Genomic DNA, 57671 nt, shown 5'->3' on the forward strand with positions numbered 1-57671 from the left:
TGCAGTGGTCGGACTTATTGAAGTCGAAAACAGACAGGTCATTGAAGACCTGGTAAAGCAGCCTGTTCTTGCTAAATATGACTACGGAATTATTCATTATAATTCTTATGATTACAGAGGAATTGATGTTGCATTAATTTATCAGAAAAGAAGATTTACCCCAACCAATTCATTGAAAAAAGAATTAAAAGTTTTCGGGGATGACGGTAAAAGAGAATATACAAGAGATATTTTGGTGGTAACAGGCTTCCTGGACAACGAAAAAGTTGCATTTTTCATGAACCACTGGCCTTCAAGAAGAGGTGGCGAGGCCGTTTCACTACCTAAAAGAAATGCTGCTGCCGCTTTACTGAAACAGCAGATGGACAGTATAAGAGCAGCAGATCCTTCTACTAAGCTTTTTGCAATGGGTGACTTTAATGATGATCCTGTAAGCGCAAGTTTAAAAAATCATTTAAAAGCTGTTGCCAGTCCTAAAGATTTGAGTGAAACTACGCCATATCTTAATTTAATGTATCCTTTATATAAGAAAGGGATCGCTTCACTGGCTTACCAGGATGCTCCTAACCTCTTTGATCAGATTATAGTTTCTAAAAATGTAGTGTCTGACCAAGTGACAAAAGAATATTCTGTATATAAAGCAGAGATCTTTGCTCCACCTTATTTAGTGAACAAAGAAGGAAATTATAAGGGTTATCCTTTCAGATCCTGGAACGGAGATCAGTTTACAGGAGGATACAGTGACCACTTCCCGGCATTTGTTATTCTTCAGAAAGAACCATAAAAATTAACTTAGGCACTCATTTTGAGTGCTTATTTCTTATATCAATGTTCTTATTATGAAAAATCTTATTATACTGCTTTTCTTCGCAAGTATTCCTTTCGGTTGCTTCTCCCAGAACAGCCCCCAAAAAGGTGAAGAAAAATCAGAAATGAAGCCTTCTAAGAATGAAGACGGAGAGTGGGAACTTACTGTGATTGATACCCAGTTCGATTATTTCCTGAATGCAGTGGCAAAACCGATAAGCCAGTATTCAGAGTCTTATCTGAAAACAAAGAATACATTCCTGGTTACTGAATGGAATTCTTACTACAATTCAGGGAAATACCGGAATATCATAGAGTCAGGCATAGATTATGATCCAAGAGAAAACTACGGAATAAAATTCGAGTATAAGCTGTATCAGGTCTTTGCTTATGTCAGCTGGAAGTACGGACTAAGAATGAATGGGCTTTCCGGAAGTGATGCCGCTAGATAAAGAAGCGCTAAGCCAACGGTTTTTATCCATTTGATCTACAATAAAAAAGGTTCAGAATTTCTTCTGAACCTTTTTTATTTTTATAATAGCTGAAAATTATTTGTTGAATAATTCCTCCACTTTATCCCAGTTCACAACATCAAAAAATGCTGAAACATAATCTGGTCTTCTGTTTTGGTAGTTTAAATAATAAGCATGCTCCCAAACATCTAATCCAAGAACCGGAGTTCCTTTCACATCCGCAACAGGCATCAACGGGTTATCCTGGTTTGGAGTAGAAGAAACAGATACGGATCCGTCTGCATTTTTAATCAGCCAAGCCCATCCTGAACCAAATCTTGTTTTAGCCGCATCAGAAAAATCAGTTTTGAATTTTTCAAGACCTCCATAATTTTCAATGGCTGCTTTTACATTTCCTACTGGCTCTTTGCTTCCACCCGGAGTTAAAATTTCCCAGAATAAAGAATGGTTAAAGTGTCCTCCTCCATTATTTCTTACTGCCGGCTTATCAGTTCCTGTCTGGCAGATCTCTTCGATAGTTTTTCCTGCCAATTCAGTTCCTTCGATCGCTTTATTTAAATTGTCAATATACGCCTGGTGATGTTTTGTATAGTGGATTTCCATAGTTTTCGCATCAATAGTAGGCTCTAATGCATCGTATGCATATCCTAATTTAGGTAATTCAAATGACATAATTTTTATTTTTAATGTTATATCCAAATTTAGCCAATATTTAAGCGATTATCAACAATTGGGGATTACTTTAATAAATCTTTAACATTGATATATTGATTTAGAATGAATTAATTTTTATAGGAGGAAAGTAGGAAGTCGGAAGATGGAAGTTATCACAGTATAAAATACATCTCAAAGTCGTACTTACTAATGAAAATATAAGCTACTGTCTTTCCTTAACAATCCCAATTTCAAGTCTCTTAAATACCTAAACTCTAAGATTCTCAAAGCTCTAAGACTCCCAAAAGCTATCCAACTCCAATAAAAAAGCACGAAGATCGCTGATCTTCGTGCTTTTTATTTAATAAACAATTAAATTAATCTATTTATTCATAGACATCAGGAATTCTTCGTTATTTAAAGTTCCTCTGATGTTTTTATTTACAAATTCCATTGCTTCTACAGGATTCATTTCAGAAAGATATTTTCTGAAAATCCACATTCTCTGTGAAGTTACCTCATCTAAAAGAAGGTCATCTCTACGCGTGCTTGAAGATACAAGATCGATCGCCGGATAAATTCTTCTGTTGGCAATTTTTCTATCAAGTTGAAGCTCCATATTACCCGTTCCTTTAAATTCTTCGAAGATCACTTCGTCCATTTTAGAACCGGTGTCGATAAGTGCTGTAGCAATAATGGTTAATGAACCACCACCTTCAATCTTTCTGGCTGCCCCGAAAAATCTTTTTGGCTTGTGAAGCGCATTAGCATCCACACCACCTGATAAAACTTTACCTGATGCTGGTGTAACTGTATTATAAGCTCTTGCCAATCTCGTAATTGAATCCAGTAAGATCACTACATCATGTCCGCATTCTACCATTCTCTGAGCTTTTGCTAAAACAAGATTCGCCACTTTTACGTGCTTATCTGCTGCTTCATCAAATGTAGAGGCAATTACTTCCGCATTTACGCTTCTTTCCATATCCGTAACTTCTTCAGGACGTTCGTCGATCAGAAGGACCATCATGTATACCTCAGGGTGATTAGCCGCAATAGAGTTGGCAATATCTTTAAGTAACATCGTTTTACCTGTTTTAGGCTGGGCAACGATCATCGCTCTCTGTCCTTTTCCGATAGGTGCGAAAAGATCTACAATTCTTGTTGAAAGTGTAGAACCATTTCCTGTAAGATTAAATTTCTCTTCAGGAAAGAGCGGAGTTAAATATTCAAAGGCAACACGATCCTTGATGAACGCAAGATCACGTCCGTTCACTTCCGTAGGTTTCAGTAAGGAAAAGTATTTTTCACCTTCTTTTGGAAGTCTTACAATTCCTTTAACGGTATCTCCTGTTTTCAGACCAAAATTTCTGATCTGTGCTGTAGACACATACACGTCATCGGGAGAAGAGATATAACTGAAATCAGATGAACGAAGGAATCCGTAGTTATCCGGAAGGATTTCTAAAACCCCTTCAATACTTACCATCCCATCAAAACTAAACTCTTTTCTGTGCTCAGAATGATGTTCCTCATTTCTGTCAGCATGTTGTCTTTGCTGATTTTGATTTGGATTCTGGTTCTGGTGTTGATTAGGATTTTGGTTCTGACCCTGGTTTTGGTGCTGGTTAGGGTTCTTATTTTGATTTCCGCTGTTTTGCGGATTGTTGTGTCCTTTTTGTTGGGATCTGGCCTGAGGTTGGGAAGTAACAGGCTTTTCTTCTGATGAGGCAGATTCCTGAGGTTCTGCATTTTTAAGAGCTTCTGCTCTTTCTTGTGGAGTTTCTGTATTGCCTGTGTTGGCAGTCACTCTTTTTCTCTTTTTCCTGGCCTGTGCCGAATTGTTTTCTTCAGGAGCAGAAACTGTTTCAGCTTTGGGCTCTTGCTGCTTTATTTCTTCAGCAGCCGGCACCTTTTCTTCTACTTTCTCTTCAGCTTTAGGGCTTTCTTCAGTGGGTGCTTTTGTTTCTGCTTTGGGTTTGGCAGGTTGTCTTTTAGGCGCTGTTTTTTTTACAGGGGCCTTTGCAGGTTTATCTGCCGGTTTTTCTTCAGTATCCATACTGGTTTCTGTGGCGTTGAAATAATCTTTTGCAACTTTAGGGTTAGAAGCCTGAAAGTCAAGAACGGCAAAGATTTTATCATTATCATTGCTGTTTCTAGCAACTTTAACGCCTAAATCTTTTAAGATTTTAGTCAGTTCCGTTACGGATTTTGACCTTAACGTTTCTATGTTAAACATACTTAATGTAAAAATGTAATTAATTGTGAGTAAGAAAAGTAAGTCCGGTGACTTTTGTTTTCAAGTACATATGTATAATGCAAATCTACACTTATTTTTGAATTGTGCAAAATTTATGTTATTTTTGCCAGGTATTTAATAATCTATGTTACAGAGAATACAGACGATATGGACTCTTTTGGCAGTTTTAGCTGCTGTTTCCCTTTTCATTACAGGGCAGGATGTTGACGTTTTCGGCAATATTCCGGTGATTGATATAAGCTGTATTGCCCTTGTTTTAGCAGGAGCATTAAGTATTTTCAGTTTTAAAAACAGGAAAAGACAAATTTTGCTGAATACATTCAGCATCATTATAAACGTTTTGTTGATTGGTGTATTGGCGTACTGGTTACTAAACTTATCCGGAGGAATTCAGATTCCTGAGAAGGGTATTGAGCCGGTTTTCCCATTGATCGCGGTGATCTGTCTGCTTATTGCAAACGCATACATCCGCAGAGATGAGAGGCTCGTAAAATCTGTAGACCGACTTCGATAGCCTTACAACGATTTTTTGAGTGAGAACAGTTCCGAAAGGAGCTGTTTTTTTTATTTAACGCAAAATTTCACATCTTAGCCTTATTATTTTAAGTGGAGCAAAGATGCGGGATTCGCCGTTGGTTAAGCGGATGGTAATACGAATGTTTATTCGGATTGATGGTTGATTGATTTTTTTGGTGTAAAAGATTCCACAAAAAAATTATATAAGTTTTTAAGAATATTAAGTTTAGCTTCGCTTAAAAGCAGATGATTTTCTTAATTATATTTAATCCCTTCAAGATTCTTAATGGTTCGAATGTATACTCACCAGATATTTTATATCATTTCATGCAACATTTCCGTTAAGAATACGACTGATCCTATTAAATTGTATCAAAAAATGAAAAAACTAACCTACCTTGCCCTATCCTTTTTCTCAGCATTTGCGTTTGCTCAGGAAGTTTCAAAAGAAAGAGTAACCACAATTCTTGCAACCCTGGCATCAGACGAAATGAAGGGCCGCGAGATCGGAACTCCGGAAAATGATAAGGCTGCAGAATATATTGCAAAGCTTTTCAAAGAAAACAATCTTGAATACTGCACAGGGAATTCTTACCTGATCCCTTTCGATTATGAAGGAAAGAAAGCCTACAATGTATGTGGTATTAAAAAAGGAAAAACTGATAAATACTTAGGCTTTTCCGGACACTTTGATCACATAGGGACAAGTGACAAAACCGGCGACAATATTTATAACGGAGCAGATGATGATGCAAGTGGAATTACCACTTTAGCAGGTATTGCCGATTATTTTAAGAACAAAAAACCTGAATTCTCAATGGTTTTCATTGCCTTCAACGGTGAAGAAAAAGGAATGCTGGGCTCAAGAGCTATTTCCACAGATGCCGGTTTAGATAAGGTATATAATAATATGACGGCACTTTTCAATTTTGAAATGGTAGCTACAGAATCTCAGTTCGGAAAGAATGCTCTTTTTATGACAGGGGATGAATTTTCTGATTTTGATGAGCTTTTTAATAAATATGCTGCAAACGGATTAAAAATCAATTCTGATCCCTATGCTGCACAAAAATTATTTTACAGATCGGACAATGTAAGTTTTGTAAAGAAAAAAATCATTGCTCACTCATTTTCTACCGTGGATATGACGAAAGCTTCCCATTACCATAACGAAAGTGATGATGTAAATGTTGTAGATTTTGACAATTTAACAACCATCATCAACAATGTTGGAAAGACTTTGGAAAAACTGACACCACATAATTTTGCTCCGAAATATAATAACAAAGTAAAATTTTAAATAATAAACAGCAAAAACAAAACCGCCGGACTGGCAGTTTTTTAATGCTCTGAACCCTTCTGATCCCTGAAAATTAAACAAACGTTTGTAACAAAACATATCTAATTGAAACATATTAATTAAAGTAAAACAGGATTAAGAACGTCTTTTCCTTTAATTTTACGTAATTTTGCTATCCAATTTTTCATTGAATGAAACCATTACAAAGAATACTTTATTTCGCGAAACCGCATCAAAAATACCTTTTCGGAAGTATGTTTTTCAATATACTGTACTCCTTACTTAATATCTTATCTGTAGGAACTATGCTTCCTATTTTGGGTCTGATGTTCGGTACGATTGAAAGACAGGGAAAAGAACCGGTATGGAGCGGAGCCTTCGGCGATTATTTCAACTATATAAAGGATAAAGCTTATTATTTTGTACAGACACAGATTGATCAGCATGGTGCTGTTTACGTACTTGCTGTTCTGTGTGCGATTACAGGAGTTTCATTTTTATTAAGGAATATTTTCCGGTATATAGGAGCTTTCCTTTTGGTGAATTACCGGGTGGGGATTACCAAAGATCTTCGTACTGCGATGTATAATAAGTTCCTGCAGCTTCCGGTTTCTTTCTTTACAGAACAGAGAAAAGGAGACATGATGTCCAGGATTTCCAATGATATCGGAGGTGTAGAAGGTGGAATTATGGGTGTGTTAGTGGATATCATCAATGCTCCGTTTATGATCATCTCTTCATTGATTGCATTATTTTTACTGTCCCCTCAGCTAACCCTGTTTTCACTGGTTGTTTTCCCGGTTATGGGATTGTTGATCTCATGGACCGGAAAAAGCTTAAAAAAGCAGGCTCATTATGCCCAGGCTGAACTCGGAAATCTGTTTTCACTGGTAGACGAAACTTTAAAATCATCTAAAGTGATCAAGATCTTCAATGCAGATAAGATCCTTAAGAGCAGATTCAATGAAACAACTACCAACTGGCAGAAATTTGCGATAGATATGAGCCGAAGAAGAGAACTGGCGTCTCCTATGAGCGAATTTCTTGGTTCTATTACCATTCTTATCATTACATGGTATGCAGGAACTCAGATTTTAGAGGAGCAGACTATGAAGCCTCAGGCTTTCCTGGTTTTCATAGGAATGTTCTTCCAGATTTTGGATCCCGCCAAAAAGCTTTCCAGCGCAATTTCTTCCATCCAGGGAGGAATGGCAAGTTTGGAAAGAGTAGCTGAAGTTCTTGATTATGATCTAAAGGTAGAAGAAATTGCAGAGCCTGTTTCTATTTCTACTCTTAGCAACCAAATTGAATTCAAAAACATTGGATTCTATTATGATAAAGACAATGTTATCCTTAAAAATTTCTCACTGATTATTCCGAAAGGAAAAACTATTGCCCTTGTTGGACAGAGCGGAAGTGGAAAAACAACGATTGCCAACCTTCTGGCCAGATTCTATGATGTGAGTGAGGGGGAAATTTTGATTGACGGAACTGACATTAAGCATTTAAAATTAAAAGAATACCGTCAGCTTCTGGGAATGGTAACACAGGAGTCTGTATTGTTCAATGATTCCGTTTATAATAATATCCTAATGGGTAAACCTGATGCTACTAAAGAAGAGGTAGTGGAGGCTGCAAAAATTGCTAATGCTGATTCTTTTATTTCGAATCTTCCTGATGGATATGACTCTAATATCGGGGATGACGGGAATAAGCTTTCCGGCGGCCAGAAACAGAGGGTGTCTATTGCCAGAGCCGTATTGAAAAACCCACCGGTGATGATTTTGGATGAAGCCACTTCTGCCCTGGATACGGAATCTGAAAGATTCGTTCAGGATGCTTTGGATAAAATGATGGAAAACAGAACATCCCTGGTCATTGCCCACAGGCTTTCAACGATTCAAAAAGCAGACTGGATTGTAGTGATGGAGAAAGGAATTGTAGTGGAACAGGGAACCCACCACGATCTTATTGCCAAAAAAGGAATGTACCACAAGCTTGTGGAGCTTCAAAATTTTGATTAATCAATCGTTTATTGAATTAAATTCAGTTAAATGAATCCTATACAAGAGTACTTCTACAGAATTAAAGAACCTGAAAGAAGTACTCTTTTGTTTTTACGCAAAAAGATCCTGGAATCCGACACGGAAAATATAACAGAAACCTTAAGCTTCGGGCTTCCATTCTTCAAATACAAAAAGAAAATGCTGTGCTATCTTTACTACAGCAAAAAATATAAGCAGCATTACGTAAGTTTCTATCACGGGGACAGACTTGATCATCCTCTGCTGATCCAGGATGGCAGAAAGAAGTTTAAAATCCTTCTGATCAACATGGAAGAAGATTTGCCTGTTGAGATTATTTTAAGCCTGACAGAAGAGGTTAAAAAGCATATAAAATAAAAGGCTGCGGCATGGTAAAACCATGCCGCAGCCTTGTTTAAGAACTTTTTTTCACTACTGTGTATTAATTCCGCTGAATTCTGCCTGTTTAACTGCCCATGCAATCATGTTTGCAAACAGTATGGAATTTTGCACCTGCATTCCTCCAGCCGGATATCCGTTTCCTGCATAACCATATGTGGCTTTCTGAACTGGAAAATATCCGCCTGAACTTGGTGCAACAAATGGTTCTATAGTATTACTTGAATACGGGTTTCCGTTTGCATTTTCATTGCTTAAGAAGCCTCCGTCTCCAAACCATATAAAGTTCAAACTGTTGCTTCTTAGTCCGGAAATACCGGTTCTTGCAGTTGTACTGTTAATCGGCTGTGCATAGCTGTAAGGCACAAACCCGCTTGTAAGACCTGAAATCCCTATTGTTGCAGAAGCATCCTCACCCCAGTTTTTCCCTCTTACATCCCCGAAAGGGCCATTCAATATAGGATCATCCGTATTGGAAAGAGCATACACCGATCCTGCCCCTGCTCCATTGGAAGCTGAAATAGTAGGATCTGAAAAAATTCCTCTGAATAAATTCTGTGCAGTTCCTGTATCATCAGTTAAAGCAATCACGATTCCTTTTTTATTAAGATAAGAAGCAATATATCCTGCATCCGTAGCATTTGGCGTGTAGGAATAACCAATAATTACAATATCCGGCTTATTATTCAGGGCTGCCTGAAGTGTTGCAGAAGATGGTGAATTACCCAGCGACGTATGGGTAAAACCTTCATATTTTACAATACTTGAAGCCGTTGTTCCAAAATTGGCAGGAGAATCCATCAGGCTTCTGGAAGGTCCTGTAAAAGCACTATATCCGTAAGCCGTCTCCAAACCTATATGTAAAACTGTTTTTTTAGGAATTACTACAATAATATTTACGTTACAGGTCGTTGAAACTCCTCCCTGACTGTCAGAAGTCAGGGTCATTGTTTTAACAGCTGTAGAAGTTGGGGTTCCTGTACCGCTTAAGGTCACGTTTTGGCTTCCTGTAGAGGTAAATGTTCCTGAACTTCTGAACGAAATCCCGTCTACTGTATTCGTAGTAATGGTATAACTTCCTAATGCAGAAACATTGACCGGCAATGTGATGGTATTGAAAGCTGTAAGAGCTGTTCCTACTTTATAAACTCCGTTGGCAACAGCACTTCCACAACTCATGGTATAAGTTCCGGCAGGGCTGAGAACGTTTATAGACACAGCAGGTGTACAGGTCACATCGTTTCCGTTCGCATTCAGTGATACATCATCGGTCTGAATATTCATCGGAGTCCCCTGTCCTGCAATCTGAATTGTTTGCACTCCTGTATTGAGGAATGTTCCCGTTCCATAAAAATTATATCCGTTGGGAGTAGCTCCCGAGATGGTATAGTTTCCTATTTTAGTCACATTAACAGAAATACTCAGATAGTTTGATGTGGTTAATTCCCTGCCTTTTACATAGGTTCCCATTGCTTTTGTATTGGAACAGTCCACGGTAAATACAGCCTTTCCCAGCTGTCCGCAGACACTTTTCCATTCATCATCGACGAGGCTCCAGTAATTAAAGCAGTCTTCTGTTGTATTATAAATAGTAAGCCCATCATCCTTAAGCTCATTAATGATTATTGCATCTCTCTGTGTTTCGGTAAGACGGGGAATAAGTATCCCTTTATTGTTTCCCCCAGAAACCACATCCAAAACCGAATTTACATTAGGTGTAGATGTATTGATCCCTACTGCACCGTTCTGAGAATAGAACTGTCCAAAAATCAAAAGCATAGCCAGAAGCAGAATTTTGATTTTTGCTGTTGTAGAATTTGTTTTCATCATTTTGAAATAATTATGTTTGTTATTTTTAAATTGACATTTCAGCCAATACAAAAGTATCATCCATAAAGGTTTATTTTCTAAAAAAAACCTACGCAATACTACGCACGAGTAGTAAAGCGTACAGTCAATCAACATTTTACGAGAAAAACAATCAAAATACAGAGCGTATGATAATTTGTAATTTATTTAGAAAAACAAAAAAAATATTTAAGGAGATTATCCTTCATAAATAGACTTCCACTTGGCAATAGTGTTCCGGCTGGTTTTGAAATGATTGGCTGTTTGCGTATTGGTAAGCCTATTTTTACTTTGATAATTGAGAATTTCACGGATAGACGATTCATCGTAAGAACGCAGCCGTTGACTTTTAAATTCTATCGCATATTCTGCCTGGCCAAAGATCAACCTGTTGAATTTTAAAATATCTATTGCTGTACTTAGAGAATCCAGCTTACTGATTATCGACGGATCATTTATTTTCTCAGGGAATTTCTCAGTGATAATATCAGTATATATTTGTTTGAAATCCGGCATGCCTATACTTTTTTCACCCATTTGTAAAGAGTCGTCTTAGGAATTTTATACTTTATCATAATTTCTTTTACCGTCATTTCACCGGTTGTTATCTTATCCAGCATAAACATCTTAACCTCTTCTGTATAAATATTTTTCCTGAATGTAAGAGTAGATTTATCCAATTTAATCTCGTTGTACATATGAGATGGAGGAGCATAGAGAATAAGATGTCCGGTATAAATTCTAAAGAAATCAAAGTGCAGAAGCTTGCTCCACCTGAGCAGTTTTTGGGTTTCCATACTTTCCTTCAGGTACATCTCTTCTATTTCATCTTCGGTACAATGTAAATAATTCATAATTCTTCCGGAAGATATACGGAGCTCCTCTACTTTAGCTTTCACTAAATTTCCGATATGTATCTGTTTTAAATTCATCTTAAAGCAAAAATATCAACAACAAAATGAATTAAAAGCTTTTCCTTCTACGTAATACTACTCACTCAAGTAAAAAAATTATATTTTGAGAATAAAACTGTTGATGTTCATTTCAGAAGGAATATCCAGCTTTTTCCTGATTCTGTATTTTTTACTTTCCACTGCTCTGATACTGCTGTTCGTACACTGTGCGATCTTCTTGGTATCAAAGTCAATCTTCATTAATGCACAGAAATAAAGCTCGGAATGAATAAGGTTCGGATTTTTTGATAGCACAGCAGGAATAAAATGTGGGAAAAAGATCTGGAATTTGTCAAAGAACAGCGGCGAGTTACTTTCTGCCAGGCTATAGATTTCACGGATATTTTCTTCCGTAAGATGATTAATGAGCATTTGCTGCTTCAGGAGTCCTGTATTGGTTTTCTGCAGATCTTCTATAGTAGAATCCTTCACCCGCGTATCTTCCATAAGTCCAAAAATCAAATCATCTTTTTGAGCAATAAAGGAGATATCCATCAGAAATGATGCTATGGAAAATAAAATATTAAGCAGTTTTATGGTTTTGAAATCCCCCTCTTCAAAAAAAGTGCTTTTAGGAAGAAAATCAAAGTCAAAATATAAGCAGCCAATACAATTGGCACTGATTATAAAGGCGAGGATCAGGATTGAAATAAAATCTTCCTTATAATTGAAAAAGAATGGGATAGCAAATAAAAGTGAAAAATAAAAATATTCGACTCCCGCATTTTTAAAAGTATAAATATGAAAAAAACTGATGATAAAAGCGAGCAGAATAAAAACGAAAATAACACTTGTCTTCAATGCTTTTCTAAAACGGTTTGTTTTTCCTTTAACAGCCATTAAAAATAACCAGAAAAGAGTAGTAACTGTTAAAAATGTAGAGATCACAGCATCTCCGAAAAAGATAATAATAAATATTGAGTAAAATAAGAACAGCAGGAAAAGGAAAAGAAGATATTTATTAATCAGGTTAAGATAATTGCGCTCATCTTCATCATATAATTCCTCTGCTTCACCGTTGATCATTCGGAAGAAATTTTTAAAATCCATCGTGTTCTGTGTTTTTTTGTTATCATAATGCTCAAGTTGCTTTTTGTACAGGACAGACAACTTGAATTCATATTAATACTCATCAAATACACAAAACAACAGGACAAAATGAATCTGTCTGCAGTTTTTGCTGAATGAAAGATTGTGAAAGGTGTTTTTACTTAATCATCAAGCTAGGTTGCCAGCTTAATAAATTCAAATAATTTTTCAGCATATTTACGTAAAAAAATGATATTCTTAATATTAAAATCTATTAATAAACAAAAAATTAATATTCTATAAATATAATTAAATGGAAGAATATTGTATTCTCAAAACCATAAAACACCAACAAGATAAATTTGATAAGAATAATATTCCCGCAAAAATACTTATTCAAAGAAACCTATGCTATAAAATAAATACTCAATAGCACGCGTGCGTACAAAAACTTAGACAGCAGAATCCTGAAATTTAAACAGGTGAATTCAGAAGGAAATAACTTATTAACATGGATACAAAAAAAAGGGAAAACTTAATTTCCCCTTTTTTATATTTTGATTTATTTTGTATTAATCTTTCATTCTGGCGATCACGTCCAGACCTCCTTTTGTAATGTCTCCGATCTTGCAGATGATTTCAGTGTCCAGAGGCAGGAAAACATCCATTCTCGAACCGAATTTGATGAAACCGAACTCATGTCCCGCTTTTGCCTGATCTCCCTCATTACAGTAGAAAACAATCCTTCTCGCCACATATCCGGCGATCTGCCTGAATACGACCTGATGATTTGTTTCCGTTTCTACAGCAACCGTTGTTCTTTCATTTTCTGTAGATGACTTTTCGTGCCATGCCACAAGATATTTTCCGGGATGATATTTCTTATAGATCACTTTTCCGGAAACCGGATATCTGCAGATATGAACATTCAGTGGTGACATGAAAATGGAAACCTGAATGGCCTTTCCTTTAATAAATTCAGTCTCATCCACTTCTTTAATCATAACCACTTTTCCGTCTACCGGAGCAATCACATTTTCTCTGTGCTCAAGTATATCACGGTCCGGAACTCTGAAAAACCAGAATACCAAACTGTAAACCACCAATAATGGCATAATGATCAGCAACGACCATATTTTAAGAAAATAAATAGCCAATACACTTATGATGATAAACAGTATCGTTGCTACGGTAATCGTCCCTTTTGATTCCTTATGTAATTTCATGAGATTAAATAAATTTTTCTAAAATAAAGTACAAATATACGACAGGAACGCAGATTAAAAAACTGTCCAGTCTGTCCAGCACGCCTCCATGCCCCGGAATGATGTTTCCGCTGTCTTTCACCCCGAAATTTCTTTTAAGCTGGCTTTCTACCAGATCACCCAACGGAGCAAATGCAGCAACTAGGAAACCTACCACCATCCAGTTCCCGCGAAGTTCGGGCTGGTAATGCTCTACAAAGTAAGATAAAACCAACGTCAGGACAACTCCTCCGGCATATCCTTCCCAGGTCTTCTTTGGAGAGATTTTAGGGGCCATTTTGTGCTTCCCGAAAAATTTTCCGGTAAGGTAGGCAAAAGTATCACTGCTCCAGATCAGGATAAACAGGAAAAGCACTTCAAGTGAGAAGGTCCCTTCAAACCCGGAAAATTTAGGCAGGCCTAATGCAAAGCTGAAAGGCAATGCCACATAGATTACCGTAAATATCAGCTTTCCGCTGTCGTAATATAATTCGTTGGGATATTTGAATAAAGTAACCACCGCAATAGCGATCAGGGAAATAGCCAGTATTTCGTTCAGCCTGAAATCGAAAAAGAAGTCGTGGTGGAAATATCTTTTGGAAAAAACGTAATAAATAAAAATCACCAGGGGCAGTACAATCCATTTTTCATAACCTTTCCCAAACTTCATGATCTTAATGCATTCCCAGGTACCCACCAGCAGCAAAAGAGTGATCAGACCGTGATACAGATATTCCTGCCTGATAAGGTCCGGATGGATCTTGTTGATGAGCTGGGCACCCAGCGGTGTTGTGCAAAGAATGATAACGGCAACATAAACAAGTCCGGAAATGGTTCTTTGAATAAGGTTTTTGTCCAAAATGTAAAATTTATAAGTTGATGCTTAATCTTCAAGCAGCAATAAAAACAGTTTTGTATTCGTATTGGAAGAAGTATCTAAACTTGACTGTCCTCCGCTGATGGAAGTAAGGTTCTTGATATTCCCGTTTCTTTTTATTTTTCCCATCGCATCATTAAGGTTATTCACAATTTGTGACACATTAGCCATAATAATGATTTTACCCGGAAGTCTTGAAGAGTGGTAATGCAGGATATTGTTGTGTGAAAGCATGATCCTGCCGTCGTAGGCAATAAGATATTCGCAGGTAATGAAGGCGGCATCATTGGAGTGCTCCATTTCAGAAGTATAGGGCATTTTCACCACGTTTAAGAAGTTCTGAAGCTCCTTGTCCCAGCAGAAAACATTACTGATGCCTTCTATTTTCACAATCTGGTTTAAAGTCTGCAGCGCTTCCGCTTCGTCTGCACAATAATTAAAAAAACCTCCTGAATGCGTAAATAATTGCGCAAACTTATAGTCAAGATCCGCATTTTTCAGCGAATCCCCGAGCTTTTCCAGACTCTGTTTTTCTTCTTCCTCAGGCTGGTTGGTAAGTTTGCTTACAATCCTCTTGAATAAATTCAACTTAATCTATTTTTAGTCAACTTTATACAAAAATAGAAAATAAATTACAATAGATTCTAAAAATAGTCCTTAAATATGAAAAAACCTGACAATTCTAAGAATGTCAGGTTTTTTTAATATGTTTTTGGAAGTATTTTAAAGCTGAGTCGGGCTTTCAGGAGCCTGAATTTCACTTTCTTCTTCCTTGTCTTGAATAATGATCTGCTCATCGGGTTCTTTCGCTGTAGAAATCGTGCTGGTAACAGGTCTTTCTGTTAACTCAGGATCCCATGCTCTTTTACCGAATATATCTTCAAGATCTTCGCGGAAGATCACTTCTTTTTCTAAAAGCTTATTCGCCAATGCATCTAACTTATCTTTATTCTCAGTAAGAATTTTCACTGCTCTTTCATATTGATTTTCGATAATCGATTTGATCTCTGCATCAATTTTCGTAGCAGTTTCTTCAGAATAAGGTTTCCCGAAAGAATATTCAGACTGCCCTGAGCTGTCATAATAAGAAATATTTCCGATATTAGGGCTCAGACCGTAAACAGTAACCATAGCCTGGGCTCTTTTCGTTACTGATTCCAGATCAGACAATGCTCCTGTTGAAATATTATTGAAAATTACCTGCTCTGCTGCTCTACCTCCTAAAGTTGCACACAATTCGTCCAGCATTTGCTCAGTAGTTGTCAGCTGTCTTTCTTCCGGAAGATACCACGCTGCACCTAAAGAACGCCCTCTTGGAACAATTGTCACCTTTAAAAGTGGTGCTGCATGCTCTACTAACCATGAGATCGTAGCATGACCTGCTTCATGATAAGCCACCCTTCTTTTTTCAGACGGTTTGATCGCCATGTTTTTCTTCTCAAGACCTCCGATGATCCTGTCTACAGCATCAAGGAAATCCTGTTTTGTAACAGAGGTATGACTGTTTCTCGCTGCAATTAATGCTGCTTCGTTACATACATTCGCAATATCTGCCCCACTGAATCCAGGGGTTTGTTTGGCAAGGAAATCTCTGTCAACAGTATCATCCAACTTGATTTTTTTCAAGTGAACATCAAATATTTCTCTTCTTTCGTGGAGTTCCGGAAGGTCTACGTAGATCGAACGGTCAAAACGTCCGGCTCTCATCAGGGCTTTATCTAAGATATCAGCTCTGTTAGTCGCAGCCATTACGATAACGTTAACGTCTGTCCCAAAACCATCCATTTCTGTAAGAAGCTGGTTCAGGGTGTTTTCTCTTTCGTCGTTTCCGCCTGAGAAATTATTTTTTCCTCTTGCACGTCCAATAGCGTCGATCTCATCAATAAAGATGATAGCCGGAGACTTAGCTTTTGCCTGGGCAAAAAGGTCTCTAACCCTTGAAGCTCCTACTCCAACGAACATTTCTACGAAATCTGAACCTGAAAGGGAGAAGAACGGTACTTTGGCCTCACCTGCAACAGCTTTTGCCAATAATGTTTTACCGGTTCCCGGAGGGCCTACCAAAAGTACACCTTTAGGGATTTTACCTCCCAGTTTTGTATATTTTTCGGAATTTTTCAAGAAATCTACCACTTCCTGTACTTCTTCTTTAGCTCCTTCAAGACCTGCAACATCTTTAAATGTCACCTGGATTCTTTCTTTTTCGTCAAAAAGTTTCGCCTTAGATTTTCCTATTGAGAAGATCTGCCCGCCAGGGCCGCCGCCTCCACCCATCTTTCTGAAAAGAAGGAAGTAGAAAAGGCCTAAGATTGCGATCCATATCAATGCTGAAACCAGGATATCCATAAACGGATTTTTGCCTGCTCCATAATCTTTAGTGGTTTTGATAGTAGCGTCTGCCGCTTTTATCTGATCAAATTTTTGAAGGAAAAGCTGAAGATCTCCATATTTTACGGAAAAATCTGCTTTTGGAGCCATTTCGAATGCAGAAAGAGGATTGCTTGGGTTGGCCGTTTTATTGACCATTGCTGTCTTTGCTGCTTTTGTCAGGAAAACATCAGCTTTCTCTGTGTCTTTGTATATGATAACGTTTTGGACCTTTCCTGCCTGCATTTCCCTAAAGAAAGCATCCTCATCAATAGATTTTGCACTGTCGCCTCCTAAAAAATTGGAACCGAAAAATAACAAAAGAGCCACGATTGCAATTGGAAAAAACCAGTTGAATCCTTTATTGTTCATTTATACTTTTTAAAATTTAAAATTCATATTCTATTTTGGTAATTGCTGCATCTCCCCAAAGTTCTTCAATATCGTAATATTCACGTACTTCTTTCTGGAAAATATGCACTACCACTGTTACGTAATCTACCAAAACCCACATTGAGTTTTCGGTACCCTCTACATGCCAAGGTCTATCTTTAAGATCGTTTCTTACTTTTTTCTCTACACTTCCTGCCAATGCAGAAACCTGTGTATTGGAGTTTCCGCTACAAATTATAAAAGTTTCCGCGACAGAATTTTCAATTTTTGAAAGATCAAAAATCATTATATCTTCTCCTTTTACATCCTGGATGGCTTCAACAATTTTATCTATTAGCGCCTGCTTTTCTGCTGTTTTATTCATTAAAATATCTATAATCTGCAAATTTATTGTTTTTCTTTTACTTTAGCCTTATTTTTAGCCCTTTAAAGTCTTAAAGTTTTCTTAAATGGGTCAATTATTTTATTTAAAAGAGTGTTCTTCTACTAATGACGAAATATCCCGGTTTTTACTTTACGGAAATTCAGATTTTACGGCTTTATATACATTCAATCAAACCAAAGGCCGCGGACAATACGGAAATACATGGGCGGCGGCTGCCGGAAAAAATGTTGCGTATACGCTGGCTGTTAAGGCTCAGAGCTTTCTGCTCTCAGATTTTATATTCAATTACTATACCGCAGTTATTATCCGGGATTTCCTTGCCAATTTGACTGATAATGACGTAAAGATAAAGTGGCCGAATGATATTATCCTTAAAAATAAAAAAATCGTCGGAATTTTAATTGAAAAGAAAAAAATTAATCAAAACAATTATTTTATCATTGGGGCAGGCTTCAATGTTCTGCAGGATCATTTTGATGAAATATCGCATGCAGGATCGCTTCTGACACAGACAGGACAGGTTTATGATCTTAATGATTTCGTGTCAAACCTTCACGATTACTTATCAGAAAAGCTGAAAAAAATTCCGTCTGAACAGGAAATCATTGATCAGTTCAACCGGAATTTATACCGCAAAGATGAGATCTCGGTCTTTGAAATTGAAAAAGAGAGACAAAATGGCATTATCCGGAATGCTGATGAAAAGGGAGAACTCTGGATAGAGCTTGAGAAAGACGGATTAAAATCTTTCTATCATAAAGAGATCAAACTTCTTTACTGATTAGCTCTTTTCAGATACAGATATAAAGTAAGCGGAAAAAATACAATGTTGGGAAGCCACATGGCCACGGCGGGCGAAAGACTTCTGTTCTCGGAAACTACTTTTAAGGCTTCAAAAGAGAAGACGAAAACAAATGCCAGGGAAATCCCTATCGCCAGGTTAACACCAAGACCTCCTCTTTTTTTCTGAGACGCCAGCGAAAGCGCCAGGAATGTCAGTATAATAATAGCAACCGGCATTGAAGTTCTCTGATGAAACTCATTAAGATAAGAGTTCAGGTTACTGTTTCCTCTTTCTTTTTCCCTGTCGATGAATTTGATAAGTTCCGGGGTGGTTTTATTCTGACCAAGCAGCTCGTTCGGAAAAAGCTCTTCGGGGGAATGCCCATACTTTTTCCTCATTTCAACCCCGTTACCCAGCTTTTCAGTATTGTCTTTATTGACCGTTTTTTCCAGATAGTTGGTCAGGATAAACTGTTTTTTAGCTTTGTCCCAATATACTTCGGATGCCTTCAGCTCATAGATCATCTTTCTGGTTTTATCAAATTTCTGATAAACAAAGCCTGAACCTCTGGTTTCTCTTTTGTTCCAGGAATTCACGAAGATGTATTCTGATTTGCTGAACTGGGCAGATGCCGGACCTGTCCCCAGGATCTTCTCTTTGTTCGCGGCGTTGTACGTATAGGCTTCCAGTTCATTTTTCTTGATATTAGCCCACGGAAGCACCATATGATTTACCACAAGCGATATCGTCGCAATTAAGACAGATGTATACAGATAAGGTTTTGCAAATCTGTGGAAACTGGCTCCACTGCTGATTATCGCAACAATTTCAGTATTATTTGCCATCCTGGATGTAAAATAAATCACGGAAATAAATACGAGGATAGCCAGGAAGGTTACAACAAGGTTAATAATCCAGAACGGATAAAAATGGATCAGGAAATACATTACATCCAGCTTGGGATCTAATGCTTTTGCATTTTCTATTCTGGGAATCTTCTGCTGCACATCGATCACCAATACAACTATAGACAGCAATATCAGCATGAAACTGAACGTTCCAAGGTATTTTTTAATGATATATCTGTCTATAATTTTGATCATGATGTTTCTATTTTAAAGTCTCTGTCTAAGAACCGGCACTACAGATTTTTTCCATTCATAGAAATCACCCGCCACAATATGCTCTCTTGCTACTTTTACCAGATCTAAATAAAATGCCAGGTTATGTACGGATGCGATCTGTTTTGCAAGATATTCTTTTGAGACAAATAAATGACGCAGATATGCTTTTGAATATTCTTTGTCTACATAACTCGTTCCAAATTCATCCAGAGGAGAAAAATCACGCTTCCATTTTTCATTTTTCAGATTCATTACGCCCTGCCATGTAAAAAGCATTGCGTTTCTCGCGTTTCTGGTAGGCATTACGCAATCCATCATATCGATACCCAACCCGATGGATTCAAGAATATTCCACGGAGTTCCCACTCCCATAAGGTATCTTGGTTTATCTTTTGGCAGAATATCCGTTACTTCATCCGTAATTCTGTACATCTCCTCTTCCGGCTCTCCTACGGAAAGTCCTCCGATTGCATTTCCTTCCGCTCCTGCTTCGGAGATAACTTCGGCTGATATTTTCCTAAGATCTGAATAGGTAGATCCCTGAACAATTGGGAAAAGTCTTTGTTTGTATCCGTAGATTTCTTTATTCTGTTCGGTCCATTCAATACATCTTTTCAGCCAACGGTGTGTAAGCTCCATGGATGTTTTGGCCTGATTGTATTCGCAGGGATAAGGGGTACACTCATCAAAAGCCATGAAAATATCTGCACCGATCTGCCTTTGGATCTCCATAGACTTTTCCGGGGTGAACATATGATAGCTTCCGTCGATATGAGATTTGAACTTTACACCTTCTTCGGACATTTTTCTGCTTTTGGAAAGCGAAAATACCTGAAAGCCTCCTGAGTCGGTAAGGATCGGCAGATCCCAGTTCATAAATTTGTGCAGCCCTCCTGCTTCCTGCATAATATCCATTGTCGGACGAAGATACAGGTGGTAGGTATTACCCAAAATAATCTGGGCTTTAATGTCTTCTTTTAATTCTCTCTGATGAACTGTTTTCACACTGGCTACAGTTCCTACAGGCATAAAGATTGGCGTCTGGATTTTTCCGTGATCTGTAGTGATCTCTCCTGCTCTTGCTTTTCCTTCAGAGGTTTTTTCTATATTAAAAAATTTCATTCGTCTATTCTTTTAATTCACCGCTATTAACGCTTCTGCTTTTAAAGACAGAATCGTTTCCGCATCATAATTACCTGTTTAAAACGGGTGTATTTCCACTGTTTTTCAGCCTGTCTTGTATGTACTTATCCGCTTTCGGATCTTTTTTTAATACTATTTTCTGTGCGTCTTCCGCAATATCTTTCATTTTGTCTTTCACGACATAATACTTAAAGCTTTCTACAAAATCTTCAGATTTTACCTGGTGATTTTTAAGGACAAATCTTGTTCCTTCTTCTAAGTTTTTGTTTTGATATATAATGACCGCCTGATCCGTAATAGCCAGGTCAGCCAGGATCTCAGCCATTTTTTCAGGCTCAATCAGATTTTTAGGCTTGTCGATATAGTCGCCGCATGAAAACATGCACAGCATAACGAAAATGAAGATCAGTTTTTTCATAATCTGTTGATTATTGATTTCCATTTTAAATTTAAAACACCAAATACAGCTTCATGAATAATGCCACCGTTCATTTTACTTTCTCCTAAAATTCTGTTTGTAAATATAATAGGAACTTCTACAATTTTAAAATCTTTTTTAAAAGCTCTAAACTTCATTTCGATCTGAAAGCCGTATCCTTTAAGCTTCACATTATTCAAACCTATCTCTTCGAGAACTTTCCTGGAAAAACAGACAAAGCCTGCGGTGGTATCATGAATGGGTAGCCCCAAAATAAACCTTACGTATTTGGAAGCAAAATAGGAAAGCAGAACCCGCCCCATTGGCCAGTTCACCACATTTACACCTTTTGAGTATCGTGATCCTATTGCCATATCTGCATTCAGACAGGCCTCGAAAAGCCTTGGCAAATCATTTGGATTATGTGAAAAATCGGCATCCATCTCAAAAATATAATCATATTTGTTTTCGATAGCCCATTTAAATCCATGAATATATGCTTTGCCCAAACCGTCTTTCACATGTCTTACCGACATATGGAGATGATGTGGGAATTTTTTCTGAATTCTTCTTACTATCTCGGCCGTTCCATCCGGAGAAGAATCATCCACCACCAAAATATGAAAGTCATCTTCCAATGCAAAAACCGCGGAAATAATATTTTCAATATTTTCCTTTTCGTTATAGGTAGGGATGATGACGAGTTTTTTCATTTCAGTTTGCAAAGATAGTTTATTTAACCTTTTTATTTTATACAAAATAATCTATAATTTTGCAAAAAACATTCCTTTGCTGTTATCACAAAACTTTATAAACCACGTAAGAATACCTGAGAACAATGACTGGGTAATCTTTATATTGATAGGATGCATATTCCTGTATGTCTTCATGATGAATATCATAGAAAGGGATGCCAGCCTGAAAGACTTTCTGCTTCAGAAATATTTTGATGCCAGCAACAACCTTCCGAGCTGGATTATTACTTCCTGCGTAACGGCACTTACTTTATCTGTTTTACTTTCACAATATATCCCCATCATTCCGAAATATATTAATAATCTGCAGATTTTCGGGTATCAGCTTAATAAATTTGGGTATACCCTGCTGGCGGTTATATTTTTTTATGCCTCGAAATCCGCGCTGGGCTTTTTATTTTACCAAAGTATAGGTGACGGCAAAAAATGGACTATTTTTTATTTTACCTCTACAAAATTCTACTTCATTCTTTCATTTTTATTAATAATTCTGTGTGTAACCCACTATTATTTCCCGATAGACAGAAATAAAATATTTTCGTATTACTTCTACTTCTTTGCATTTGTTGCTGTTTTCAAGATTTTCTTCTATTTGTTTCACAAAAACAATATACTTCCGGAAAAATGGTATTATAAATTTTTGTATATTTGCACCCTCCAAATCGCACCTTTATTGCTGCTTTGGAAGTTGTTATTTTTTTAATAAAAGTCAATGATGAGAATAAAGTCTATATTGGTTTCTCAACCAGCGCCTAGTGAGTCTTCTCCATATCTGGATATAGCAAAGAAGGAAAAAATAAAGATTGATTTCCGTCCTTTCATCCACGTCGAAGGAGTTGACAACAAAGAACTCAGAACTCAGAAGATAGATCTGACGCAGTTTACTGGGATTATTTTCACCAGCAAAAATGCGATAGACCATTACTTCAGACTTGCCGAAGAATTGCGTTTTGCAGTTCCGGATACGATGAGATATATCTGCCAGTCTGAGGCGATTGCCAACTATCTTCAGAAACATATCGTTTATAGAAAGAGAAAGATCAGCTTTGGGGAGAAAAACTTCTCGGATCTGCTGCCTCTATTTAAAAAATTCCCTACTGAAAAATATCTTCTGCCGTCTTCAGACGTCTTAAGCCCTGATATCGTAAAAACGATGGAAATAGCAAACGTGGACTGGACAAGAGCAATCATGTACAGAACAGTATGCAGTGACCTTACGGATATCAATGCTAAAGATTATGACATGCTGATCTTTTTCAGCCCGCAGGGAATCAAATCTCTTCAGCAGAATTTCCCGGATTTTAAGCAGGAAGAAACAAAGATTGGTGTTTTCGGAAACACTACTTTAGCGGCAGCGGAAGAAGCAGGCTTAAAAGTAGATCTTATGGCTCCTACAAAGGAAACTCCATCTATGACAATGGCACTTGAAAAGTATATTAAAGCTCTTCATAAATAGACTTTAATACTCAATATAAACAGCCGTCTTTTCAATACAGGAAAGATGGCTTTTTTTTAACTAAATTTGAACAAGAATTAATATTGAATGAAATGTCCTGTAAATTATTCTCAAATTATGAAAATCTATAGCACATTACACCAGGCCAAATAAATTTAAAATATTTAAATGAAAGCTCCACAGGCAAAAAAAATAGAGAAAGTACTAGAAATACACGGCGACAGAAGAATTGACAATTACTTTTGGCTTAATGAAAGGGAAAACCTTGAAGTTATACAATACCTTGAAGAGGAAAATGCCTATGCAGAGTTTATGATGAAGGACACCGAGGCTTTTCAGGAAGAGCTTTTCGAAGAAATGAAGGCCCGTTACAAAAAAGACGATGAGTCTCTCCCTTATTTCTTTAACGGATACTGGTACATTGTACGCTACGAAGAAGGCAAAGAATATCCTATCTTTTGCAGAAAGCATAAAAGCCTGGACAATGAAGAAGAAATCATTGTTGATGTTAATATTCTAGCAGAAGGCGAAACCTATTTTGAAGTGGGCAGCGTAGCTGTTTCTCCGAATAATGAACTGGTTTCTTTTTCATCGGACAATGTAAGCCGCAGGATTTATACCATTAACTTTAAAAATCTTGTAACGGGAGAAATTTTCCCGGATCAGATCCTGAACACAACAGGAAAAGCAGTTTGGGCCAATGATAACGAACATGTCTTTTACATCAGAAAGGATGAAAGTTTACGGGCTTTCCAGGTGTACAGACACAAGCTTGGCACTGATGCTTCGGAAGATATTTTGATTTTCCATGAAGAGGATGATACTTTTGACGTGAATGTCTTCAAGACAAAATCAATGAAGTATATTTTCATTGCCAGTTCAAGCACAATTTCTGATGAACACAGATTCATTCCTTCCGACAATGTTTTTGCTGAATGGAAAATTATCCAGCCCAGAATAGATGATCTGGAATATTCGGTAGAACATTTTGAAGATGAATTTTATATCATAACCAATGCAGATGACGCAATCAATTTTAAGATCGTAAAAACGAAAATTGACAATTGCGGAATGGAAAACTGGGTAGATGTTATTCCACACCGTCCTGAAGTTCTCCTGGAAGGTTTTGAAATCTTCAGAGATTATCTGGTGCTTGAGGAAAGAGAGGAAGGACTTCTCCAGATTAAGATCATTGATGAGAAAAACCAGGAATCTTACTATCTTCCTTTTTCCGATCCAACGTACACGACTTATATCGGGATCAACATGGAGTTTGATACTGAGGTTCTGCGTTATGGCTACACATCACTGACGCAGCCAAGCTCAACCTATGAGTATAATATGAAGGAGAAAACAACTCAGCTCCTGAAACAGCAGGAAGTTCTTGGTGGTAAATTTGTTCCTGAAAATTATATTTCAGAAAGAATCTGGGCAAAATCCAGAGATGGAGAAACAAGAATTCCAATTTCTTTAGTATATCACAAAGACACCAAAAAATCTGCAGATACACCTCTACTGTTATATGGCTACGGAAGCTATGGACATACTGTAGATGCGAGTTTTTCCAATGTAAGACTTTCCATTTTAGACAGAGGATTTATTTACGCCATTGCCCATATCCGCGGTGGTGAATATCTGGGCAGAGAATGGTATGAAGACGGCAAAATGCTTTTCAAGAAAAATACATTCTTCGATTTTATTGATGCCGGAAAGCATTTAATTAAAGAAAACTATACATCATCCAATCATATGTACGCGATGGGCGGAAGCGCCGGCGGACTTCTGGTAGGAGCCGTTGTGAATTATGAGCCCAAGCTTTTTAACGGAATTGTTGCACAGGTTCCATTTGTAGACGTGGTGACGACGATGCTGGATGAAACCATTCCGTTGACAACCGGAGAATATGATGAATGGGGAAATCCAAATGACAAGGAATATTATCAGTACATGAAGGAATATTCGCCTTATGATAATGTTGAAGCGAAAGATTATCCTCATATGCTGATCACAACAGGCCTTCACGATTCCCAGGTACAGTATTGGGAACCGGCAAAATGGACCGCAAAACTGAGAGAACTGAAAACAGATGATCATCTTTTATTATTCAAAACCGACATGAGCTCAGGCCACGGCGGAGCCAGCGGAAGGTTTGAATCATTGAAGGAAGATGCCCTGGAATATGCGTTCTTGTTGAAAATAGACAAAAAATAATTTTAATTTTTCCTTCAACTTAGAAACAAAATCATGTTATTATTAACATTTCTTGCTAGAGCCATTGTGTAGAAAGGCAGAAAAGCTAGAAATTTTTAAGAAAAAAAACTGCAATATCTTCTTGAAAAAGCAAGAGAAGAAGATGCGGAAAAATAAATGACGAATACTATGAACGAATCTGAATATTGGCAAAAAATAGAACAGTTTTTTATAGACAATTTTGATACTGAGAAAAATCCCCCGATTGAGACACTTTTATTTCTGATCGGGCTTCAGGAACTGGGAAGCGGACAGCAGAAATACACCAAAGAGGACAAGGTAAACTTGATCCACATTGCAGTGTGCAGACTTCTGGAACCTTTTGGTTACTATAAGTTTACCCATTATGAAGATGGATGGCCGCAGTATGACAAGCTTGAAGAGCTTCCGGAACTAAAGCCAAATGAACAGTCTCTTCTGATGAAAAAAGCAATTATACAGTATTTTCAGGAAGAAGAATTGATTTGATGCACTGATGACAATTTACAATAATGCATAAAAAATGCATATATAAATAAAAAAAGACGGGCTAAGCTCGTCTTTTTTTTTACAAAAGCCAAAAAATAAAAATACATTCCGGCATTTCAAAAATTTCACATTATTTGAGAATTTCCTCAAGCTGTGTCAGTCCCATTTTAAATCCCTCTTCAAAGCCCATTTCCAGCTGTTGCTTCATCGCTTCAGAAGTTGGAAAGTGAATGTTGATGGTTACTTTTGTACCTTCCTCTATTCCTGTAAATCCCAGCAGCCATTTTGCCTGTGCTAAATCTTCATTAATGTTTCCTTTTTCGTCACAGAAAGCATCTACCCCGTCAAAACTTCTATGCTCCGTGATCTCGCCGTATTTTACCTGACCATACATTTTTTCACCTTCCGGCCCTACCATGGCATAGTGCCAGATTCCGCCTTCTTTAAAATCTTGTTTCACCGTTTCACATTTCCACGGTTTCGGCGCCCACCATTGATCCAATAATTCGGATTTGGTAAAATAGTCCCACACTTTTGAAACATCAGCGTCATATATTTTCATGACATAGACACTGTTTGAATCAAAATCTTTGTTAAAAATGATATTAGATTCCATAAGTAATTATTTTTATTAAAGCTACTTCTTTATCCATTTACAGGACTTTTCATATGACAAGTTATTTGAAATTCATAAATAATTGTTAAAAAACTCCCTTTTAAGAGAAATTAAACAATTTTTTGGCTCGTTTTTTGTTTATCAAGTCTTAAAATAATTAATTTTAACATTCATATTTTTCCAATATATAAAATTCAATAATGAATAATAAATTCATCCCAATAATTTCGGTGTTTATGACAATCTCACTGATTGTTTTTGTTACGCTCCAATTTTATTGGCTGAAAGGTTATTACGGTGCCCTGGAGCAGGAATTTTCCAATAAAGTATATTCTGCTTTAGAAAATACTTCAAAAAGTATTGAAGAAATTGAAGCTGACAAATACCTGAACCAGGATTATACTAATCTAAGAAACAATATCCTTGCCAGCAAAGATCAACCTTCTTTAACGACAATTCAGCAGGTAGAAGATTCCGGTACACAGCGCCAGATCATCTATTCTAAAAACATCATCTCAAAAACACAGCTTCCGATCTCTCAGAAAGGGGATTCGGTAAACCTGACAACTTTGTATACTGACGATGCAACTTATAAAATAAAGAAAGATACCACCAACCGCGAGCTTCTTACTACAGACCTAAACAATGATATTGAAAACGGGGACTATGCTATAAAAGAATTCGTAAAAGTGGTTGGCACCAATCTGCCCATCGATAAAAGGGTAGATCCTAAGGTACTTGATTCAGTAATTGCTAAAGAACTGAAAATAAAAGGCATTACTGCAAAATTCGGATATGGGGTAATTGACAAGAACAACAGAATTACAAGTGTTGTCAACAAGGTTTATAAGGAAAAGAAAGACAGTAATACTTATAGTTATCCTCTTTTTACTGATAAAAAAGACCGGACTTTGTACAGTCTGGCTTTGGTATTTCCTAAGAAAGAATATTCTCTGGCAATGAACAACTGGCCGATGCTTCTGGGAACCTTTCTTTCATTATTAACTATTCTCGGGATTTACATTATTTCCATTAATTATATGATGAGGCAGAAGAAGCTGGCGGAAGTAAAGACAGATTTCATCAATAATATGTCCCATGAGTTTAAAACACCTCTGGCTACGATCTCTGTGGCCACTGACTCTTTAGCCAATGACAAGATTGCTACCAATCCGGATAAGGTAAAATACTATTCGGAGCTGATTAAGCAGGAAAATTTAAGGATGAAAAAGCAGGTGGAAAATGTCCTGAACATGTCCAAGCTTGAAAGAAATGAGGTAGAGCTGTTCTTAAGAGAAACTAATGTACGTGAACTGATCAAAAGAACAACAGAATCTTTTAATCTCATTGTGCAGCAAAGAAACGGCTCTTTGACACAGGAATTTACTGCAACGAACTATACTTTTAAAATAGATGAGTTCCACATCTCGAATATGCTGGTGAATTTACTGGACAATGCCAACAAATATTCACCGGAAGCGCCAGAAATTAAAGTAAAAACAAGCAACGAAGGAAACTGGTATGTCATAGAAATTTCTGATAAAGGAATGGGAATGGAAACCCACAATAAAACTAAGATCTTTGAAAAGTTCTTTAGAGAAGAAACAGGAAATATCCATAATGTAAAAGGACAGGGCCTGGGGCTTTCCTATGTAAAGAAAATTGCAGAGCTCCACAAAGGACAGATACTCGTAGACTCCCACAAAGACAAAGGAAGCACGTTTACGATAAAACTGCCGATGAGCTGAATTATCAATGATAAGTAATGCGTGATGGATGATAAGATCTCTGCAAAATGAATCATCATTCATCAATAATAAAATAGAAACCAAATAACAAATATAGAAGATAGAGTGAGAACGTTCATTCTTAATTTTTAATCATTAATTTTAATTATTAAAATCATGAGCAATAGAATATTATTAGTAGAAGACGATCAGAGTTTCGGAGCAGTGCTGAAGGATTATTTGACGATCAATAACTTTGAGGTAACCCTTGCTACAGATGGAGAGCAGGGCTTGAAAGAATTTACAGAAAATGAATTTGACATCTGTATTTTTGACGTGATGATGCCCAAAAAAGACGGGTTTTCATTAGCTGAAGACGTAAAAAAAATCGATAAAAACACACCTATTATATTCCTTACAGCAAGAAATATGAGAGAAGATATCCTGAAAGGATACCAACTGGGTGCGGACGACTATATTACAAAGCCGTTTGATACAGAACTTCTTTTATATAAGATCAAAGCGATCCTGCAGAGAAGCTCTACCTTAGAAAATGAGGAGCAGGAGCAGTTCAAAATCAGTAATATTTTCTTCGACTCTATGCTGAGACAGCTGAAAGTGGGTGATAAAGAATATAAACTTTCTCCAAAAGAAAATGAGCTGCTAAAACTTCTTTGTATCCATAGAAACGATTTCATGCCAAGAGATCTGGCTTTGAGAAAGATCTGGAAAAAAGAAAATTATTTTACCGCAAGAAGTATGGATGTATATATTGCTAAGCTTCGTAAGCTGTTAAAAGACGACGAAGGATTGGAAATCATCAACGTTCACGGTGAAGGATTTAGGCTTTTAGTTAAAAATTAAGCCTAAAAACATATTATAAGTATAAAATTAGCAAAACAATTAAAAATGTTTTGCTAATTTTGTTTCATACGATTGGATATGAAAAATACACTCTTTGGCTTTATCGCCATTTCCTTATTAGCAATTTCTTGCAATAAAGACGAAAAACCTACTTATTTAAAGGAAGAAGCAGGTGTTCAGCAGTCTGCCGTGGCAGTTAACCCAGCTTCTAAAACTTCACTGATGGATCAGGCAGGTGTACAGTCCAACCCAAATCTAGCTTCTATTACTGCAGCTCCGGGAATTAAAAACCCTCCGCATGGGCAGCCTGGCCACAGATGTGATATTCCTGTGGGACAGCCTCTTAATGCAAGCCCTACAGCTATACAGACTGCTCCGGGACAAAACCCTAACAACGCCATTAAAATAGATCAAAATTCCATGTCACCGGGAAAGATGGTAATTGACAATAACGGGAAACAGGTTAAAACACCTCCGGGTATGAATCCTCCCCACGGACAGCCTGGCCACAGATGTGATATTCCGGTAGGACAGCCTCTAAGCAGTAAACCAGCACCAGCACCACAACCTATTCAAAGCGCAGCGCAGAATGTTCCAGGGCCTGTAACAGCTGCTCCACCAACAGGTGAAAAACCCAAGCTGAACCCTGCCCATGGAGAACCTTGGCACAATTGTGCTTTAAAAGTTGGTGATCCTTTGTCTTAATTTTGTATTTTTGCAGAGATGAAGCTGTTTCACATTCTTGCAGTTGTTTTTTGTCTAGGAATTTTTTTAGTTCCTAAAGACAGCTTCTATTCTAAAACTATGCAGGATACCTGTTGTAAGGTAAAGGCTGAAAAAAGCGACTGCTGCAAAAATCATACTTCAGAAAACAGCAAGGACAACACAACAAAATCTTCATGCAATGATGACTGCTGCTCAACATGTGTAGCATGTTATACTTATATAGAAACCCCTTTTTCTAAAAATTTACATTTTGACCTGTCTTATTATAAAGCTAATAAGAATCCACAGTTCCCATATTCACCGCCTCATTTATCAGACCGTTTAAAAGAGATCTGGCAGCCGCCTAAAATAGGTTAACTACCAAACAGTGAATCCGTTAAGCATTTTAATGGACCGTTGATAATTAATCTAAACTTTAAACAAAATGAAATTATATATTTCCAAGTTCATTCTTGGTCTAATGATCCTGTCTGTACACTTTATATTCGCTCAAAACCTTTCAAAAAACCAGTTTCAGGTTAGAGGAAACTGTGACATGTGCAAATCCAGAATAGAAACTGCCGCTAAAAAAGCAGGCGCTAAAACCGCTGTTTACTCTATTGATCTGCAGACTTTAACCCTGGAAACTGACAGCAAAGTTTCTACAGACGAAATTTTAAAGAAGGTAGCCGATGCCGGCCACGACAATGAAAAATTCAAATCATCCGATGCTACTTATAAAGACCTTCCGGGATGCTGTCATTATGAAAGGAATCTTCAGCCTTCTCCTACAGACGCCCATGAGCATCATGCTAAAAAAGAAAATGAGTTTTATGTAAAAGGAAATTGTGGCTCATGCAAAGCCAGAATCGAAAAAGCGGCAAAAACAGCCGGTGCTGATTCAGCAGAATGGAGCGCAGAAAAGCAGACGGTAATTTTAAATTTTGATCCTTCGAAAACCTCATCAGATAAGGTTTTAAAGGCTATTGCCGATGCGGGTCATGACAATGAAAAATATAAATCGTCAGATGATACTTATAAAGGCCTTCCGGGATGTTGTCTGTACGACCGAAACATTCCTTTCGGAGAAGCGAATCCAAAGGTACATTTCGAGGAAGAGACAAAACATGATGACCACAAAGATCATCAAACTACTCCTGCTGAAAGCCATGAACAGTCCGAAAAAAATATTGAAGGTGTCACCGTTACCGGTTCAAAAGCAGCGACTGCATTAAGCAAAAAGGAGGCAGGCCTTGTTTTTAATATTGATAAGAAAGAATTATTGAAAGCAGCTTGCTGTAACCTTTCCGAAAGCTTTGAAACCAATGCAACCGTAGATGTTTCATTCAGCAATGCCGTTACGGGAACCAAACAGCTGAAAATGCTTGGTCTGGATCAAAAGTATACGAGTTTAACGAAGGAGCTTCTACCGGAGATCAGAGGTCTTGCTTCGGCTTACGGACTGAATTTCATTCCCGGAAGATGGATCGAAAGCATTCAGCTGACAAAAGGAGGAAGTACAGTAACGAACGGTTACGAAAGTATCACAGGACAGATCAATACCGAACTTCTGAAAAATGCAAAAGAACCTGAAACTTCCTTAAATATTTTCGCTGATTTCAACGGAAGGGCGGAAGCCAATATCACCAGTGTCTCCCCTATCAATGAGAAATGGTCACAGACATTCTTGTTGCACGGAAACGGAACGTTTGGAGACACGGATATGAATCACGATACTTTCCTGGACAGACCGAAAGGAACGCAGATCAATGCAGCCTACCTTCTTAATTACAATGACCTGGAAAAATCGGGATTCGGGTCTCATTTCGGAATCAATTTTATAAGGGATGAGAGAACAGCCGGGCAGGTTGCTTTTGATAAGAAACTGCCTCAGGACGAACAAGGAGCATATGGTGTGGGTATTGATATTTCAAGATTCCAGGTTTGGAATAAAACAGGATATGTGTTCAAAGGGAAGCCTTACCAGAGTTTAGGCTGGATGAACCAGTATGTGTACCATCAGCAGGACAGCTTTTTCGGACTGAGAAATTATGCCGGGAAGCAGCATACTTATTATTCAAATTTAATCTTTGAAAGCATCATCGGAAACACAAATCATAAGTATAAAGCCGGAGCAAGCTTTTTGTATGACGGATATGAGGAAACTTATTTACAGGACGATATGAAAAGGAATGAAATCGTTCCCGGGATTTTTGCAGAATATACGTTGACAGGTTTAAAATATACTTTGGTGGCAGGAGCCAGAGCAGATTTTCATAACCTTGCAGGAACACAGTTTACTCCAAGACTTAATTTTAAATATGATTTCACACCTCAGACCATCTTAAGGCTTTCTGCAGGCCGAGGATTCAGAACGGCTAATGTTTTTGCGGAAAACCAACAGTATTTTGCTTCAAACAGAAATATTCAGATTTTGCAGAGCGGCGGAGATATTTATGGATTGAGACCTGAGATTGCATGGAATTACGGAGCCAGCTTACAGCAGGAGTTCAAGCTTTTCGGAAGGAAATCCTCCATCGTCGCTGATTTTTTCAGGACCGATTTCCAGGATCAGGTTCTAGTTGATCTTGACCGTTCTCCACAACAGCTTACTTTCTATAATTTAGAAGGAAAATCTTTTGCGAACTCTTTCCAAACCCAGTGGGATTTCACCCCTTTCAAAAATTTTGATGTAAGGCTGGCCTATAAATATTATGATGTTCAGGCAGATTATATTGATGGCAGAAGAGAAGTCCCTTTCATGGCCAAGCATAGAGGTTTTGTGAATCTTGCCTATGCAACGAATAAAAATGATAACGGCGGATTCTGGAGTTTTGACACCACCCTGAATTGGGTAGGAAAGCAGAGGCTTCCCAATACATCAAGCAACCCTGCTGAATTCCAGCTGCCGGTATATTCTGATTCTTACGCTGTGTTGAATGCGCAGATTTCCAGGAATTTCAATAAAAAGATCAGAGCTTATTTAGGAGGAGAAAACCTTACGTCTTACTATCAGAAAAATGCAATTGTTGATTTCAGAAATCCTTTTGGAAATTATTTTGATGGTGGAATGGTATATGCCCCTATTATGAAGGCTAATTTTTATGTGGGGCTGGATGTGACTTTCTAATTAATGATATATTTTTTAACGCAAAGTTGATTTTTTTATACTGTAGATTTGAGGAGCGCAAAGGGGAATCAACAAGTTGATTTTGATGAAGGGGATGATATAGAATCTACAAATAAACCTTATAAGTTTATATTTCACGAAACAATACCTATAGATAAACATCTATGATTCATCGATATATATCGATACTGTTTATAGGGAATTTTATGTTAGAAAGCTGTTACTTTGTACCAGTAAAATTAACCAAGTAAGAATTTATTCCAAATGGGGAATTTTACAAGAAACAAAAATGATGAAACAAAATCTTGATGTACAGGTAACCTCAAGAACTTTTCGAAAACTTAAAAAACACAAATAAGTAAAAAAAATTAACTTGGTTTTAAGGTTATTTGACACCAATAAAAAAGACTGTTTTTGAAACAGTCTTTTTTTATTTTTACAGATATTATCTTCCGAAATCGTCCTGCACTCTTATAATATCATCTTCATCAGAAGGATTGGATGCATCGGTATGTTGCCAGATTTCTGCTACTACACCCCAGCCAGTCAAGCCGATCAGCCTGTGTCTTTCCCCCTGCTGAAGTTTGATCTGATCTTTTGGATGGTATTCTTTCAGCTCGCCTTCTTCATCGGTATTGCTTGTTTTGATCCCAACGGTACCTTCCACTACCTGCCAGATCTCGGCTCTGCGGTGGTGGTATTGCCAACTCAGACGGGCATTTGGAGCAACCAAAAGAACCTTAGGGCTCAATTTCCCTCCTATTCTTAGACTTTCCACATTGATTCCGTCAAAATACTGATTGGCAAAATCCTGAGCCTGATTTTCATCGATCACGAAAAAGCCTCCCCAAGGTCTTGTATCATCTTTTGCTGCAATAGTAAAACCCTGGGCCCCGAGCATTTTTTCTACCTTTTCGAATATTTCTTTTTTTTCTGTACTCATAATTTATTCCTGTTCTAAAATTATTTTCAAATATAAAGTTTGTTGATCATTATTCCTTCGACATCGAATAGGGAAAGTTTTTTTCCTCAGAGCCTCTTTCTTTATTGGGCTTATTATCCATCTGGAATTCCAACACAGCTCCATTCATCAGTTCTTTGTGGCTGAGCCAGTTTTTTGAATAAGACCGAAGGTTTACGTTTAGTGATTTAACATATAGATTTTCAGCGCTGTTTTCCGGCGCTTTTATTTCAATTTTCTTACCGTTTTCTAAGTGAATCACGGCTTCTTTGAAAAGCGGTGCTCCTAAAACATACTGATCCGTGGCTGGCGTTACAGGATAAAATCCTAAGGCTGAGAATACATACCATGCGGAAGTCTGTCCGTTATCTTCATCACCGCAATAGCCGTCCGGTGTTGCATAATATAGTTTATCCATCACCTGTCGTGTCCAATACTGTGTTTTATACGGCGCTCCGGCATAGTTGTATAAATAGATCATATGCTGGATCGGTTGGTTTCCGTGGGCATACTGTCCCATGTTCATGATCTGCATTTCACGGATCTCATGGATGACACTGCCGTAATAGCTGTCATCAAAGACTGGCGGAAGAGAGAAAACCTCATCCAGTTTGGCTTCGAATTTCTTTTTGCCACCCATAAGTTTAGCCAAACCGTCAATATCCTGGAAAACCGACCAGGTATAATGCCAGCTGTTTCCTTCTGTAAAAGCATCGCCCCATTTGAACGGATTGAATGGCGACTGGAATTTTCCGTCTTTATTTTTTCCACGCATCAGACCAGTTTCCGGGTCAAATACATTTTTATAGTTGTAAGCTCTTTTTTTATAAACATCAATTTCCGAGGCGGGTTTCCCCAATGCTTTTCCTAACTGATAAATTGCAAAGTCATCGTACGCGTATTCCAGAGTTCTGGCTGCATTTTCATTGATCTTTACATCGTAAGGAACGTAGCCTAAAGTATTGTAATACTGCACTCCTCTACGGCCAACGGCATCGATTGGCCCTTCGTTATTAGCTCCATGTTTCACTGCCTGCCAAAGCGTTTCTATATCATATCCGCGAAGCCCTTTGATGTATGCATCTGCCACTACAGAAGCGGAATTATTCCCGATCATAATGTCAGAATATCCCGGACTGCTCCATTCCGGGAGAAATCCTCCTTCCTTAAAAGTATTGACTAAGCCTTCCTGCATTTCAGCATTGATGCTTGGATAAACAAGATTCAGGAAAGGATACAGGGCACGGAAAGTATCCCAAAAACCTGTTCCTGCGAACATTTTCCCACCCAGGATTTTTCCGTTGTAAGGACTCCAGTGTTTTACTTTGTTCTCAGCATCGATCTCGTATAATTTCTGAGGGAAGAACAATGTTCTGTAGAGAGAGGAATAAAATGTTCTGAGCTGTTGATCTGTTCCTCCTTTTACTTCAATTCTGCCCAGTGTTTTATTCCAGATATTCTTAGCATCTGTTTTTACCTGTTCGAAATTTCTGCTTCCAATTTCTCTCTTAAGGTTCAGCTCTGCCTGCTCGAAACTGATGAATGAGGAAGCTGTTCTTGCGTAAACACTTTCCTTATTTTTTAATTTAAATCCAACAATTGCTCCGGCATGTTCGCTTGTAATTTCTAATTGATTCTTTACAAACACACTGTCTTTCCAGGTAGTCGTTAAATCAAAATCCTTATCAAACTGAATAACAAAGTAGTTTTTGAAATTATTATATTTTCCTCTGGAATACTTCGTAGTATAACCCAGGATTTTTCTTTCTTTAGGAAGGATCTTAATGTAAGAGCCTTTGTTTAATGCATCAATAACTACGTAAGCACTGTCTGTTTTTGGGAAATCAAATTTGAAAAAAGCAGCTCTTTCCGTTGGGGTAAGTTCTGTTGTTACATTGATGTCTGCCAGATAAACACTGTAGCTGTAAGGTTTAGCATTCTCAGCTTTGTGGCTGAACCAGCTTGCCCGTTCTTCCTCCTTAAATTTTAGTTTACCGACTCCCGGCATAATGGCGAAAGCTCCGTAATCATTCATCCATGGAGATGGCTGGTGGGTCTGTTTAAATCCTTTTATCTTGTCTGCATCATAGGTATAAGCCCATCCGTCCCCCATTTTTCCTGTCTGCGGGGTCCAAAGATTCATTCCCCATGGCAAGCCTATAGCGGGATAAGTATTCCCGTTGGATAAAGACGGTTTGGATTGAGTTCCCATTAAAGGATTCACGTAATCTGCAGGAAGTATTTCCTGGCTAAATGCGAATACATTTAATAGAATAAAAAAAATTGAGAATAAAGACTTCATGATATCATTTTGTTAATTTATCTTTTGCTTTTCTTCAAAGTGTAACCTGCAGCACCCAGAATAGCCGCATCTTCAAAAATAGCGGAAATTTTAATAGGAAGGTTGATTTTATGCTCTTCCAGATGTTGATTTAACCTGTTTTTAAAGTAAGGATAGACTTTTGCAATATTTCCGCCTATAACCAAAACTTCAGGATTATATTTCATTACATACTTTACAATGAATTCTGCAAAGGAATCTGCGTAATCAGCAAATATTTGGGCTTGCATCTCTTCAGATTTGTCTAATAAATCTTTGGTTCCCGATATTTCTTCACCTGTCAGGGCTTTATAATGATTCACGAACCAGCGTGTTGCTAGATAATCTTCACAGATAGAATCTTTGAAAGGCGAATCCCACAGGTCTTCATCCGTTGCTTCTTTTCCGTTATAAAAAGCTGTTCCCAATCCTGTTCCTAAGGTAACTCCAAAAACCCTCTTGTAGTCCTTTACACAGCCTCCAAAAACTTCTCCTTCAAGAAAAGCCCCGGCATCATTCACAAAATGAATCTGATCGGGAGAAACTGAGAGCCTTTTGGCCAATTCTTCTTTAATATTGACCTGATAGATATCGATAAATTTCCCCTGCTGCATCAGCGAAATTCCATTTTCATAATCGAAAGGTCCAGGCATGGCTATACCGATCAGAAGATCTTTTTTAACTAAACCAATGGCTACTTTTTCGATGGCTGATATCCAGGCAGAAAAAATTGTTTCCCGGGCCCCGAAAGAATCTACGTGTTCTCTTACATAGGTTGAACTGATAATTTTACGTTTCTCAGGATCAACCTGTGCCATCGTTATGTGTGAACCTCCAATGTCTATTCCTACAATATTCTGCATCATACTATTTCTTTATTTTTCTCTGTAAATAATTCTTTCTCTTAAAAGGACAGACAGGAAAGTATTTATACTCCCCGCCTGCCCATCCTAAAATCCCCTAATTTATTTTTACTTTTTATACGCTCACGAGGATTAAGCTTTTATTCTATGATCACCTTTCCAGAGGATTTAACCTGACTGTCTTTTGAATTTATTTTATAAATATAAGTTCCTGCAGATAGGTTTCTGGTATTGACAACCATGTCATTCTTATCAATTTTTTTGCTTACCCATAATTTTCCTGCCATATCATATAACGTAATTTCACTGGCAGATTTGTCTTTTATAGTAAAATGAATATCATTGCCTTTTTTAACAGGGTTTGGATACACATCATTCAAGTGATTTTTTTCAGAAGAAATATCTTTTGTTGACAGTGTAGTGCAGGCCACGTCTGTTCTCCAGTTCGTATTGGACATTCCGATCAGAGTCGCAAAGTGTGTATTGGCTGTGGCATCCAGAGCACCGTTTCCGCTGCCTTCATTCATTTTCCAGTTGGCTTCAAGATTGGAAGAATTGGATGGAACATTACAGTTGTTGGGAAGAATTTCTGAGGCTGTTAAAGCTCGTTTCCAAACCCTGAATTCATCCAGGAATCCGTTAAGAGTACGGGCATTTTCATAATTTCTGCCCAAGTAAAGAATGCCATTGGCCGTGAAATTCCCTGAAGCAGCTACACTGGCATCAAGAACACCGTTGATGTAGATCTTCATAGCGGATCCGTCGTAGGTCGCTGCGACATGATTCCATGTGTTGGTAGTAAGTCCTGTAACGCTGTTAAGTTTTACCTGAGCAGATCCGAAACTTAAGATAAACTGCAGCTTATTATTAGCCAGATTTCCATCTCCAAATCTCAGGATTGCAGAATTACTGTCCCCAACCTCAATTCCAATTACTGATGATATGTAGGGAAAATTAGGCTTGAAAGCATTTACTTTTACCCAGCCTTCAAATGTCACTGCGTTCCCGCTAAGATTAAATTGTCCTGCATTCAGGTATTGGGTGCTTCCGTTGAACGAAAGTGATCTCGCACCAGGGCTCTGCACAGGAGCAAATCCACTATTAAAAGTCGTTTCGGCGGAATATGTGCTTATAGCAGTTCCACCGCATACGGCCTGTACTTTCCATACATAATTTGTATTTTCAGTTAATCCCGGCAAGGTATAAGAGTTTGTAGAAATATTCTGAACATCAGCCCAGGTTGTTGCAGCGGCTGTTTTATATTGTAAATTATAGGATGAGGCACTTGCTACTGCATCCCATGATACTTTAGTGGTTGTTCCCAAAAAACTTTCAGACTTCATACCGGACGGCGTTCCACATGTGCTGCCGGAATTAAAACGGGGAGCAAACAGATAGGTACTTTTTAAGGTTGCTGAACAGTTCGACTGTATTCTCCAGTCATAATCCGTATTCAGGGTCAGGTTATTAACCATAATATTGTTTCCAGAATAATTGCTTGCAAGGTTTGTCCAGGTGGTTGAATTCGCTGGCTTGTAATCAATATTGTAGGTTTGGGAAGCATTAGCTGTCCAGTTTAATTTGGCTGAAGTTCCTGTAGTGTTGGTTGCTTCAAGCACTAAAGGCGGATTACAAGCATCTCCCTGAGTCCATGAATAGAGCGGACCGCTAAGCAGTGTATTTTCGTTATAAAGAATATTTGACCCCGTGCTCAGATAGCTGGCATTGTTAGCTCCATTAAGATCGTACCACATAAATACTCCATAACCATCATTGATCGTATTGGTAGCAAGAGTGGAAAGTGTAGCGGCAGAAGTGGATTGAGGATTACTGTTCTGTATCCAGGTAGCCGCAGCTGAAAGTTTGGTATTGTTAAGTGGAGGCACTATAGGAGCACTATACGTTCCGTAATACGGATTCCAGCTGTAATTGATATAATTTCCGGCTGCATCGCCGTTGTAGCTTTGTCTTGATGTTGCCGGTCCTAAATAATAAAAGGTAATCAGCTTATCCGGCATTGCTGCCTTTAGCTCCTGCAAAAGCATTACAAAAGAGCTGCTGTTGGGCTGTCCAGTCCCGTTATTTCCATACCCTGCATATTCATCATCCAGATCAATACCATCCAGGCCATAAGTGTAAACGGTATGGGCAAGCTGCCGTGCGAAATCCCGTGCCGCCTCACGGTTCGGGAAGTTTGAAATTCCGGCGCCCTGATGATTTCCTAAAATATCCAGCAACACTTTAATGCCTTTTTGCTGTAAAGGCTTTACATAGGTATTCACATCATTCAATACCTTGGTAACATTGTTATTATTAGAAATGTAGGCTCTGTTTTTAGAAACATCATAGTTGATATTGGCTGCAAAAATAATTGCCACATCAAAAAGCTGTCTGTTGGTATTCTGCAGGGTATAAGATCCTACATTCAGCATATTGTTGTTATTCACTTCTACATAGCAAATTCCTAAAGGATTAAGCTGCTGCGCCTGAAGCATAGATGCCACCTGAGTGACCAGTGCTATCAAAGCAGTAAAAATGGAGTTTTTTTTCATGTAATTCAATTTTTATGGTTGGTAAAATCATTGGGCCTGAGCCCAATGACTGTTTTTTTATTTTACAATTAATTTTTCTGTCTGCTTCAAGCTTCCGTCCTGAGATTCAAACTGAATGATATAATTTCCCATCGAAAGCTTAGATAAATCGTACTGATGGTCTCCGGCCTGCAATGGTTTTGTTTCTACAATATTCCCATTAAAATGATAAACCAATAATTTTCCTCTATTATATTCTTCAGGAACAGAAATGGTAAGCGGAGAAGATGTGCTTACAGGATTTGGATACAGTTTGATCTGCTTTTTAGCAGTTACCTGCTCAAGAGCTACAGCCTTTTGATTTTTTGCCGCAACTTGAGTTCCTGCCGGACATGGTATATCTGTTCCCCAGTTGGAAGCATCCACACCTATCAATGTTAATGTAACTCCGTTTCCTGAACTGTCCTGAACGGATGAACCGCTGCCTTCATTGAATTTCCAATAGGCTGCAAGGGAAGTTGCCGGAAGGGTCACATTACACATATTCTGGCTGATCTCTGTCTGGCTCAATGCTCTTTTCCAGACTCTAACCTCATCTACTTTACCGTTGAAATTTCTGGATGTGTTATATAAGTATCCTACATTGAAAGCTCCGTTGGAAGAAACGCTTCCTGTCTGGGATCTGGTGGCATCAAGAACCCCATTGATATAGATTTTCATTGCAGAGCCATCGTAAGTTGCTGCAACATGATACCATGTATTGGCATTTAATGCTGTGGTGGCTGTCAATTTTTGCTGTACATTATTGATACTTACCACAAACTGAAGCTTGTTATTTGCAATATTGGCATCTCCCAAACGCAGGAAAGCTGAATTGCTGTCGCTTACTTCCGTACCCATAACCGATGAAATATAAGGAGATGCAGATTTGAAAGATGATGGCTTTATCCACCCTTCCAATGATAATGCTGATCCGCTTAAAGTAAGGTTTCCGGCTGCACCGGATTCACTGCTTCCGTCCAGGGAAAGAGAAGTAGAGCCTGAAGGAGCTGTTCCTGTTCCGCTGTTAAATCTTGGGGCAAAAATATAGGTACTTTTTACGCTGCAGTTCGTTCTGATTCTCCAGTCATATTCCGTATTGACGGTTAACCCTGATATGGTTACCGAAGTAGCAGAAACAGCGGTTGCAGCATTGGTCCAGGTGGCAGAAGAAGCCAGTTTATAATCTACATCATAAGTGCTGGTTCCTACTGCTGACCAGTTCAGTTTTGCACTGGTTCCGGTAAGGTTGCTGGTAAATAATCCGATAGGTGCATCACAATTGGTTCCCTGCGTCCATGACTGTAAAGGCGTGCTTAAGACCGTCTGTTCCCCATATAAGGTCTGTGTTCCGGCTGAAAGTTGTGATGTTTCATTGGTTCCATGAAGATCATACCACATAAATACTCCGTATCCTCCATTTTTTGTCTGGGTGGCCAGGCTGGTGGTGGTAGAATTGGAAGTATTTCCCAGCCATACAGCTGCCGGAGAGATCTGTGCATTGGTAAGAGGCGGAACATTGGGTGTGGAGAAAGTTCCGTACATCGCGTTCCAGCTGTGGTTGACATAATCACCTACTCTAAGCCCGTTCCAGGAAAGTCTTGAAGCAGCAGGGCCATAGTAATAAAATGTGATCATTTTATTCGGCAGTAAAGCCTTCAATTCCTGTACAAGCATCACAAAAGAGCTGGCATTGGGCTGGCCGGTTCCGTTCTGTCCATAGTCTGAATATTCATCATCAAAGTCGATTCCGTCAAGACCGTAAGTATTTACGGTGTGTGCAAGCTGCTGGGCAAAGTCTCTGGCAGCTTCACGGGTAGGAAAATTACAGAGACCCGCTCCCTGGTGGTTTCCCAAAATGGTTAATACCACTTTCATCCCTTTTGCCTGAAGCGGCTTTATGTAGGTATCTGCATTGGTCAGTACTTTGGTAACGTTATTATTACAGTACAGGTAAGGTCTGCTTCTGGCGGTATCGTAATTGATATTCGCTGCGAAAATATTGACCACATTAAACAAATATTTACCTGATGTCTGCAATTTGTACGATCCGGCATTCAGGATATTGTTGTTGTTTACTTCCACATAGCATATTCCCGTAGGGCTAAGCTGCTGTGCATACAGCACAGGGATTGCATGAATGATCATTAAGATCAATGTAGTAAGGGCTTTTTTCATAATGTTTTTTCTAAGTTATTTGATGTATTTATATGTATTCATCTCTCTGGAAAGGAAGAAAAATGATCAACTACGGGCAGAAAATTTCATAAGGTTTTCCCTCAATGAATTCTCTGTAAAACACTGCAACTAAAAAAACGGGAATAAAAGTTATGCTGGCACCTGCTGCAAATATCAATTCTAAGTCAGTAAATCCTGATTCTCGTTAAAGGTTTTCCATAACAGTTCACCGAATAATGTATTCGCCCACGCAAACCATTCTCTGGTGAATTTCTTATCGTTATCCTTGTGGAAGGATTCATGCATAAAGCCTGTTCCTCCATGAGTTTTCTGTAACGTTTCTATGCACCACCTGATCTCTTTTCTGTCTTTGGTGGTAAGGGCTTTCATAATGATGCTCATGGGCCATATCATATCAAGACCGATATGCGGACCGCCGATTCCTTCTGCCAGCTTTCCTTTGAAAAAGAACGGGTTATCTTTTGACCAGACATAGTTTCTGGTATTTATATAAACCGGATCATCAGCTTTTACGGCATCCAGGTAAGGAAGCCCCAGAAGGCTTGGACAATTGGCATCATCCATTAAATTATAACTGCCGAATCCATTCGTTTCGAAGGCATAGATCTTTCCATATTGAGGATGGTCATAGATTCCATATTTCTTGATGGCTGCATCTACCTCATCGGCTAAGCTATTTAATTGCTGGGCCAAAGTTTTTTCATTTTTGATCTGTGACACCATCTCTGCCGCCTGGCGTAAGCTTACGACTGCAAATAAATTGGAAGGGATCAGGAAAGCATAGATGGTAGCATCATCACTTGGGCGGAACATAGAGTTGATTAATCCTACAGGATTTGTCGGATAACCGTAGCCGCCCATTGGAATTCCGTCGGTAGCCCAAGCTGTCGTACGTTCAAATTTGTATGGCCCTAAGTCTGTTTTTCTCTGTTGCTCTACGAAAGTTTGTAAAGTCAGTTTGATTCCCTGCAGCCAATTGTTATCAAAAGGTTTTGTATCTCCCGTTGTCTTCCAGAAGTGGTAAGCCAGGCGGATTGGGTAACATAATGAATCGATCTCCCATTTTCTTTCGTGGGTCCCGGGTTTCATGTCCGTGTGATCGTACTCTTTCCACTTGCTTATTTTATTGTTATCATTATAAAAAGCATTGGCATAAGGATCTTTCAGAATGAATTCTGTCTGCTTGTGAATCACTCCGGAGATCAGTTTGTGTAATTTTTCGTCTTTCTTAGAAAACTGCAGGTAAGGGAAAACCTGTGCAGAGCTGTCACGAAGCCACATGGCATCAATATCTCCTGTAATAACATAGGTATCCGGAGTTCCATTAATTTCTTTATAAAAAACGGTAGTATCTAAAGTATTGGGAAAGCAGTTTTCAAAAAGCCATGACAGCTCTTTATTCTTCACTTTCTTTTTAAAAGCTGCAATGGCATTTTCTACCGCTTCACTGGTAAAATGTCTTTTATCTTTCGGAACGCGGACCACAGGAAAATCTTCCATGCTCAACGTTTTAGCAAAAACATTTTGAGTAAACAGTAATCCCGCTCCTGCTATTGCACTTGTCTTTATAAACTTTCTCCTTTCCATTATACTTTTAATATTTCGTTATATTTTGATTTTATTTTACAGGCTTGCTTCCCATTACAAATTTCAGTTCACCGCCATTCATGATATCACTGTGGTTAATTTCCCAGCTTTTGAATTCTTTCCCGTTCAGGAACACTTTCTGAACGTAAATGTTTTTATCTGAGATTTTATCCGCTATTACCGTAAAAATTTTTCCGTTCTCCAGCTTTAAGGATGCTTTTGGAAACTGTGGTGCCCCAATGGCGTAGACAGGTTTTCCGGGAGTTACCGGATAGAATCCCAATGAAGAGAAAATATACCATGCAGACATCTGACCGCAATCTTCGTTATTGACAATACCATCCGGTTTTGCCGCATACATATTATCTCTGATGAATTTGACCATTTTTTGGGTTTTGTAAGGAGCTCCAGCGTAGTTATACAGGTAAGGAACATGATGTCCCGGCTCGTCACCGAATCCCAGAGAACCGATGAATCCTGAAATATCTACGTGCTGTTCGCCAATCATCTTAAGTTCTTCGGTAAAAGTTTTGTCCAGTTTTTCTTCAAATCCTTTTTTACCTCCGTATAAATTCATCATTTCATCGATCTGATGGGGAACGAAGAAATCATACGCCCAGATATTTCCGGAAACCCAGTGCGGCTGAAGTTTTTTCCAGTCGTTTAAAGTAAAATCCGGTAAAAATTCTCCGTTTTTCTGCTTTGGCCAGAAATGGTTATTTTCTTTGTTGAAGGTATTAAGGAAGCTCATGGAACGTTTTTTATAGACTTCCGCTTCTTCTTTTTTTCCTAATTTTTCGGCAAGCTGCTGAATGCACCAGTCATCATACGCATATTCCAGCGTTGCGGAGACTGAGGCTCCATTTTCTGATGGGGTGTAGCCTAGTTTAATGTAATCATTAAGACCTCCGCCTCCATCGCTGCTGCTCATTTTATCCGTTAACGAAGCATCTTTCATCGCTGCAAATGCTTTCTCATGATCGATTCCCGGTACTCCTTTTGAAATAGCATCCCAGATTACCGATACACTGTGATAACCCAACATACAGAAATTATCGTAGCCACACAGTTCCCAGATTGGCATGTGATCTTTGCGGTCTGTATATCTGCTGATCAGCGAGTTGGCAAATTCTTTTGTATGTTTCTGATCCATAATGGTCAGCAAAGGATGTGTCGCTCTGAATCCGTCCCAATAGGAATAAGTACTGTAGTTGATAAACCATTTGGTATTCATATTTTCCTGAGCGGCTACATAATCTCCGTTGGTATCCATATAAAGATTAGGAGCGATGAAAGTATGATATACTCCGGTGTAGAAGATTTTTCTCTGGTCATCCGTACCACCGGTCACCTGAAATCTGTTGATGAGATCTCTCCAGGTGTTCTGAGCTGTTTCTTTAGCCTGTGCAAAATTTATATTCTTAGCTTCGGCATCAAAGTTTTCCTGGGCACCTTCCGTACTTACCGGAGATAAAGAAACTTTCACTTCAATGCTTTCATTCTCCTCGGTTGAAAATCTTACAAAAGCTTTGGCATCTTTGGCAAGAGCAATTTTTTCGTTTTCTTTTATTTTCCCTTCTGAATAAGTTCCATAGGATTTAAAAGGTTTTGAAAACTCCATCACGAAATAAGCGAATCTTTTTCCGCCCCAGCCATTGCTATAGCAGTATCCTTTGATTTTATTGTTGCCTTCTATACTTACGAGGGTGTGATAAGTATTTCCAAAGATTTTATTGGTAGGATCGATAATAACATTGGATTCTTCACTCTTCGGAAAAGTGTATTTATGGAACCCAACTCTCGGAGAAGCTGTAAGCTCTGCCTTAATCCCATAGCTGTCTAACATCACGGAATAATATCCCGGTGAAGCAGTTTCCTTTTCACGACTGAATGTCGAGCGGTAGCCACTTTCCGGTTTGTCTTCTGAACCTGGAAGCATTTTTATTTTCCCGACGGTTGGCATTACTAAAATATCTCCAAGATCTGCCCAGCCTGTTCCGCTGAGATGATTATGACTAAATCCCATGATGGTTTTACTGCTGTAATGGTATCCTGAACACCAGTCCCAATCACCACTTTTGGTATTCTGATCCGGACTGAGCTGGATCATTCCAAAAGGTGTAGTCGCTCCGGGAAATGTATGGCCGTGTCCTCCTGTTCCTATAAACGGATCTACCCATGAAAGAACATCATCTTTCCGCTGCTGGGCATTTCCGGCATGAGAAAACAGGATCATTGATAAAAATATAAGCAGTTCTTTTTTCATAATCATAATAAGGAAATCTTAAAAATTTCTCAAGATAGGAGTTTATTTAACAATATAAAAACCATAGCAATGATTTCAGCAAGCGGAAAAACAAAGACAACCGGCATATTCTCAGATTTTCAATCGGTTTAAAGCGAATTCTTTTTCATAAAATCAATAATTTCTGAAATATATCCAAACGCAATGGCCACAACTGTATCCGCTGCACCATAATATACGGTTACCTTATCTCCTTCTGAAAGGGCAGCACATGGGAAAATCACATTAGGAATATCTCCTGTGAGCTCATACAGTTCTGCAGGAGCTAATAAATAAGGCTTTGTTCTGTACAATACTTTCGAAGGGTCTTCAAGATCCAGCAGTGATGCTCCCATAGAATAGCGGAACCCTCTGCAGGTATTGATCACCCCGTGATAAAAAAGCAGCCACCCTTCCTCTGTTTTAATAGGAACAGGACCTGCCCCTATTTTCGTACATTGCCAAGCGCTGTCCTCAAACGGTGCTACCTTCATTACGCAACGGTGCTCGCCCCAGTATTTCATATCCGGGCTGTAGCTTATGTAGATATCTCCGAATGGCGTATGCCCGTTATCGCTAGGCCTGCTCAGCATGGCATATTTACCGTTGATCTTTTCAGGGAAAAGGACTCCGTTTCTGTTAAAGGGCAGGAAAGCATTTTCGCACTGAAAGAATTCTTTAAAATCAAAAGTATAGGCAATCCCGATTGTCGGGCCATGATATCCGTTGCACCATGTGATCCAATACCGATCTTCTATAAAGGCAACACGGGGATCATATTTATAATCCGATTCTATCATTTCTGTATTTCCGGCCTTCATCTCAATCGGGTCATGATTGATCTCCCAATTGATACCATCTTTACTGAAACCTGCAAAAATATTCATCTGCACTGCTTTGTTATCGCAACGGAAAACTCCTGCGAATCCATCTTCAAAAGGAACCACCGCACTGTTAAAAATGCTGTTGGACGTAGGTATTGCATATCTGTTGATAATCGGATTTGCAGAGTAACGCCACATAGTATCACGGCTGTCTTCCGGACGATCCTGCCAAGGGATCTTTGCTGGTTGAAATGTCATAAAGTATTTTTACTTTTTATTTAATGTATTTAATAATGATTTAGTGTTCTTTTAGTTTTTCAGGATATGAAAACGGAACCAGAAGGGTCACTACAAATGTCGGTATCGTGGCAATAAGTACCCAAATGAAAAACATTTTGTAACCTACCCAATCGCTGATCATCCCGCTGAACATTCCCGGAATCATCACACCGAGGTTCATAATACCGGTTGCGAATGCATAATGGGCAGTTTTGTGTTCTCCGGGTGCGATCTGCTGCATGATATAAAGCATTAGCCCTACAAAACCGAATCCGTAGCCAAAATATTCTACGACCACGGCAACACCTACCGGAAGCAGCTCTGTCGGCTGAAAATAGGCCAGTAATGCATATACTACGAATGGAATATTAAAAGCAGAGCACAGCCAGATCAAAGATCTTTTCAGCCCTCTGGCAGCAATAAAATAGCCTGCCAATACAGATCCTAAGATAAATGCCGCTGAACCGTAAGTTCCATAAATAAGTCCAATATCCGATGTAGATAATCCTAATCCTCCTGAGGCTCTCGGAGCTTTGAAAAACAAGGGCGCAATCTTTATGGCAAATCCTTCTGCAAAACGGTACAGGATAATGAACAGTACCGCCCACATGATATTCTTTTTTTTGAAGAAAGAAGTGATGACTTCCAACAGTTCTTTACGAATATTTCCTGCTTTTCTGGTTTCTTTTTCCTGCTTATTTTCTTTCGGTAAAACAGCATAATGGTACAAAGCTAGTGCAAAAAACAGAAGGCCATAAATGCCCATGATGATCATCCAGGCATTGGTGACTCCTTTGGTTTTCTCCAAAACTCCCGCGAAATAAACCAGAACTCCGCTGCTTATGATTTTAGCCAGATTGTAAAAAGCTCCCTGCCATCCAATATATTTTGCTTGCTCTTTGTTCGTTAAAAAATTGATATAGGTACCATCTGCCGCAATATCATGTGTTGCTCCGCAAAAGGCAACGATGGCAAAAAGAGCAATGCTGTATTTGAAAAAATCAGGCATTGGTAAGCTCAGCGCAACCAAAGCAAACAGAACTCCTATGGCAAACTGGGTGGCTACCACAAAGAATTTTTTTGTTTTATAGATCTCAAGAAACGGACTCCATAGAGGTTTTAAGGTCCAGGAAAACATAATCAGGGCAGTCCAGAATGTGATTTTGGAATCTGAAATCCCCATGTCTTTGTACATGATCCCGGAGACCGCATTAATGGTTACAAAGGGAATTCCCATTGCAAAGTATAATGTTGATATCCAGAAAATCGGTTTTACCGAGCGAATTTCAGAGTTGTTGTTTCCCATATTCAAACTAAAATGTTAAAGAAAAAGAGAGCCTCTCAAAAGCATCATCCCGAATTGAAACGAAACTAAAATTGAAGAATCTAAACTAACGTGTATCAGAAATTTCTTCTACCGAAATGAAAAAATTAAATCTAACTTTTGAGACGGCCTCTTTATCTTTATAATTGATCTGCTTAAAATTATTACTTTTTATCCCACCATAATTTGGTTCCGCCTGTGTCGGGGCCACCAATATACTGTAAGGCCTGAGCATAATTCAGGGTATTGTTTCTGTATTTGGTCGGGATAGGAATTCTCCTGATCATTGCATCGGTACTAATGGTTCCCTGGCTGTCATTCAGAACATTTTTGAAAATAACAGGATAGCCCGTTCTTCTCTGCTCTGCCCATGCTTCAGATCCATCAGGGTAAATAGCAATCCATTTCTGGGTCATGATTCTTTCTAATTTTCTTTCGAAAGTATCACCATCGTTCCATTTGATGGTAATAGTGCTCAGCATTGGACTTCCTGCCAGAATACTGTTTGAAGCATTTTTAGGATCAATATATGGAGCTTCCTTCGAAGTCGCATCTGCGATATAGGCTGCATAAGCTGAGCTTTTCCCCCATTCTGCAAATGACATTTCGATACCTTTATTGTAATTTGTTCCTGCATCTCCGGCTCCGGCATACCCTCTGATGGCAGCTTCGGCCTTTAGGAACCAGATTTCTGCAGCAGTAAATACTTTATTTTTTCCACTGCTGTTAGAGAAATAATCTCCATTAGCAGATGCAGCGATAGGTTGGGAGAAGTCACCATATCGGTCTTTACTTCCTCCCATATCAACACCCTGTCTTATCCCAATGTACTGTCCGGCTACAGAAGGATCAGTGGCAGGCTTGGCATAGGCAGATCTTCTTGGATCATTAAACCCGTTCATAAATGCCATTAATGGCGCCCCTATCTTACAATCTCCCCAGGAATAGATAATATCGCTGAGAGGAGAAGCTCCTCCGTAATTAATCAAGGCATTTGAAGAATTGTCATCGATAAATCCTACCGGAGAAGCTAAAGCCTCTTCAGCATATAGTCTTGATTTAGCAGGATCAGCATAGCTGATTCTCATAGCAAATCTTAATTTTAAAGAATTGGCAAGCTTTGCCCAATTAGCCAGGCTGCCACCATATATGAGATCCGATTTAGTAATAACCGCTTTATCTTCTACACCCGGAGTTTGCTGCAAATCTGAAATAGCCGAGGTAAGATCCGCAATGAAGTTATTATAAGCTTCCTGCTGCGAATCAAAATCGGTAATCCCTGTTGTAGGATTGGGTGTTTCAAATTTACTGTAAATAATAGGACCATGGGCATCTGACACTTTACTGGCAGAGATAACTTTAAGGATTTTAGCAAGAGCAAGTGATGCTTTAAAATTTATACCCGGATAATTTTCCTTGATTACGGTATTGATGGTTTTAGATTTATCAAAAACATCTTCCAGCTGCGTCATCATAATTCTCTCGTTCCAGCCGTCCATAATGAAATAAGTGGTATTATTTCTGCCTCCATTATAAGGCGTAGCTGTACTGAATAAACCACTGAACATGTCAGCGTTAAGATTGGTCTGCAGCTGATAGATCCAGTTGGTAGAACTCTGCTGATTTCTCTGCATCAATTTCAACGGATTCACAATCTGGGTAAAATCGGCATTGAAATTTTCAGGTCCTCCTATATATTCCTGATTATATTTGTCAAATTCACTCGTGCAGCTTAAGGCGGAAAACAGCATCAATGCACTGAATGATATTGTTTTAATATGGGATATTTTCATTGTCTTAAAATTAGAAGTTAGCTTTTAATGATAAACCTACAGATCTGGTAATTGGCATACCAAACATATCAATTCCTACACCTCCAGGATTGACTCCGGAGACCTGTTCCGGATCAAACGGAGCATCTTTATATAAGAAGAACAGATTGCTTCCTATTAAACTTACGGTCGCATTTTCCATAAATTTTGACTTTATATCAAAGGTATATGAAATTGAAGCCTGCCTTAAACGCACTGCTGTTGCTTTATACATATATGGTTCGTCAATGGATCCTGACACTTTAGAATAGTATTTTTCAGCATCGGTTAACCCTGTGTAAGGGGTTCCGTTTTCATACACTGCATTTGGAATAGACACTCCTCCATTATCACGGGCATCTGCACTGGCCTTACTTACCCCATACTGATCGTTTTTAGCCTGGGTATAGCCTAATACTTTTCCTCCGAATTTACCATCAATAAGGAAACTGATTCCTAATTTTCCGATATTGAATGAGTTGTTGAAACCAAGGATAAATTTAGGGTTCGGATTTCCAAGATACTGAACCTGGTTTTCATCTCTTAACGGAACGCCATCCGCATCCACAATAATTCTACCTTGGCCATCTCTCTTGAATACTGATCCGTAGATATCTCCGAATGAACCACCTACTTTTAATCTGTTATACCCTCCTCCTGTAAGCACAAAGGTTTTGTCTGCAGGAATCTGTAATCTGGATGGGAAAAGTTCTTTAATGGTATTTTTATTGGCAGATGCATTAATTGTTGTGGTCCAATCAAATTTTTCCCCGGCGAATACTTTATAAGATAAACTGGATTCAAATCCTACATTCTGAATTTTTCCGGCATTGACATCAAATCTTCCGGTTCCAAATCCTAAGTTGGAAGATATTTCCACCGCCTGCAAAAGCTGATTGGATACTACTGAATTATAATAAGTGAAGTCAAAGCTTAAACGGTTATTAAAAAGTTTAAGTTCTGTTCCTGCTTCAAAAGTTTTGTTAAGTTCCGGTTTAGCAAAGAGTTCAGAAAATTCCGGGTTGGTCACCGGTGATGAATTAGGAGTAATCATAGTACCTGCATTTACCTGATAACGGTAAATATTAGGAGCAGTTAGGTTGGAATACAGTCCGTTTCCAACTTCTGCATAGGAAGCTCTCACTTTCCAGAAATTGATGGATTCTGAAATATTAAAGATTTCTGATAAGATGGCGTTTAAACCAATCGATTCATAATCAAAAGAAATTCTGCCGGTTCCTGACAGTGTTGAATCCCAGTCATTTCTAAATGTAAGATCCAGATATAAGAATTTTTTATATCCCAAATTGGCACTTGCAAAGACGGACTGGGTCTGTTTTTTTGTTCTATACACGACGTAGCTCACTCCATTTCCATTCTGGCCCGGCCACTGTAAATTATTCAGTTCAAATAAGTTAGGAATTACCAAAAGGTTATTCTCTATGCTGCTTGATGTATATCTTTGCGTATTTATACTTCCACCTACCGTAAAATCCAGAGAAATATCATCTGTAATTTTCGGACTTCCTATTAATAAGGCATCACCATACGTAGACGAACTTTCTACAACATCCTTGTAAAGTTTACCATTATCATTTCCTCCCAGTAATACAGGCAGGGAATACACTGCAACATTACGCTGGCTGTCTGAAGTGGTATAACTATAATTTCCTCTTACTCGTGCAGATAGCCACGGATTAATCTGGTAGCTCAATGTTGCTGCACTGTAAAGGTTTTTATTTTTTGTTGTAACAGGGTTTTTATAAAGAATCCAGTAAGGGTTTTGAGATTCTACACTGAAGCTTCCATCCGGTTTTATGGCCCACCAGTTCTGGGCAGGAAGTAGTCTGTTATTATTTTGATAGGTGTAATTTGAGCCACTGAACTGATCGAAATCAACACCTCTCGGCAACCAATACAGGTTCACCAATGGAGAATAATAAGATCCTGGCGTCAGTCTGTTTTTACTGTTCTGCAAAGATCCCATAAAGTTGGCGTCAAGCGTCAGCTTATCATCCAGAAATTTACTCGAATTCCTGAAATTAATATTATACTGATCAAATACTGATGTCGGGATAATTCCCTTATTCGTTGTATTTCCTATAGAGAAGAAATTGTTGGATTTTTCATTTCCAGACTGGAATGAAATATTGTTGACCCATGTAGCTCCGGTCTGTAAGAAATCTTTAAGATAATCTTTTGAAGCTCCTTTTGCTCCCCAACTCTGTTGGGAACCGGTTTGTCCCGCCGCGCGATCGTAAGGAATACTCTGCAGATAACTGTATTGGAGTTCAGGGAGACTATAAGCCTTATCAAGTGTTAAACTTGTCGTATAGGATAATTTACTCCTTCCCGATTTTCCTTTTTTAGTTACAATCAAAACGGCACCATTACCTCCCGCAGCGCCATATAATGCTGCAGCTGAAGCACCTTTCAGAAAATTGATGCTTTCAATATCCTCAGGATTGATGGTACTTAATACATCTCCTGTATCAGGCATAGAAGCAAAAAAATCCACATTGGGTCCTTTTGTATTGTTAATGATAGGAATACCATCAATTACATACAATGGCTGGCTGTTTCGTGTAGACTTATCTCCTCTCATAACCACCCTTACGGATCCTCCGACACCACCATTGGTCTTATTAATCTGTACATTGGAAACCTTTCCATTGATGGAATTCAAAAGATTGGGTGTTTTTACTTCCGTAAGCTCATCCCCTCCAATTTGCTGGCTTGAGTACGTTAAAGATCGTACCTGCCTTTTTATCCCCAAAGAAGTAACAACCACCTCTTCTATTTTGGTTGTTTTAGCAGTATCTGCCTGTTTTGTTTCCTGTGCGTAGGCAGATAAAGAAATAGCTAATAAAACCGGTATAACAGTTTTTCTCATAAGGTTAGTTTTATTAAGATTTATTTGAGAATCAACTACATTGCCTTAAATATTGTTTAAATTTTAAAACAGGATTTATCTTCATTTTTCTGCAACATTACATCCTGTTTGCATTAAATAATTAAAGTTTTGTTAAGATTTAATTCACATTAACAAATCTAAATTTTGTTCACAGCCAGATATAATGCTATTTTATCATAAAACGATATTATTTTTTCATACGTTTTTATAAAAATGAAATTATTCACTGATTTACAGCAAAGTAAATCGATTTCAAACTTATTGTTTATGATTAACTACATGGTGTTTTTTTAACATATTATGATTGAAATATATCTGATTACCAATAGAAAATCCGGATAAAACGATCCGGATCTTATGATTACAAAATGTATTTGCTTAATTAAAAGGATTATTCGATTTTTTTCACTCCTTTAAAAAGTTCTTTAAATTCTGTTGGCGTTGTTTTTTTAATGGATTTAAAAACCTTGTTGAAATTGGCTATATTATTAAAACCAGCTTCAAAAGCAGTCTCAAAAACGGTCAGATTTTTCTCCATCAGCCATCTTGCAGCATAACTGATCCTGATTTCATTCAGATAATTCACAAAAGTTTTACCTGTTCTTTTTTTGATGAACCTGTTGAATGTTACACTACTCATATTGATAAGCGATGCTGCATCGTGAAGTGTTATTTTGCTTTCAAAGTTCTTATGGACAAAATCATGCACGATTTTCATTTTATCATTATCCGCAAAAGTTTCGAGCTCTATACTGTAAGAAGATAAAAGAGTTTTATCTTCGGCAATAGCCAGTTCATTAAGAATTTTCATAATTTCAATAAAAGACTCAAAACTGTTCATTTTGGATAAGTTGAAAAAAGAATCTTTAAGCTTTTCTGCCGTTTCCTGCGAAAATAAAATTCCCCTGATTGAGTCCTTCATCAGGTTACTGATGGGTTTCAGAATATTCTTATCCATCATGGATTGATTAAAAAAATCCTGATTGAACTGCACCGTGATCTCATGGGTCTTCCGGTTTTTACACTTATGGTTGGCCCAGCAGTGCGGCAGATTGGGACCAACCAACACCAGTTCGATGTCGCCTATTTCCCCTGTGTGGTCACCGATCATCCGGCGGTATCCCTTTCCTTTACTGATAAAATTGATCTCGATCTCCGGATGGTAGTGATAAGGAAAGTCAAAAGAAGCCTTTATCCGGTCAAATACAAGAAAGCTGTCCTCTGGAGATAATGGAGTTATTTCTCTCAAAATATTTTCTAGCTTGCTCATTTAATCTTTGAAAAAATTAAAGTTATTATTCAATACAGTATTTTTTACAAATTTGATAAAAAACCAATCAATTCATATATAATTTTTATTTTTTCTTTGCTTTTAATAAAAAAAGTGAAACAAAAAAAATAAAAAGTAATACCTATTAGGAATAAAAACAATGTCAAAAACTCCTTTTTTGTATCTTTAGCTAAAGTAATTATATGCAACAGCAGCTTAATTTTGAAGACCATTATAAAAATTAGGGTTTGGAACGTTTTCAGAAAAATCTGGAAAGATCAACAAAACTCATTTCAGATGTGACATTAAAATACTTTTTATTTCAGAAACGATGAACTTAATAAATTTTAATCATCATAAAGTTTCAAAAAATTACCTGTCGGGAAAAAAGTACAATATTTAAGGCTTTTTATCCATTGATTTTGGCTTACAACCACTCTATCTTTGTATCATCAAAACAACATATTAAAAACAACAAAAAGCAAACATTATGAGACGTAACGCAACAGCCGTTTGGAACGGTAACATCAAAGAAGGTAAAGGACATTTAACTACTCAAAGCACAACTTTAAACGAAACCCAATATTCTTTCAACAGCCGTTTTGCAGACGGAGTGGGAACAAATCCTGAAGAATTACTGGCTGCAGCACATGCAGGATGCTTCACAATGAAACTGAGTGCTGAGCTTTCACAAGCTGGCTTTACTCCTGAAGAATTAAAAACAACCTCTGTGATCACTCTTGATCCAAGCGTTGGAAAAATCACAAAATCTGAACTGACTCTTACCGCAAAAGTTCCGGGACTTTCAGAAGAAGAATTTCAGAAATATGCTAAAATTGCCGAGGAAGGATGTCCGGTAAGTGCAGCTTTCAATTTTGAAATTACTTTGAATGCCACTTTAGCTTAATAAAGAGTTTTTTATTTGAACCATTAAGATTTTAAAAAAACCTTAATGGTTTATTTTTTACACAGATCATACGGATTACGCAGATTTTTCACTTAAATATCTCTACACTACAATTTTAAACTTTAAATAAACTTAAGCCTTTTCAAAACTTTTGATTTTTATGGAAAAGACAGTTACAAAATAAAAATATACCAATCGGTATATTTTCGTATATTTGTACCATATTAAATACTCTTAAAATGTCAAAAGCAGAAAAGACCAAACAGTTTATTATTGAGAAAACAGCTTCTTTGTTCAATACCAAGGGTTATCTGTCTACGTCTTTATCTGACATTACAGAAGCTACTGGCCTTACCAAAGGCAGTATCTACGGAAACTTTGACAATAAGGATCAGGTTGCACTTGAAGTTTATAAATATAACTCCAGTCTTCTGTCTAAAAGTATGGCCAGATCTTTAGGAGATGACTTTCCATCTACGATTGATAAATTAAATGCTTTTGTCAGTTTTTACCGGAAAAACTGGAAAGCCGTCTTTGAAAATGGAGGCTGCCCTCTGATGAATGCCGCCACCGAAGCTGATGATACTTTTCCCAGCCTGAAGAAACAGGTTACCCAATCATTTGAAGGCTGGATCAAAAAAATAACTTCCGTCATTGTTGAGGGGCAGAAAACAGGAGAAATACATCCGGATATTGATGCGGATGAATACGGATCGCTCTTCATTATGCTCGTTGAAGGCGGAATTCTTTTGGCTAAAACCACAGAAGAGGAAAAATACTTACATCTGGCTTTAGACAGAATACTTTTCATGATCGATAAAGAGCTAAAAATACTTCCATCATAAAACTTTTCAATATGGAAACAAAAAAAGTGGCCATTGTAGGATACAGCAGGATTCCTTTCGCCAGAATTAATACAGCTTATGCAGACCTGGATAACCAGGAGCTTCTGGAAGCTTCTCTCAACGGACTTATTAACAAATATCATTTACAGGGAAAGCTCATTGGCGAAGTAGCCGGAGGTGCCGTTATCAAACATATTTCAGAGAGCAACCTCATCAGAGAAACAGTGATGAATACTGCTCTTGACCCAGCCACTCCTGCATGTGATCTCCAGCAGGCTTGTGATACAGGAATTGAAGCAGCAGTTTATATTGGAAATAAGATTGCTTTAGGGCAAATCGAAAGCGGGATCGCCTGTGGCGTTGAAGCCATGAGCAACATTCCGTTTGAATCTGCGCCAAGGTTAAGAAAAGCCCTGTTAAAAGCCAATAAAGAAAAATCAGTATTTAAAAAACTTAAACAACTGTTAAGCCCAAAGTTGAAAGACTGGATGCCTATTCCTTACAGAGGACAGGAACCGAAAACCGGCCTGGTGATGGGCGGACATACGGAAATTACAGCAAAATACTATCAGATTTCCCGTGAAGAGCAGGATGAATTGGCATTAAAAAGTCACCAAAATATGGCTAAAGCTTATGATGAAGGATTTTTTGATGATATGATTATTCCAGCCTTCGGTTTAGAGAAAGACAATAATCTTCGCAGAGACACCAGCATGGAGAAACTGTCCCAGCTGAAGCCTTCATTTGATAAAGAAAACGGAACTTTGACTGCCGGAAATTCAACACCTTTTACGGACGGAGCTTCTGCCGTACTTCTGGCCAGTGAAGAATGGGCCAATGCTAATGGTCTTCCTGTTTTAGCCTACATTAGTTTCTCAGAAGTGGCAGGAATTGAATATGTTGAAAACAAACAAAATCTACTTCTCGCCCCTGTTTTTGCAGCAGAGAGAATGCTTAAAAAGGCAGGAATGAGCCTGGAAGATTTTGATTATTATGAAATTCATGAAGCTTTTGCCGCACAGGTTCTTGCCACCATTAAGATTTGGGAAAATGATGATCTGGCTAAAAAATTCGGACTGGAAAAAGCACTGGGGAAAATTGACAGGAATAAACTGAATGTAAAAGGCGGAAGCCTTGCCGCAGCACATCCTTTTGCAGCTACAGGCGGAAGAATTATCGGTACCTTAGCAAAACTGCTTCATGAAAAGGGAAGCGGAAAAGGGTTTATCTCTATTTGCGCCGCACGCGGACAGGGTGTCACTATGATTTTAGAAAAGTAAAAACAAAAAATAAGTATGGACAGATTAGCACAACTGCAGCAATTCATCGGAAAGGAATTTGACCAATCTCCATCACCGTTTATGAAATGGCTCAATCCTATTGTAGTTTCTGCAGAAGAAGGACATCTTGAGTTCCAGTATACCGTGAGACCGGAATGGCTGAATCCAATCGGAAACCTTCATGGTGGGGTAACTGCAGCTATTGTTGACGACATTATTGGGGCTACCATGTTCTCCCTGAATGAAAATTCTTTTATAACAACCATCAATAATGTGATCGATTATTTTTCAACTGCAAAAGAAAATGATAATATTGTAGCCGAAACGAAAATTATAAAAAGAGGCAGGCAGTTTGTCAATGCACAATGCGAAATATGGAACGCAGACAAAACAAGACTGATTGCCAGGGGAACCTCTAATCTATTCAAAATTAATAACTAAGTATGAAAAGAGTTGTCATTACA

Annotated in this window: 49 protein-coding genes (2 of these 49 running past the window's edge); 21 read left to right on the forward strand and 28 right to left on the reverse strand. The window is 38.2% G+C overall.

The window, feature by feature from the left end:
- Window positions 1-784, forward strand: partial view of an endonuclease/exonuclease/phosphatase family protein gene (locus ACMGDK_RS08640; RefSeq protein ID WP_436807564.1) — the 3' portion only. 404 nt of this gene lie to the left of the window's left edge; only the last 784 of its 1188 coding nucleotides appear in the window; its start codon lies off the left edge, out of view; its stop codon occupies window positions 782-784.
- A gap of 55 nt (window positions 785-839) precedes the next feature.
- Window positions 840-1259, forward strand: a complete 420-nt coding sequence (locus ACMGDK_RS08645) for a DUF6146 family protein (RefSeq protein ID WP_436807565.1) — start codon at window positions 840-842, stop codon at window positions 1257-1259.
- A 96-nt stretch (window positions 1260-1355) separates the two neighbouring features.
- Here the strand turns inward: ACMGDK_RS08645 and ACMGDK_RS08650 are convergent, their stop codons facing one another.
- Window positions 1356-1952 (reverse strand): superoxide dismutase, encoded by a 597-nt coding sequence (locus ACMGDK_RS08650; protein WP_111958832.1) that lies wholly within the window; start codon window positions 1950-1952, stop codon window positions 1356-1358.
- A 364-nt stretch (window positions 1953-2316) separates the two neighbouring features.
- A complete protein-coding gene (gene rho, locus ACMGDK_RS08655) occupies window positions 2317-4173 on the reverse strand; it encodes a transcription termination factor Rho (protein ID WP_436807566.1) in 1857 nt (618 codons plus the stop codon).
- Window positions 4174-4318: 145 nt separating this feature from the next.
- Between rho and ACMGDK_RS08660 the strand changes: the two genes are divergently transcribed.
- From ACMGDK_RS08660 to ACMGDK_RS08675, 4 genes are all read left to right on the forward strand, one after another.
- Window positions 4319-4708, forward strand: a complete 390-nt coding sequence (locus ACMGDK_RS08660; protein ID WP_436807567.1) for a DUF4293 domain-containing protein — start codon at window positions 4319-4321, stop codon at window positions 4706-4708.
- A 381-nt stretch (window positions 4709-5089) separates the two neighbouring features.
- Entirely contained in the window at window positions 5090-6010 is a 921-nt protein-coding gene (locus ACMGDK_RS08665; RefSeq protein ID WP_436807568.1) for a M28 family peptidase, read from the forward strand.
- Window positions 6011-6201: 191 nt separating this feature from the next.
- Complete coding sequence (locus tag ACMGDK_RS08670; RefSeq protein ID WP_436807569.1) at window positions 6202-8034, forward strand: ABC transporter ATP-binding protein; 1833 nt, start codon at window positions 6202-6204, stop codon at window positions 8032-8034.
- A gap of 30 nt (window positions 8035-8064) precedes the next feature.
- Window positions 8065-8412 carry a DUF1801 domain-containing protein gene (locus tag ACMGDK_RS08675; protein ID WP_436807570.1) on the forward strand — a complete coding sequence of 116 codons (348 nt, stop codon included), beginning with the start codon at window positions 8065-8067 and terminating at the stop codon, window positions 8410-8412.
- Window positions 8413-8466: 54 nt separating this feature from the next.
- Here ACMGDK_RS08675 and ACMGDK_RS08680 read toward each other — a convergent pair whose 3' ends face one another.
- The 9 genes from ACMGDK_RS08680 to rsfS form a co-directional block, all read right to left on the reverse strand.
- Complete coding sequence (locus tag ACMGDK_RS08680) at window positions 8467-10263, reverse strand: phage tail-like protein (RefSeq protein ID WP_436807571.1); 1797 nt, start codon at window positions 10261-10263, stop codon at window positions 8467-8469.
- A gap of 216 nt (window positions 10264-10479) precedes the next feature.
- Complete coding sequence (locus tag ACMGDK_RS08685; RefSeq protein ID WP_436807572.1) at window positions 10480-10797, reverse strand: helix-turn-helix domain-containing protein; 318 nt, start codon at window positions 10795-10797, stop codon at window positions 10480-10482.
- 2 nt (window positions 10798-10799) lie between these two features.
- The gene (locus ACMGDK_RS08690) at window positions 10800-11213 is read right to left on the reverse strand and encodes a transposase (protein WP_436807573.1); all 414 of its coding nucleotides are present in this window, start codon (window positions 11211-11213) and stop codon (window positions 10800-10802) included.
- Window positions 11214-11291: 78 nt separating this feature from the next.
- Window positions 11292-12260 (reverse strand): helix-turn-helix transcriptional regulator, encoded by a 969-nt coding sequence (locus tag ACMGDK_RS08695; RefSeq protein ID WP_436807574.1) that lies wholly within the window; start codon window positions 12258-12260, stop codon window positions 11292-11294.
- Between the two features lie 575 nt (window positions 12261-12835).
- Window positions 12836-13489 carry a phosphatidylserine decarboxylase family protein gene (locus ACMGDK_RS08700; protein ID WP_436807575.1) on the reverse strand — a complete coding sequence of 218 codons (654 nt, stop codon included), beginning with the start codon at window positions 13487-13489 and terminating at the stop codon, window positions 12836-12838.
- A gap of 4 nt (window positions 13490-13493) precedes the next feature.
- Window positions 13494-14366 carry a phosphatidate cytidylyltransferase gene (locus ACMGDK_RS08705; protein ID WP_436807576.1) on the reverse strand — a complete coding sequence of 291 codons (873 nt, stop codon included), beginning with the start codon at window positions 14364-14366 and terminating at the stop codon, window positions 13494-13496.
- Window positions 14367-14390: 24 nt separating this feature from the next.
- The gene (locus tag ACMGDK_RS08710; RefSeq protein ID WP_436807577.1) at window positions 14391-14972 is read right to left on the reverse strand and encodes an LUD domain-containing protein; all 582 of its coding nucleotides are present in this window, start codon (window positions 14970-14972) and stop codon (window positions 14391-14393) included.
- 135 nt (window positions 14973-15107) lie between these two features.
- Window positions 15108-17123 carry an ATP-dependent zinc metalloprotease FtsH gene (ftsH, locus tag ACMGDK_RS08715; protein WP_436807578.1) on the reverse strand — a complete coding sequence of 672 codons (2016 nt, stop codon included), beginning with the start codon at window positions 17121-17123 and terminating at the stop codon, window positions 15108-15110.
- A gap of 16 nt (window positions 17124-17139) precedes the next feature.
- The gene (gene rsfS / locus ACMGDK_RS08720) at window positions 17140-17508 is read right to left on the reverse strand and encodes a ribosome silencing factor (RefSeq protein WP_111958808.1); all 369 of its coding nucleotides are present in this window, start codon (window positions 17506-17508) and stop codon (window positions 17140-17142) included.
- Window positions 17509-17593: 85 nt separating this feature from the next.
- Between rsfS and ACMGDK_RS08725 the strand changes: the two genes are divergently transcribed.
- Window positions 17594-18310: a biotin--[acetyl-CoA-carboxylase] ligase gene (locus tag ACMGDK_RS08725; RefSeq protein ID WP_436807579.1), complete on the forward strand. Its 717-nt coding sequence runs from the start codon at window positions 17594-17596 to the stop codon at window positions 18308-18310.
- Here ACMGDK_RS08725 and ACMGDK_RS08730 read toward each other — a convergent pair.
- From ACMGDK_RS08730 to ACMGDK_RS08745, 4 genes are all read right to left on the reverse strand, one after another.
- Window positions 18304-19413, reverse strand: coding sequence for an LptF/LptG family permease (locus ACMGDK_RS08730; RefSeq protein ID WP_436807716.1), 1110 nt, complete (start codon window positions 19411-19413; stop codon window positions 18304-18306). The two genes, ACMGDK_RS08725 and ACMGDK_RS08730, sit on opposite strands and share 7 nt — an antisense overlap.
- Before the next feature lie 15 nt (window positions 19414-19428).
- Window positions 19429-20559 (reverse strand): tRNA guanosine(34) transglycosylase Tgt, encoded by a 1131-nt coding sequence (gene tgt, locus ACMGDK_RS08735; RefSeq protein WP_436807580.1) that lies wholly within the window; start codon window positions 20557-20559, stop codon window positions 19429-19431.
- A gap of 70 nt (window positions 20560-20629) precedes the next feature.
- Window positions 20630-20998, reverse strand: coding sequence for a DUF4296 domain-containing protein (locus tag ACMGDK_RS08740; protein ID WP_436807581.1), 369 nt, complete (start codon window positions 20996-20998; stop codon window positions 20630-20632).
- On the reverse strand, window positions 20995-21711 hold the full coding sequence (locus tag ACMGDK_RS08745) for a polyprenol monophosphomannose synthase (protein ID WP_436807582.1): 717 nt from the start codon (window positions 21709-21711) through the stop codon (window positions 20995-20997). The genes ACMGDK_RS08740 and ACMGDK_RS08745 overlap by 4 nt, the downstream gene beginning before the upstream one ends.
- 76 nt (window positions 21712-21787) lie before the next feature.
- Between ACMGDK_RS08745 and ACMGDK_RS08750 the strand changes: the two genes are divergently transcribed.
- The 4 genes from ACMGDK_RS08750 (at window position 21788) to ACMGDK_RS08765 (ending at window position 25927) form a co-directional block, all read left to right on the forward strand.
- Window positions 21788-22456, forward strand: a complete 669-nt coding sequence (locus ACMGDK_RS08750) for a DUF4271 domain-containing protein (RefSeq protein WP_436807583.1) — start codon at window positions 21788-21790, stop codon at window positions 22454-22456.
- Window positions 22457-22468: 12 nt separating this feature from the next.
- Entirely contained in the window at window positions 22469-23209 is a 741-nt protein-coding gene (locus tag ACMGDK_RS08755) for a uroporphyrinogen-III synthase (RefSeq protein WP_436807717.1), read from the forward strand.
- Window positions 23210-23377: 168 nt separating this feature from the next.
- Window positions 23378-25420 carry a S9 family peptidase gene (locus ACMGDK_RS08760; protein WP_436807584.1) on the forward strand — a complete coding sequence of 681 codons (2043 nt, stop codon included), beginning with the start codon at window positions 23378-23380 and terminating at the stop codon, window positions 25418-25420.
- Window positions 25421-25588: 168 nt separating this feature from the next.
- Window positions 25589-25927: a hypothetical protein gene (locus ACMGDK_RS08765; protein WP_111959025.1), complete on the forward strand. Its 339-nt coding sequence runs from the start codon at window positions 25589-25591 to the stop codon at window positions 25925-25927.
- Window positions 25928-26057: 130 nt separating this feature from the next.
- On the opposite strand, the gene ACMGDK_RS08770 is transcribed toward ACMGDK_RS08765, so the two are convergent.
- A complete protein-coding gene (locus ACMGDK_RS08770) occupies window positions 26058-26543 on the reverse strand; it encodes an SRPBCC family protein (protein WP_436807585.1) in 486 nt (161 codons plus the stop codon).
- Window positions 26544-26743: 200 nt separating this feature from the next.
- On the opposite strand from ACMGDK_RS08770, the gene ACMGDK_RS08775 reads away from it, so the two are divergent.
- From ACMGDK_RS08775 to ACMGDK_RS08795, 5 genes are all read left to right on the forward strand, one after another.
- On the forward strand, window positions 26744-28291 hold the full coding sequence (locus ACMGDK_RS08775) for a sensor histidine kinase (protein WP_436807586.1): 1548 nt from the start codon (window positions 26744-26746) through the stop codon (window positions 28289-28291).
- A gap of 156 nt (window positions 28292-28447) precedes the next feature.
- Window positions 28448-29134 carry a response regulator transcription factor gene (locus tag ACMGDK_RS08780; RefSeq protein ID WP_002982671.1) on the forward strand — a complete coding sequence of 229 codons (687 nt, stop codon included), beginning with the start codon at window positions 28448-28450 and terminating at the stop codon, window positions 29132-29134.
- A gap of 78 nt (window positions 29135-29212) precedes the next feature.
- Complete coding sequence (locus ACMGDK_RS08785) at window positions 29213-29839, forward strand: hypothetical protein (protein WP_436807587.1); 627 nt, start codon at window positions 29213-29215, stop codon at window positions 29837-29839.
- 99 nt (window positions 29840-29938) lie between these two features.
- A complete protein-coding gene (locus ACMGDK_RS08790) occupies window positions 29939-30217 on the forward strand; it encodes a hypothetical protein (protein WP_436807588.1) in 279 nt (92 codons plus the stop codon).
- A gap of 67 nt (window positions 30218-30284) precedes the next feature.
- A complete protein-coding gene (locus tag ACMGDK_RS08795) occupies window positions 30285-32969 on the forward strand; it encodes a TonB-dependent receptor domain-containing protein (protein WP_436807589.1) in 2685 nt (894 codons plus the stop codon).
- Between the two features lie 445 nt (window positions 32970-33414).
- On the opposite strand, the gene ACMGDK_RS08800 is transcribed toward ACMGDK_RS08795, so the two are convergent.
- From ACMGDK_RS08800 to ACMGDK_RS08855, 12 genes are all read right to left on the reverse strand, one after another.
- Window positions 33415-33912 (reverse strand): cupin domain-containing protein, encoded by a 498-nt coding sequence (locus ACMGDK_RS08800; protein ID WP_436807590.1) that lies wholly within the window; start codon window positions 33910-33912, stop codon window positions 33415-33417.
- Window positions 33913-33961: 49 nt separating this feature from the next.
- Window positions 33962-36232 (reverse strand): GH92 family glycosyl hydrolase, encoded by a 2271-nt coding sequence (locus tag ACMGDK_RS08805; protein ID WP_436807591.1) that lies wholly within the window; start codon window positions 36230-36232, stop codon window positions 33962-33964.
- Between the two features lie 17 nt (window positions 36233-36249).
- Window positions 36250-37116, reverse strand: coding sequence for an ROK family protein (locus ACMGDK_RS08810; protein ID WP_436807592.1), 867 nt, complete (start codon window positions 37114-37116; stop codon window positions 36250-36252).
- 137 nt (window positions 37117-37253) lie between these two features.
- On the reverse strand, window positions 37254-39665 hold the full coding sequence (locus ACMGDK_RS08815) for an endo-beta-N-acetylglucosaminidase H (RefSeq protein WP_436807593.1): 2412 nt from the start codon (window positions 39663-39665) through the stop codon (window positions 37254-37256).
- A gap of 57 nt (window positions 39666-39722) precedes the next feature.
- Window positions 39723-41861 (reverse strand): endo-beta-N-acetylglucosaminidase H, encoded by a 2139-nt coding sequence (locus tag ACMGDK_RS08820; protein WP_436807594.1) that lies wholly within the window; start codon window positions 41859-41861, stop codon window positions 39723-39725.
- 180 nt (window positions 41862-42041) lie between these two features.
- Window positions 42042-43469, reverse strand: a complete 1428-nt coding sequence (locus tag ACMGDK_RS08825; protein ID WP_436807595.1) for a glycoside hydrolase family 125 protein — start codon at window positions 43467-43469, stop codon at window positions 42042-42044.
- Window positions 43470-43500: 31 nt separating this feature from the next.
- Window positions 43501-45735 (reverse strand): GH92 family glycosyl hydrolase, encoded by a 2235-nt coding sequence (locus ACMGDK_RS08830; RefSeq protein WP_436807596.1) that lies wholly within the window; start codon window positions 45733-45735, stop codon window positions 43501-43503.
- A 128-nt stretch (window positions 45736-45863) separates the two neighbouring features.
- Complete coding sequence (locus ACMGDK_RS08835; protein WP_436807597.1) at window positions 45864-46835, reverse strand: glycoside hydrolase family 130 protein; 972 nt, start codon at window positions 46833-46835, stop codon at window positions 45864-45866.
- Between the two features lie 40 nt (window positions 46836-46875).
- Complete coding sequence (locus ACMGDK_RS08840; RefSeq protein ID WP_436807598.1) at window positions 46876-48162, reverse strand: MFS transporter; 1287 nt, start codon at window positions 48160-48162, stop codon at window positions 46876-46878.
- A gap of 182 nt (window positions 48163-48344) precedes the next feature.
- Window positions 48345-49973, reverse strand: a complete 1629-nt coding sequence (locus tag ACMGDK_RS08845; protein ID WP_436807599.1) for a SusD/RagB family nutrient-binding outer membrane lipoprotein — start codon at window positions 49971-49973, stop codon at window positions 48345-48347.
- A gap of 10 nt (window positions 49974-49983) precedes the next feature.
- Window positions 49984-52884, reverse strand: a complete 2901-nt coding sequence (locus ACMGDK_RS08850) for a SusC/RagA family TonB-linked outer membrane protein (RefSeq protein ID WP_436807600.1) — start codon at window positions 52882-52884, stop codon at window positions 49984-49986.
- A 412-nt stretch (window positions 52885-53296) separates the two neighbouring features.
- Window positions 53297-54175: an AraC family transcriptional regulator gene (locus tag ACMGDK_RS08855; protein ID WP_111958772.1), complete on the reverse strand. Its 879-nt coding sequence runs from the start codon at window positions 54173-54175 to the stop codon at window positions 53297-53299.
- A gap of 490 nt (window positions 54176-54665) precedes the next feature.
- On the opposite strand from ACMGDK_RS08855, the gene ACMGDK_RS08860 reads away from it, so the two are divergent.
- From ACMGDK_RS08860 to fabF, 5 genes are all read left to right on the forward strand, one after another.
- Window positions 54666-55082, forward strand: coding sequence for an OsmC family protein (locus ACMGDK_RS08860; protein WP_426047882.1), 417 nt, complete (start codon window positions 54666-54668; stop codon window positions 55080-55082).
- 239 nt (window positions 55083-55321) lie between these two features.
- Window positions 55322-55927, forward strand: coding sequence for a TetR/AcrR family transcriptional regulator (locus ACMGDK_RS08865; RefSeq protein WP_436807601.1), 606 nt, complete (start codon window positions 55322-55324; stop codon window positions 55925-55927).
- Between the two features lie 11 nt (window positions 55928-55938).
- Window positions 55939-57207: an acetyl-CoA C-acetyltransferase gene (locus tag ACMGDK_RS08870; RefSeq protein WP_436807602.1), complete on the forward strand. Its 1269-nt coding sequence runs from the start codon at window positions 55939-55941 to the stop codon at window positions 57205-57207.
- A 15-nt stretch (window positions 57208-57222) separates the two neighbouring features.
- Window positions 57223-57648 (forward strand): PaaI family thioesterase, encoded by a 426-nt coding sequence (locus tag ACMGDK_RS08875; protein ID WP_436807603.1) that lies wholly within the window; start codon window positions 57223-57225, stop codon window positions 57646-57648.
- Window positions 57649-57650: 2 nt separating this feature from the next.
- On the forward strand, window positions 57651-57671 hold the start of the coding sequence (gene fabF / locus ACMGDK_RS08880) for a beta-ketoacyl-ACP synthase II (protein WP_436807604.1). 1221 nt of this gene lie beyond the right edge of the window; the window shows 21 of its 1242 coding nt (coding positions 1-21); the start codon lies at window positions 57651-57653; the stop codon falls past the right edge of the window.

Origin of the sequence: Chryseobacterium hilariae (assembly GCF_051400735.1) — a bacterium.
Taxonomy (GTDB): domain Bacteria; phylum Bacteroidota; class Bacteroidia; order Flavobacteriales; family Weeksellaceae; genus Chryseobacterium.

Excerpts from the sequence above, each read along its gene's own strand:
- ACMGDK_RS08645 (WP_436807565.1), top strand. The coding sequence starts at position 840 with ATGAAAAATCTTATTATACTGCTTTTCTTCGCAAGTATTCCTTTCGGT.
- ACMGDK_RS08650 (WP_111958832.1), bottom strand. The coding sequence starts at position 1,952 with ATGTCATTTGAATTACCTAAATTAGGATATGCATACGATGCATTAGAG.
- rho (WP_436807566.1), bottom strand. The coding sequence starts at position 4,173 with ATGTTTAACATAGAAACGTTAAGGTCAAAATCCGTAACGGAACTGACT.
- ACMGDK_RS08660 (WP_436807567.1), top strand. The coding sequence starts at position 4,319 with ATGTTACAGAGAATACAGACGATATGGACTCTTTTGGCAGTTTTAGCT.
- ACMGDK_RS08665 (WP_436807568.1), top strand. The coding sequence starts at position 5,090 with ATGAAAAAACTAACCTACCTTGCCCTATCCTTTTTCTCAGCATTTGCG.
- ACMGDK_RS08670 (WP_436807569.1), top strand. The coding sequence starts at position 6,202 with ATGAAACCATTACAAAGAATACTTTATTTCGCGAAACCGCATCAAAAA.
- ACMGDK_RS08675 (WP_436807570.1), top strand. The coding sequence starts at position 8,065 with ATGAATCCTATACAAGAGTACTTCTACAGAATTAAAGAACCTGAAAGA.
- ACMGDK_RS08680 (WP_436807571.1), bottom strand. The coding sequence starts at position 10,263 with ATGATGAAAACAAATTCTACAACAGCAAAAATCAAAATTCTGCTTCTG.
- ACMGDK_RS08685 (WP_436807572.1), bottom strand. The coding sequence starts at position 10,797 with ATGCCGGATTTCAAACAAATATATACTGATATTATCACTGAGAAATTC.
- ACMGDK_RS08690 (WP_436807573.1), bottom strand. The coding sequence starts at position 11,213 with ATGAATTTAAAACAGATACATATCGGAAATTTAGTGAAAGCTAAAGTA.
- ACMGDK_RS08695 (WP_436807574.1), bottom strand. The coding sequence starts at position 12,260 with ATGATCAACGGTGAAGCAGAGGAATTATATGATGAAGATGAGCGCAAT.
- ACMGDK_RS08700 (WP_436807575.1), bottom strand. The coding sequence starts at position 13,489 with ATGAAATTACATAAGGAATCAAAAGGGACGATTACCGTAGCAACGATA.
- ftsH (WP_436807578.1), bottom strand. The coding sequence starts at position 17,123 with ATGAACAATAAAGGATTCAACTGGTTTTTTCCAATTGCAATCGTGGCT.
- rsfS (WP_111958808.1), bottom strand. The coding sequence starts at position 17,508 with ATGAATAAAACAGCAGAAAAGCAGGCGCTAATAGATAAAATTGTTGAA.
- ACMGDK_RS08725 (WP_436807579.1), top strand. The coding sequence starts at position 17,594 with ATGGGTCAATTATTTTATTTAAAAGAGTGTTCTTCTACTAATGACGAA.
- tgt (WP_436807580.1), bottom strand. The coding sequence starts at position 20,559 with ATGAAATTTTTTAATATAGAAAAAACCTCTGAAGGAAAAGCAAGAGCA.
- ACMGDK_RS08740 (WP_436807581.1), bottom strand. The coding sequence starts at position 20,998 with ATGAAAAAACTGATCTTCATTTTCGTTATGCTGTGCATGTTTTCATGC.
- ACMGDK_RS08745 (WP_436807582.1), bottom strand. The coding sequence starts at position 21,711 with ATGAAAAAACTCGTCATCATCCCTACCTATAACGAAAAGGAAAATATT.
- ACMGDK_RS08755 (WP_436807717.1), top strand. The coding sequence starts at position 22,469 with ATGAGAATAAAGTCTATATTGGTTTCTCAACCAGCGCCTAGTGAGTCT.
- ACMGDK_RS08760 (WP_436807584.1), top strand. The coding sequence starts at position 23,378 with ATGAAAGCTCCACAGGCAAAAAAAATAGAGAAAGTACTAGAAATACAC.
- ACMGDK_RS08765 (WP_111959025.1), top strand. The coding sequence starts at position 25,589 with ATGAACGAATCTGAATATTGGCAAAAAATAGAACAGTTTTTTATAGAC.
- ACMGDK_RS08770 (WP_436807585.1), bottom strand. The coding sequence starts at position 26,543 with ATGGAATCTAATATCATTTTTAACAAAGATTTTGATTCAAACAGTGTC.
- ACMGDK_RS08775 (WP_436807586.1), top strand. The coding sequence starts at position 26,744 with ATGAATAATAAATTCATCCCAATAATTTCGGTGTTTATGACAATCTCA.
- ACMGDK_RS08780 (WP_002982671.1), top strand. The coding sequence starts at position 28,448 with ATGAGCAATAGAATATTATTAGTAGAAGACGATCAGAGTTTCGGAGCA.
- ACMGDK_RS08785 (WP_436807587.1), top strand. The coding sequence starts at position 29,213 with ATGAAAAATACACTCTTTGGCTTTATCGCCATTTCCTTATTAGCAATT.
- ACMGDK_RS08790 (WP_436807588.1), top strand. The coding sequence starts at position 29,939 with ATGCAGGATACCTGTTGTAAGGTAAAGGCTGAAAAAAGCGACTGCTGC.
- ACMGDK_RS08795 (WP_436807589.1), top strand. The coding sequence starts at position 30,285 with ATGAAATTATATATTTCCAAGTTCATTCTTGGTCTAATGATCCTGTCT.
- ACMGDK_RS08800 (WP_436807590.1), bottom strand. The coding sequence starts at position 33,912 with ATGAGTACAGAAAAAAAAGAAATATTCGAAAAGGTAGAAAAAATGCTC.
- ACMGDK_RS08805 (WP_436807591.1), bottom strand. The coding sequence starts at position 36,232 with ATGAAGTCTTTATTCTCAATTTTTTTTATTCTATTAAATGTATTCGCA.
- ACMGDK_RS08810 (WP_436807592.1), bottom strand. The coding sequence starts at position 37,116 with ATGATGCAGAATATTGTAGGAATAGACATTGGAGGTTCACACATAACG.
- ACMGDK_RS08815 (WP_436807593.1), bottom strand. The coding sequence starts at position 39,665 with ATGAAAAAAAACTCCATTTTTACTGCTTTGATAGCACTGGTCACTCAG.
- ACMGDK_RS08820 (WP_436807594.1), bottom strand. The coding sequence starts at position 41,861 with ATGAAAAAAGCCCTTACTACATTGATCTTAATGATCATTCATGCAATC.
- ACMGDK_RS08825 (WP_436807595.1), bottom strand. The coding sequence starts at position 43,469 with ATGGAAAGGAGAAAGTTTATAAAGACAAGTGCAATAGCAGGAGCGGGA.
- ACMGDK_RS08830 (WP_436807596.1), bottom strand. The coding sequence starts at position 45,735 with ATGAAAAAAGAACTGCTTATATTTTTATCAATGATCCTGTTTTCTCAT.
- ACMGDK_RS08835 (WP_436807597.1), bottom strand. The coding sequence starts at position 46,835 with ATGACATTTCAACCAGCAAAGATCCCTTGGCAGGATCGTCCGGAAGAC.
- ACMGDK_RS08840 (WP_436807598.1), bottom strand. The coding sequence starts at position 48,162 with ATGGGAAACAACAACTCTGAAATTCGCTCGGTAAAACCGATTTTCTGG.
- ACMGDK_RS08845 (WP_436807599.1), bottom strand. The coding sequence starts at position 49,973 with ATGAAAATATCCCATATTAAAACAATATCATTCAGTGCATTGATGCTG.
- ACMGDK_RS08850 (WP_436807600.1), bottom strand. The coding sequence starts at position 52,884 with ATGAGAAAAACTGTTATACCGGTTTTATTAGCTATTTCTTTATCTGCC.
- ACMGDK_RS08855 (WP_111958772.1), bottom strand. The coding sequence starts at position 54,175 with ATGAGCAAGCTAGAAAATATTTTGAGAGAAATAACTCCATTATCTCCA.
- ACMGDK_RS08860 (WP_426047882.1), top strand. The coding sequence starts at position 54,666 with ATGAGACGTAACGCAACAGCCGTTTGGAACGGTAACATCAAAGAAGGT.
- ACMGDK_RS08865 (WP_436807601.1), top strand. The coding sequence starts at position 55,322 with ATGTCAAAAGCAGAAAAGACCAAACAGTTTATTATTGAGAAAACAGCT.
- ACMGDK_RS08870 (WP_436807602.1), top strand. The coding sequence starts at position 55,939 with ATGGAAACAAAAAAAGTGGCCATTGTAGGATACAGCAGGATTCCTTTC.
- ACMGDK_RS08875 (WP_436807603.1), top strand. The coding sequence starts at position 57,223 with ATGGACAGATTAGCACAACTGCAGCAATTCATCGGAAAGGAATTTGAC.